At 37.6% G+C, this 57,671-nt stretch carries 50 protein-coding genes and 1 tRNA gene; 37 read left to right on the forward strand and 14 right to left on the reverse strand.

The genetic code is table 11. From position 1 onward, the window contains the following. The first annotated feature begins 70 nt into the window (after window positions 1-70). From JK629_RS13935 to JK629_RS13980, 10 genes are all read left to right on the forward strand, one after another. Complete coding sequence (locus tag JK629_RS13935; protein WP_202336211.1) at window positions 71-2,479, forward strand: 3-hydroxyacyl-CoA dehydrogenase/enoyl-CoA hydratase family protein; 2,409 nt, start codon at window positions 71-73, stop codon at window positions 2,477-2,479. Between the two features lie 31 nt (window positions 2,480-2,510). Beyond that, window positions 2,511-2,864: a four helix bundle protein gene (locus JK629_RS13940; RefSeq protein WP_202336212.1), complete on the forward strand. Its 354-nt coding sequence runs from the start codon at window positions 2,511-2,513 to the stop codon at window positions 2,862-2,864. Between the two features lie 42 nt (window positions 2,865-2,906). After that, window positions 2,907-4,094, forward strand: a complete 1,188-nt coding sequence (locus JK629_RS13945) for an acetyl-CoA C-acyltransferase (RefSeq protein ID WP_202336213.1) — start codon at window positions 2,907-2,909, stop codon at window positions 4,092-4,094. A gap of 25 nt (window positions 4,095-4,119) precedes the next feature. Continuing rightward, the gene (locus JK629_RS13950) at window positions 4,120-4,491 is read left to right on the forward strand and encodes a four helix bundle protein (protein ID WP_202336214.1); all 372 of its coding nucleotides are present in this window, start codon (window positions 4,120-4,122) and stop codon (window positions 4,489-4,491) included. A gap of 43 nt (window positions 4,492-4,534) precedes the next feature. Next, window positions 4,535-6,346: an acyl-CoA dehydrogenase family protein gene (locus tag JK629_RS13955; RefSeq protein WP_202336215.1), complete on the forward strand. Its 1,812-nt coding sequence runs from the start codon at window positions 4,535-4,537 to the stop codon at window positions 6,344-6,346. 104 nt (window positions 6,347-6,450) lie between these two features. Further along, a complete protein-coding gene (locus JK629_RS13960) occupies window positions 6,451-7,320 on the forward strand; it encodes a TolB-like translocation protein (RefSeq protein WP_202336216.1) in 870 nt (289 codons plus the stop codon). A 77-nt stretch (window positions 7,321-7,397) separates the two neighbouring features. After that, window positions 7,398-8,729, forward strand: a complete 1,332-nt coding sequence (locus JK629_RS13965; RefSeq protein WP_202336217.1) for a M28 family peptidase — start codon at window positions 7,398-7,400, stop codon at window positions 8,727-8,729. A 66-nt stretch (window positions 8,730-8,795) separates the two neighbouring features. After that, complete coding sequence (locus JK629_RS13970) at window positions 8,796-10,412, forward strand: M1 family metallopeptidase (protein ID WP_202338071.1); 1,617 nt, start codon at window positions 8,796-8,798, stop codon at window positions 10,410-10,412. Then, a complete protein-coding gene (locus JK629_RS13975) occupies window positions 10,409-10,981 on the forward strand; it encodes a YdeI/OmpD-associated family protein (protein WP_202336218.1) in 573 nt (190 codons plus the stop codon). The genes JK629_RS13970 and JK629_RS13975 overlap by 4 nt, the downstream gene beginning before the upstream one ends. Before the next feature lie 18 nt (window positions 10,982-10,999). Then, a complete protein-coding gene (locus tag JK629_RS13980) occupies window positions 11,000-14,290 on the forward strand; it encodes an amidohydrolase family protein (RefSeq protein WP_202336219.1) in 3,291 nt (1,096 codons plus the stop codon). A gap of 52 nt (window positions 14,291-14,342) precedes the next feature. Here JK629_RS13980 and JK629_RS13985 read toward each other — a convergent pair whose 3' ends face one another. Then, window positions 14,343-14,975, reverse strand: coding sequence for a fasciclin domain-containing protein (locus tag JK629_RS13985; protein WP_225626051.1), 633 nt, complete (start codon window positions 14,973-14,975; stop codon window positions 14,343-14,345). 209 nt (window positions 14,976-15,184) lie between these two features. Between JK629_RS13985 and JK629_RS13990 the strand changes: the two genes are divergently transcribed. After that, the gene (locus JK629_RS13990; protein WP_202336220.1) at window positions 15,185-15,562 is read left to right on the forward strand and encodes a LysM peptidoglycan-binding domain-containing protein; all 378 of its coding nucleotides are present in this window, start codon (window positions 15,185-15,187) and stop codon (window positions 15,560-15,562) included. Between the two features lie 67 nt (window positions 15,563-15,629). Here JK629_RS13990 and JK629_RS13995 read toward each other — a convergent pair whose 3' ends face one another. Together JK629_RS13995 and JK629_RS14000 are read right to left on the reverse strand one after the other, a co-directional pair. Continuing rightward, window positions 15,630-17,093, reverse strand: a complete 1,464-nt coding sequence (locus JK629_RS13995; protein ID WP_202336221.1) for a magnesium chelatase — start codon at window positions 17,091-17,093, stop codon at window positions 15,630-15,632. Between the two features lie 108 nt (window positions 17,094-17,201). Further along, the gene (locus JK629_RS14000; RefSeq protein WP_202336222.1) at window positions 17,202-18,323 is read right to left on the reverse strand and encodes a vWA domain-containing protein; all 1,122 of its coding nucleotides are present in this window, start codon (window positions 18,321-18,323) and stop codon (window positions 17,202-17,204) included. 220 nt (window positions 18,324-18,543) lie between these two features. On the opposite strand from JK629_RS14000, the gene JK629_RS14005 reads away from it, so the two are divergent. The 3 genes from JK629_RS14005 (at window position 18,544) to JK629_RS14015 (ending at window position 21,875) form a co-directional block, all read left to right on the forward strand. Next, window positions 18,544-19,203: a hypothetical protein gene (locus JK629_RS14005; protein WP_202338080.1), complete on the forward strand. Its 660-nt coding sequence runs from the start codon at window positions 18,544-18,546 to the stop codon at window positions 19,201-19,203. A gap of 10 nt (window positions 19,204-19,213) precedes the next feature. Beyond that, complete coding sequence (locus JK629_RS14010; RefSeq protein ID WP_202336223.1) at window positions 19,214-19,723, forward strand: PRC-barrel domain-containing protein; 510 nt, start codon at window positions 19,214-19,216, stop codon at window positions 19,721-19,723. 211 nt (window positions 19,724-19,934) lie between these two features. Beyond that, on the forward strand, window positions 19,935-21,875 hold the full coding sequence (locus JK629_RS14015) for a S9 family peptidase (protein ID WP_202336224.1): 1,941 nt from the start codon (window positions 19,935-19,937) through the stop codon (window positions 21,873-21,875). 6 nt (window positions 21,876-21,881) lie between these two features. Here JK629_RS14015 and JK629_RS14020 read toward each other — a convergent pair whose 3' ends face one another. Next, a complete protein-coding gene (locus JK629_RS14020; RefSeq protein WP_202336225.1) occupies window positions 21,882-22,847 on the reverse strand; it encodes an App1 family protein in 966 nt (321 codons plus the stop codon). A gap of 65 nt (window positions 22,848-22,912) precedes the next feature. Here JK629_RS14020 and JK629_RS14025 point away from each other — a divergent pair, with 65 nt between their 5' ends. From JK629_RS14025 to JK629_RS14045, 5 genes are all read left to right on the forward strand, one after another. After that, window positions 22,913-23,821 carry a diacylglycerol/lipid kinase family protein gene (locus JK629_RS14025; RefSeq protein WP_202336226.1) on the forward strand — a complete coding sequence of 303 codons (909 nt, stop codon included), beginning with the start codon at window positions 22,913-22,915 and terminating at the stop codon, window positions 23,819-23,821. 3 nt (window positions 23,822-23,824) lie between these two features. Next, window positions 23,825-25,042 (forward strand): bifunctional alpha/beta hydrolase/OsmC family protein, encoded by a 1,218-nt coding sequence (locus tag JK629_RS14030; RefSeq protein WP_202336227.1) that lies wholly within the window; start codon window positions 23,825-23,827, stop codon window positions 25,040-25,042. A 56-nt stretch (window positions 25,043-25,098) separates the two neighbouring features. Then, window positions 25,099-25,635 carry a hypothetical protein gene (locus tag JK629_RS14035; protein WP_202336228.1) on the forward strand — a complete coding sequence of 179 codons (537 nt, stop codon included), beginning with the start codon at window positions 25,099-25,101 and terminating at the stop codon, window positions 25,633-25,635. Continuing rightward, window positions 25,632-26,378 carry an LVIVD repeat-containing protein gene (locus tag JK629_RS14040; RefSeq protein ID WP_202336229.1) on the forward strand — a complete coding sequence of 249 codons (747 nt, stop codon included), beginning with the start codon at window positions 25,632-25,634 and terminating at the stop codon, window positions 26,376-26,378. The genes JK629_RS14035 and JK629_RS14040 overlap by 4 nt, the downstream gene beginning before the upstream one ends. 78 nt (window positions 26,379-26,456) lie before the next feature. Continuing rightward, window positions 26,457-27,059 carry a superoxide dismutase family protein gene (locus JK629_RS14045; RefSeq protein ID WP_202336230.1) on the forward strand — a complete coding sequence of 201 codons (603 nt, stop codon included), beginning with the start codon at window positions 26,457-26,459 and terminating at the stop codon, window positions 27,057-27,059. 78 nt (window positions 27,060-27,137) lie between these two features. Here the strand turns inward: JK629_RS14045 and lpdA are convergent, their stop codons facing one another. After that, window positions 27,138-28,541: a dihydrolipoyl dehydrogenase gene (gene lpdA, locus JK629_RS14050; RefSeq protein ID WP_202336231.1), complete on the reverse strand. Its 1,404-nt coding sequence runs from the start codon at window positions 28,539-28,541 to the stop codon at window positions 27,138-27,140. Window positions 28,542-28,801: 260 nt separating this feature from the next. Here lpdA and JK629_RS14055 point away from each other — a divergent pair, with 260 nt between their 5' ends. Beyond that, entirely contained in the window at window positions 28,802-30,001 is a 1,200-nt protein-coding gene (locus JK629_RS14055) for an aminotransferase class I/II-fold pyridoxal phosphate-dependent enzyme (protein WP_202336232.1), read from the forward strand. A gap of 70 nt (window positions 30,002-30,071) precedes the next feature. Here the strand turns inward: JK629_RS14055 and JK629_RS14060 are convergent, their stop codons facing one another. Beyond that, window positions 30,072-30,617 carry a hypothetical protein gene (locus JK629_RS14060; RefSeq protein WP_202336233.1) on the reverse strand — a complete coding sequence of 182 codons (546 nt, stop codon included), beginning with the start codon at window positions 30,615-30,617 and terminating at the stop codon, window positions 30,072-30,074. 68 nt (window positions 30,618-30,685) lie between these two features. Continuing rightward, window positions 30,686-30,844: a hypothetical protein gene (locus JK629_RS14065; protein ID WP_202336234.1), complete on the reverse strand. Its 159-nt coding sequence runs from the start codon at window positions 30,842-30,844 to the stop codon at window positions 30,686-30,688. Window positions 30,845-31,127: 283 nt separating this feature from the next. Between JK629_RS14065 and JK629_RS14070 the strand changes: the two genes are divergently transcribed. From JK629_RS14070 to ribB, 13 genes are all read left to right on the forward strand, one after another. Then, window positions 31,128-32,822: an SBBP repeat-containing protein gene (locus JK629_RS14070; protein ID WP_202336235.1), complete on the forward strand. Its 1,695-nt coding sequence runs from the start codon at window positions 31,128-31,130 to the stop codon at window positions 32,820-32,822. Between the two features lie 295 nt (window positions 32,823-33,117). After that, on the forward strand, window positions 33,118-34,614 hold the full coding sequence (gene nhaC / locus JK629_RS14075; RefSeq protein WP_202336236.1) for a Na+/H+ antiporter NhaC: 1,497 nt from the start codon (window positions 33,118-33,120) through the stop codon (window positions 34,612-34,614). 150 nt (window positions 34,615-34,764) lie between these two features. Next, window positions 34,765-35,400 carry a peroxiredoxin gene (locus tag JK629_RS14080; RefSeq protein WP_202336237.1) on the forward strand — a complete coding sequence of 212 codons (636 nt, stop codon included), beginning with the start codon at window positions 34,765-34,767 and terminating at the stop codon, window positions 35,398-35,400. A 3-nt stretch (window positions 35,401-35,403) separates the two neighbouring features. Continuing rightward, window positions 35,404-35,718, forward strand: a complete 315-nt coding sequence (locus tag JK629_RS14085; RefSeq protein WP_202336238.1) for a thioredoxin family protein — start codon at window positions 35,404-35,406, stop codon at window positions 35,716-35,718. Further along, window positions 35,699-35,947, forward strand: coding sequence for a DUF6952 family protein (locus JK629_RS14090; protein ID WP_202336239.1), 249 nt, complete (start codon window positions 35,699-35,701; stop codon window positions 35,945-35,947). The genes JK629_RS14085 and JK629_RS14090 overlap by 20 nt, the downstream gene beginning before the upstream one ends. A 135-nt stretch (window positions 35,948-36,082) precedes the next feature. Next, a complete protein-coding gene (gene tpx / locus JK629_RS14095) occupies window positions 36,083-36,583 on the forward strand; it encodes a thiol peroxidase (protein WP_202336240.1) in 501 nt (166 codons plus the stop codon). Then, entirely contained in the window at window positions 36,583-36,942 is a 360-nt protein-coding gene (locus JK629_RS14100; RefSeq protein ID WP_202336241.1) for a diacylglycerol kinase, read from the forward strand. The genes tpx and JK629_RS14100 overlap by 1 nt, the downstream gene beginning before the upstream one ends. Window positions 36,943-37,025: 83 nt before the next feature. Further along, window positions 37,026-38,408, forward strand: a complete 1,383-nt coding sequence (locus tag JK629_RS14105; protein ID WP_202336242.1) for a vWA domain-containing protein — start codon at window positions 37,026-37,028, stop codon at window positions 38,406-38,408. A gap of 2 nt (window positions 38,409-38,410) precedes the next feature. Then, entirely contained in the window at window positions 38,411-38,776 is a 366-nt protein-coding gene (locus JK629_RS14110) for a DUF6077 domain-containing protein (protein WP_202336243.1), read from the forward strand. 212 nt (window positions 38,777-38,988) lie between these two features. Continuing rightward, window positions 38,989-41,349: an FtsK/SpoIIIE family DNA translocase gene (locus tag JK629_RS14115; protein ID WP_202336244.1), complete on the forward strand. Its 2,361-nt coding sequence runs from the start codon at window positions 38,989-38,991 to the stop codon at window positions 41,347-41,349. Window position 41,350: 1 nt separating this feature from the next. Further along, entirely contained in the window at window positions 41,351-41,989 is a 639-nt protein-coding gene (locus JK629_RS14120) for a LolA family protein (RefSeq protein WP_202336245.1), read from the forward strand. 8 nt (window positions 41,990-41,997) lie between these two features. Next, window positions 41,998-43,443, forward strand: a complete 1,446-nt coding sequence (locus JK629_RS14125) for an LptF/LptG family permease (protein WP_202336246.1) — start codon at window positions 41,998-42,000, stop codon at window positions 43,441-43,443. Window positions 43,444-43,519: 76 nt separating this feature from the next. Beyond that, window positions 43,520-44,668, forward strand: coding sequence for a 3,4-dihydroxy-2-butanone-4-phosphate synthase (gene ribB / locus JK629_RS14130; RefSeq protein ID WP_202336247.1), 1,149 nt, complete (start codon window positions 43,520-43,522; stop codon window positions 44,666-44,668). Here the strand turns inward: ribB and JK629_RS14135 are convergent. After that, window positions 44,665-45,858 carry a DegT/DnrJ/EryC1/StrS family aminotransferase gene (locus JK629_RS14135; protein WP_202336248.1) on the reverse strand — a complete coding sequence of 398 codons (1,194 nt, stop codon included), beginning with the start codon at window positions 45,856-45,858 and terminating at the stop codon, window positions 44,665-44,667. The genes ribB and JK629_RS14135 overlap by 4 nt on opposite strands. A gap of 89 nt (window positions 45,859-45,947) precedes the next feature. Further along, a complete protein-coding gene (locus JK629_RS14140) occupies window positions 45,948-46,586 on the reverse strand; it encodes an NAD(P)H-dependent oxidoreductase (RefSeq protein WP_202336249.1) in 639 nt (212 codons plus the stop codon). 700 nt (window positions 46,587-47,286) lie between these two features. On the opposite strand from JK629_RS14140, the gene JK629_RS14145 reads away from it, so the two are divergent. From JK629_RS14145 to JK629_RS14155, 3 genes are all read left to right on the forward strand, one after another. Then, a tRNA-Ser gene (locus JK629_RS14145) sits at window positions 47,287-47,371 on the forward strand. A 240-nt stretch (window positions 47,372-47,611) separates the two neighbouring features. After that, complete coding sequence (locus JK629_RS14150; protein WP_202336250.1) at window positions 47,612-48,856, forward strand: site-specific integrase; 1,245 nt, start codon at window positions 47,612-47,614, stop codon at window positions 48,854-48,856. A gap of 461 nt (window positions 48,857-49,317) precedes the next feature. Next, on the forward strand, window positions 49,318-50,079 hold the full coding sequence (locus JK629_RS14155; RefSeq protein ID WP_202336251.1) for a hypothetical protein: 762 nt from the start codon (window positions 49,318-49,320) through the stop codon (window positions 50,077-50,079). Between the two features lie 749 nt (window positions 50,080-50,828). Here the strand turns inward: JK629_RS14155 and JK629_RS14160 are convergent. Then, on the reverse strand, window positions 50,829-51,857 hold the full coding sequence (locus tag JK629_RS14160) for a hypothetical protein (protein ID WP_202336252.1): 1,029 nt from the start codon (window positions 51,855-51,857) through the stop codon (window positions 50,829-50,831). Window positions 51,858-52,180: 323 nt separating this feature from the next. Between JK629_RS14160 and JK629_RS14165 the strand changes: the two genes are divergently transcribed. Then, complete coding sequence (locus JK629_RS14165; RefSeq protein WP_202336253.1) at window positions 52,181-52,846, forward strand: hypothetical protein; 666 nt, start codon at window positions 52,181-52,183, stop codon at window positions 52,844-52,846. A gap of 324 nt (window positions 52,847-53,170) precedes the next feature. On the opposite strand, the gene JK629_RS14170 is transcribed toward JK629_RS14165, so the two are convergent. The 4 genes from JK629_RS14170 to JK629_RS14185 all read right to left on the reverse strand — a co-directional run bounded on the left by JK629_RS14170 (window position 53,171) and on the right by JK629_RS14185 (window position 57,595). Beyond that, complete coding sequence (locus JK629_RS14170; RefSeq protein WP_202336254.1) at window positions 53,171-53,803, reverse strand: hypothetical protein; 633 nt, start codon at window positions 53,801-53,803, stop codon at window positions 53,171-53,173. A 209-nt stretch (window positions 53,804-54,012) separates the two neighbouring features. Further along, window positions 54,013-54,810, reverse strand: coding sequence for a hypothetical protein (locus JK629_RS14175; protein WP_202336255.1), 798 nt, complete (start codon window positions 54,808-54,810; stop codon window positions 54,013-54,015). Between the two features lie 326 nt (window positions 54,811-55,136). Further along, window positions 55,137-56,096, reverse strand: coding sequence for a restriction endonuclease (locus JK629_RS14180; RefSeq protein ID WP_202336256.1), 960 nt, complete (start codon window positions 56,094-56,096; stop codon window positions 55,137-55,139). A gap of 674 nt (window positions 56,097-56,770) precedes the next feature. After that, window positions 56,771-57,595 carry a hypothetical protein gene (locus JK629_RS14185; RefSeq protein ID WP_202336257.1) on the reverse strand — a complete coding sequence of 275 codons (825 nt, stop codon included), beginning with the start codon at window positions 57,593-57,595 and terminating at the stop codon, window positions 56,771-56,773. Window positions 57,596-57,671: the final 76 nt, after the last annotated feature.

Below are 57,671 nucleotides of genomic sequence, written 5' to 3' on the forward strand. Positions count from 1 at the left end.
GGAATTAAGAATTAGGAAAATAGTTATAACCCAATTAACGAATAACTATTAACCACTAACTTTAAAAAATATGTCAAAAAGAAGAATTAACAAAGTAGCGGTAATCGGTTCCGGAATTATGGGAAGCGGCATAGCCTGCCATTTCGCCAACATAGGCGTGGAAGTGCTGTTGCTGGATATTGTTCCGCGCGAGCTTACCGATGAGGAAAAGAAAAAGGGCTTAACCCTAAATGATAAGGCTGTACGAAACAGGATCGTAAACAACGATTTGCAGAAATCGATAAAAAGCAACCCTGCCCCACTCTACCACAAGGATTTCGCAAAACGGATTTCCACCGGAAATCTCGAGGACGATATTTCCAAGGTAAACACTGCCGATTGGATCATTGAAGTGGTTGTAGAGCGCCTGGACATTAAAAAGCAGGTTTTTGAAAATCTTGCAAAACACCGAAAGGAAGGCACACTTATTACCACAAACACTTCCGGAATCCCGATACACTTAATGAGCGAAGGCCATAGCGAGGATTTTCAGAAACATTTCTGCGGTACGCACTTTTTCAATCCGCCCCGCTATTTAAAACTTTTTGAAATCATTCCCGGACCAAAAACCTCGCCTGAAGTTTTAGACTTTTTAAATGAATATGGCGAAAAATTCCTCGGGAAAACTTCCGTGGTCGCAAAAGACACTCCTGCATTTATAGGAAACAGAATCGGAATCTTCGGCATTCAAAGTCTTTTCCACCAAGTAAAGGAAATGGGCCTTACCGTGGAAGAAGTAGATAAACTGACCGGGCCGGTAATCGGCCGACCCAAATCGGCAACCTTCCGCACTGTTGATGTGGTTGGTCTCGATACCTTGGTGCACGTTGCAAACGGAATCTATGAAAATGTGCCCGACGATGAGGAGCACGAAACCTTCAGACTGCCAAAATTCATCAACACAATGATGGAAAACAAATGGCTGGGAAGCAAAAGCGGACAGGGTTTTTACAAAAAAGTGAAAAACGACGACGGAAGTAGCGAAATCCTATCACTCGACCTTGAATCCATGGAATACCGAAAAAGCAAAAAAGCCTCTTTCGGTACCTTGGAAAAAACCAAATCGGTTGATAATGTGGCCGACCGTTTCCCAATTCTTATAAAAGGTGAAGACAAGGCAGGCGAATTCTACCGAAAAAATTTCGGGGCTATGTTTGCTTACGTTTCCAAAAGAATTCCCGAAATAACCGACGAGCTCTATAAGATTGACGATGCCATGAAAGCCGGTTTCGGCTGGGAAAACGGCCCGTTTGAAATATGGGATGCCGTGGGCGTGAAAAAGGGAATTGAACTAATAAAAGATTTAGGGAAAGAGCCCGCCCCTTGGGTAAATGAAATGCTTGAGAGTGGCGTGGATAGCTTTTATGAAGTACGTGAAGGGAACACATACTATTACAGTATCCCAGACAAAATACATAAAAAAATACCCGGACAGGATGCCTTTATTATTCTGGACAACATCCGAAAATCCAAGGAAGTTTGGAGCAACAAAGACGTTGTGGTTGAAGATTTGGGCGATGGTATTTTAAATGTAGAATTCCGAAGCAAGATGAACAGTATTGGGGGCGATGTACTTGCCGGTGTAAACAAAGCTATAGACCTTGCCGAAGCTAGTTTTGACGGTTTGGTAATTGCCAACAACGGCAAAAACTTTTCCGTGGGCGCCAACATTGGTATGATCTTTATGATGGCAGTAGAACAAGAGTATGAAGAATTAAATGCAGCCGTAAAGTATTTTCAGGATACAAGTATGCGCATCCGCTATTCCTCTATTCCCGTGGTGGTTGCACCACATGGAATGACCTTGGGTGGAGGTTGTGAGTTTACGCTCCACGCAGACCGCGTGGTTGCAGCAGCCGAAAGTTACATAGGTTTGGTTGAATTTGGCGTTGGAGTAATCCCCGGCGGTGGCGGTTCCAAGGAAATGGCAATGCGCGCCAGCGACACTTTCAAAAAAGATGATGTGGAATTGAACAGACTTCAGGAATATTTCTTGACCATTGGAATGGCAAAAGTTTCCACTTCAGCCTATGAAGCTTACGATACGGGTATTCTTCAAAAAGGAAAAGATATCGTTATCGTAAACCAAAACAGGCAAATTGCCGCAGCGAAGGAAGTTGCGCGTTTTATGGCAGACCAAGGCTACACAAAACCAATCCCAAGAACCGATGTGAAAGTACTCGGAAAGCAAGCCTTGGGAATGTTTTTAGTTGGAACGGACCAAATGGTGGCAGGTAATTACATCAGCGAGCACGACAAAAAAATAGCCAATAAGCTTGCCTATGTAATGGCAGGTGGTGATTTGAGCGAAGCAAGCTACGTAAGCGAACAATATTTACTTGACCTTGAAAGGGAAGCCTTCTTAAGTTTAACCGGAGAGCGAAAGACTTTGGAAAGACTTCAGCATATGATTCAGAAAGGGAAACCTCTTAGAAATTAGAATTGAGTAGTTAGTATTGAGTATTGAGAAAATGCACAAGTTAGAAGAATTAAAGATTTGGAATAAAGCGATGGAAGTTGCTGAAGAAGTCTATCTACTAACTGCAAATTTTCCAAATGAAGAAAAGTTTGGATTGATCAGTCAACTTCGTAGAAGTGCTGTTTCAATTCCTTCTAATATTGCAGAAGGGGCAGGAAGAAATACCAATGGTGAATTTAAAAACTTCCTCGGCATTGCTAACGGTTCTTCATATGAGCTTTTTACACAATTATTATTATCAATTAAATTAAAACTTGGTTCAGAATCATTAGTAAATCCAATTTTATCCAAAGTTATTGAACTACAAAAAATGAGCTATTCATTAATAAAATCGTTAGAAAAATGAGTGTCTCAATACTCAATACTAACATCTAAATACTAAATAAAAATGAAAACAGTATATATAGTAAAAGCATACAGAACCGCAGTGGGCAAAGCACCGCGCGGGGTATTCCGCTTCAAGCGTCCAGACGAACTGGCTGCGGAAACCATTAAATATATCATGAATGAATTACCGCAACTCGACAAAAAGCGAATTGACGATGTAATTGTGGGTAATGCCATGCCCGAAGCCGAACAGGGACTAAATATGGGCCGGTTGATTTCGTTGATGGGTCTTGATATTGTTGACATTCCAGGAATGACGGTAAACCGTTATTGCGCTTCGGGATTGGAAACCATTTCCATTGCCGCGGCAAAAATCCAAACAGGAATGGCAGATTGCATTATTGCAGGGGGTGCGGAGAGCATGAGTTACATTCCAATGGGTGGCTACAAGCCTGTTCCAGATTATAAATTGGCAAAGGAGGGCCACGAAGATTATTACTGGAATATGGGATTGACTGCTGAAGCAGTTGCCAAAAAATACAATGTTTCCCGAGAGGATCAAGACGAGTTTGCCTATACAAGTCAAATGCGCGCCTTAAAAGCTCAGGACGAAAATCGTTTTCAAGATCAAATTGTGCCTATTGAAGTGGAACACACTTTCGTAAACGATTCGGGAAAAAAAGTAACCGAAAAATATACGGTAAATAAGGATGAAGGCCCTAGAAAGGGAACCAATATTGAGGCTCTTTCAAAATTGCGCCCGGTTTTTGCCGAAGGCGGAAGTGTTACCGCAGGTAATTCCTCACAGATGAGTGACGGCGCAGCTTTCGCAGTTGTTATGAGTGAAGAAATGGTAAAGGAACTAAACCTAGAACCCATTGCCAGATTGGTAAGTTTTGCCGCTGTTGGCGTGGAGCCAAGCATTATGGGAATTGGACCAGTCTATGCAATTCCAAAAGCCTTAAAACAAGCTGGATTGAAGCAAGACCAAATAGAACTTATAGAATTGAACGAAGCCTTTGCCTCACAGTCTTTGGCCGTAATCCGTGAACTTGGTTTGGATAGGGAAAGAGTAAACGTAAACGGCGGCGCTATCGCTTTGGGACACCCACTGGGTTGTACAGGCGCAAAACTTTCAGTGCAATTGTTTGATGAAATGCGCAAGCGCAACCTACAAGGAAAATACGGAATGGTAACCATGTGCGTGGGGACGGGACAAGGAGCGGCTGGTATTTATGAAGTATTTTAAATGTTGAATTCAAAATTTTGAAGGAATGGAGCCGAAGAAGGAAAATATCATAATTGACAAAACCTTTAAGTTTTCCCTCGATATAATTTCTTTGTACCAAAAACTTCAAAATGAAAAGGAATATATTCTTTCAAAACAGCTTTTACGTTCGGCAACCAGTATAGGAGCTAACGTTGAAGAAGCATCGGCAGCCCAGTCGAAAAAGGATTTTATAAATAAAATGTCCATCGCGTCTAAGGAGGCACGTGAAACAAAATATTGGCTTAACCTTTTGGACAAGTCTAATTTGACCCAACTTAATATTTCCCCTTTTTTGATGGAAATAGAACACATAATAAACATTTTGACCAAAATAATAATCACGGCTCAGACCAATTTAAAAAACAATAACATCTAAATTTTCATTCAAAATTTAGAATTCAAAATACAAAATAAAAAAAATGGAAACACAAACTAAAAATAACTCTGAATTACTAAGAGGCGGTCAATTTCTAGTAAAAGAAACAAAAGCCGAAGACGTCTTTACCCCGGAAGATTTTTCCGAAGAACAAAAGATGATGCGCGATTCCGTAAAGGAATTTGTAGATCGCGAAATTTGGCCCAAAAAGGAGGAATTTGAACATAAAAATTATGCGCTCACCGAAGAGATTATGCGCAAGGCAGGAGAAATGGGCCTATTGGGCGTGGCCGTGCCCGAAGAATATGGCGGACTTGGCATGGGCTTTGTAACCACGATGCTTGTCTGTGACTATATCTCTGGTGCTACCGGTTCTGTGGCTACTGCCTTTGGAGCGCACACGGGTATCGGTACGCTGCCTATTACGCTTTATGGAACCGAAGAGCAAAAGAAAAAATACGTACCAAAACTTGCTACGGGCGAATGGTTTGGCGCATATGCCTTGACTGAACCGGGTGCGGGAAGCGATGCCAACAGCGGTAAGACAAAAGCCGTACTTTCTGAAGACGGAAAATACTACAAGATAAGTGGGCAGAAAATGTGGATTTCAAATTCAGGTTTCTGTCATACTATGATTGTATTTGCACGTATTGAAGATGATAAATATATCACTGGCTTTATTGTTGAAAACGACCCAGAAAACGGAATCTCAATGGGCGAGGAAGAAAAGAAGTTAGGAATCCACTCCTCCTCTACCCGTCAGGTTTTCTTCAATGACACGAAAGTTCCTGTTGAAAATATGTTGGGCGAGCGCGGTGAAGGTTTCAAAATTGCAATGAACGCCTTGAATGTAGGCCGAATTAAACTTGCCGCCGCTAGTCTTGACGCACAACGCCGTGTTATTTCAAGTGCCGTTAAATACGCAAATGAGCGCATTCAGTTTAATGTGCCTATTTCCTCCTTTGGCGCAATAAAATTGAAATTGGCCGAAATGGCAACCAGTGCGTATGTGGGAGAAAGTGCCAGCTACCGTGCCGGAAAAAATATTGAGGACAGAATTGCGCTTCGTGTAAAAGCTGGCAATTCTCACCAAGAAGCAGAATTAAAAGGTGTAGAGGAATACGCCATTGAGTGTTCCATCTTGAAAGTTGCCGTTTCTGAAGACATTCAAAATTGCAGTGATGAGGGAATCCAGATTTACGGCGGAATGGGCTATAGTGCAGATACCCCTATGGAATCTGCTTGGCGCGATGCGCGAATTGCCCGTATCTATGAAGGGACCAACGAAATCAACCGTATGTTGGCGGTGGGAATGTTGGTAAAAAAAGCAATGAAAGGGCACGTAGATCTTTTAAATCCCGCCCAAGCAGTAGCTTCGGAATTGATGGGAATACCTTCTTTTGAAACGCCAGATTTCTCAGAATTGCTTTCCGAAGAAAAAGCAATGATTGCAAAACTGAAAAAAGTATTCTTAATGGTTGCCGGAAGCGCTGTCCAAAAATATGGAACCGAACTAGAGGAACACCAGCAAACCTTGATGGCAGCCGCAGATATTTTGATTGAAATCTACATGGCCGAAAGCGCCATTCTCCGTACCGAAAAGAATACAAAGCGCTTTGGAGCGGATACGCAAAAGGAACAGATTGCGATGTCGCAGCTATATCTTTACCACGCAGTGGATATTATCACCGTAAAAGCAAAAGAAGCGATTCTATCTTTTGCTGAGGGAGACGAACAACGTGCAATGTTGATGGGACTTAAGCGTTTCACCAAATATCAAAACATGCCAAATATTGGCGAATTGCGTAGAACGATTGCCCACAAAGTTATTTCGGAAAACAACTATCCGTTTTAATTGATTGATAAATTATTCTTAAAACCGCTCCGGAAATGGGGCGGTTTTATTTTTAGCAGTAATTTGGTTCGAAGTTTGCTATTTTTTAAAAAAAACAATTTATAATGAAAAAGCTCCTTTTCCTATCCATCATATTCATTACCTATAATACGTTCGCACAAACCAATACCGAAGTATATGTTTTTGATATTTCTCCCGCATATGAAGGGTTAGAATTATTAAACATTCAACCAGTTTCCAGCAATAAAGGATACAATAACCAACCTTCATTTCAAACGGACGATTTTATTCTTTATTCGAGCAATAATGATGGGCAAAATGATATAGCAAAGTTTCACGTCACATATCGCGTTTGGGAATGGTTTAATACTCCAACAAAAAATGGCAGTGAATTTTCCCCACAAACATTCCCTTCATCTAATGATGTGGCCGCAGTAAGGCTTGATAAAGACGGTTTACAGAGATTATACAAATACAATTATAAAACCGGAACTTCGTCAGAGTTGATTAAAGATTTACAAGTAGCTTATTTCGCTTTTTATAATGACAAAGAAATTCTTGCCACGGTTTTAAATGGCAATACAATGGATTTGGTTTTCATAAATCTTCAAACAAAAACTGCCGACACACTTTTCCGAAATGCCGGAAGGTCGTTACAAAAAGTCCCGAAAACAAATTCTATGAGTTATTCCCTGGTAAATGAGGAAGGAAATTTAGACCTATATCTTTTGGATATGGATTCCTTTGAAAGTTTTTTTGTTACACAATTGCCCATCGGCATTCAGGATTATGTTTGGATCAATGACACACAAATTCTTATTGGCAGTGGCAATAAACTCTACATGTACGATACTTTAGGCGATTCAGAATGGACCAAGGTTGCTTCCCTTGAAGAATATGGCCTGAAGAATATTAGCCGTATGGCCATAAGCCCCAATGGTAATAAACTTGCTATCGTTTCAGAATCAAAATAATTACAAATTTTACATTCTTTAAAAGTTTTGGGACGTTCTTCGTTCTTTTTGGTATTTTTAAAAAAAATCCCTTGCCGATGAAAAGTTTTATTTCCATCATTATTTTTTGTTTTACCGCTTCTTCCTATTCGCAAACCGATCAAAGAATTTACGATATCATAAAAGCTGTTTCTTCGGAAAGAATTGAGGCTGATATCATAACGCTTGCTAATTTCGGCACCCGAAATACTTTTAGCGATACCGTAAGCAACACCCGTGGCATCGGTGCAGCACGTAGATGGATTAAATCTGAATTTGAAAAGATTTCAGCAGGGTGCAACAACTGTTTAAATGTTTTCTATCAAAAAGATTTTGTAAAAGCCGAAGGAAACGACCGAATCCCAATGGATACTTGGATTGTAAATGTGGCGGCAATTCAAAAAGGAACAAAATACCCCAACCGTTACATCATTATGAGTGGCGATATAGACTCCCGAAACAGTGATGGTAGCGATTTTGAAAAAGATGCTCCCGGGGCTAACGACAACGCCAGTGGTATGGCTGGAGCCCTTGAAGCAGCGCGTGTGCTTTCAAAATATAAATTTGAAAGCAGCATCATTTATTTAGGATTGAGCGGCGAGGAACAAGGGCTGTTTGGCGGAAAAGGCTTTGCGGAATATGCCAAAGCACAAGGTTGGGAAATCATTGGAGTTTTAAATAACGATATGATCGGGAACATTGAAGGGGTAAATGGCGTAATCAGTAATCGCGATTTCAGAATTTTCAGTGAACCCGTTCCGCCTACAGAAACAGAAAAGGAAAGACAAATGCGACGTTTTTACGGCGGCGAAGTTGACGGGATTTCACGTCAACTTGCCCGTTACGTTTTTAAAACTACTCAGACTTATATGCCAGAAATGGACCCAATGATGATTTATAGATTGGATCGTTTTGGTCGCGGTGGGCATCACCGTCCCTTCAATGATTTGGGCTGGGCTGGAATTAGAATTATGGAAGCACATGAAAATTACAATCAGCAACACCAAGACATTCGAACCGAAAATGGAATAGAATATGGCGACAAACTCAAGTTTGTGAATTTTGACTACGCAGCAAAACTCACCGCTGTTAATGCCATAAATCTGGCCAGTCTTGCCTGGGCACCTCCTGCTCCATCAGACGTTGCTATTGGCGGTGTTGTTGAACCATCAGCAAAATTGAAATGGGACAAAGTAGATGGCGCAACGGGTTATAAAATTTATTGGCGGGATACAACCAGCCCAACTTGGGATTATAGTCGGTTTGTAGGCGATGTTTCAGAATTTACTTTGGAAGGCATTGTGATTGACAATTACTTTTTCGGTGTAGCTTCAGTAGGAAAGGATGGGTTTGAAAGTATTGTTATGTTTCCAAATTCGGTATTTAGATAATAAATTAATAAAATGATTACACTAAAAAATCAAAACATTATTTCCCCTTTGAAGGGAGTTAGGGGGATGTTTTTCGTTGCAATTTTATTTTTATTTCAATCCGCCTTGGCGCAAAAATTTACGCGCGCAGATACGCTTATAGGAAGCATAACGCCGGAACGAGCGTGGTGGGATGTAACGCACTATGATTTAAAAGTAACAGTGAATCCTTCGCAAAAAACCATCAAAGGAAGCAACACCATTTCCTATAAAGTCTTGGAGCCTAACAATATTATGCAAATAGACCTGCAGACTCCTATGAAAATTGATAAAATACTTCAAGATGGAAAGAAGATAACGTACACTTCTGAAGGAAATGCCCATTTTTTAAAACTTCAGAAAAAACAAATAAAAGGAAGCGAAAATAATATAACCATCTATTTTTCCGGAAAACCAACTGAAGCCGTTCGTCCTCCTTGGGATGGAGGTTTTACATGGACAAAAGACAGTAATGGCAAGCCTTTTATAGCAACGTCCAACCAAGGTATTGGTTCCAGTGTTTGGTGGCCTTTAAAGGACCATCCATCCGAAGAGCCCGATAACGGGGTTACTATTGCCGTAACTACTCCTAAGGATTTAATGGATGTAAGCAACGGAAGGCTAATTAAAGTTAGTGAAACCGACTCTACCAAAACTTGGACCTGGCAAGTGGTAAACCCAATAAATGCGTATGGTGTGGACATAAACATTGGCGATTATGTGCATTGGGGTGAAAAGTACAAAGGCGAAAAAGGAATGCTCGATATGGATTATTATGTGCTTCGCGAAAATGAGGCGAAAGCAAAAGAGCAATTTAAACAAGCGCCAAAAATGATGGAAGCTTTTGAGCACTGGTTTGGCCCCTACCCTTTTTATGAAGATGGTTATAAACTTGTCGAGGCGCCCTATTTGGGAATGGAGCACCAAAGCAGCGTAACCTATGGCAATAAATTTAAAAATGGATATTTAGGCCGTGACCTTTCCGGCACGGGTTGGGGATTGAAGTTCGATTTTATAATAATCCATGAAAGTGGCCATGAGTGGTTTGCAAATAATATTACCAACAAAGACGTGGCAGATATGTGGATCCATGAAGGGTTCACAAATTATTCCGAAAATTTGTATTTGGATTATTTTTTCGGTAAAAAGGCTTCTTCGGAATATGTGGTTGGAATCAGAAACAACATATCGAACGATCGCCCCATTATTGGTATTTACAATGTTGATTACGAAGGAAGCGGCGATATGTACTATAAAGGCGCCAACATACTGCACACCATTCGGCAACTCGTTGATGATGATGAAAAATGGCGTAAAATATTACGGGGTTTAAATAAGGAATTTTATCATCAAACCGTTACCACCAAACAGGTTGAGGACTATATTTCCAAAGAAAGCGGGATTGATCTCTCAGTTTTTTGGAACCAATATTTACGAACCACGATGATTCCCAAATTGGAATACACTATTGATGGGAAAACTTTAAAATTTCGATATGTAAATATTGTTGATGATTTCAAAATGCCCATTATTGCTGTGGTGAAAGGTAAAGAAGAATGGATTTACCCTACTTCGGAATGGAAGACCAAAAAATTTCCAGCTGCAATTGAAACAGTAGAAATAAAAAAAGATTTCTATGTGAATTCCGAAGAAATAAAACAATGAAAACCAAGCCTACACTTTATTTTAAAAATGATAAAGAATGGCGTGAATGGCTGCACGAAAATCATGAAATACATCCCCAGGGTGTTTACCTGATTTTTTACAAGCTTGAAATGGAAATTCCAACGATGCGCTGGGAAGAAGCGGTTAAAATAGCCCTTTGTTACGGTTGGATTGACAGCACGGTGAAAAGCCTTGGCGATGGGAAGCGTCAGCAATATTTTTGTCCGCGGAACCCAAAAAGTGTTTGGAGCGCGCTCAATAAGTCGTATTTAAAGGAATTAAAAAGAGAAAACCTACTTCACAAAAACGGAAAAAAGGCAATAACAGAAGCCAAGAAAAATGGAAGCTGGACAGCTTTGGACGATGTGGAAAACCTAGTGATCCCTGAAGATCTTAAAAAAGAATTTGATAATAACGCAAAGGCATTTTCAAACTTTAAAAACTTCAGCCGTAATTATAGAAAAAGCTATCTTTATTGGCTAAATCACGCAAAAAGGGAAGAAACTCGACAAAAGCGTATTTCAGAAATTATATCGCTGTGCGAAAACAATATTAAATCCAGAAATTAATCTCCAATTTTTTAAAATATGAAAACATTTTCATTAATCCTATCTCTTGCTATATGCACTACTTTTTACGCACAAAAGAAGGATAAAAAAGATAAGGAAAAGGAAGAGCCCAAATGGGAAGTTGCCAACCCTGGAAAAGATTTCAACTATAAAACCCACTCCTTTACTACTAACGAAGGCACTTGGATGAACCTGGACATAAGTCCCGATGGTAAAACCATAGTTTTTGATATGCTAGGCGATATTTATACCCTTCCTATTTCGGGAGGAACCGCTAAGGCAATAAGAACGGGGATTCCTTTTGAAATACAACCTAGGTTCAATCCCGATGGCACTAAAATTTCGTTCACCAGTGATGCCGGGGGTGGCGATAACATTTGGGTGATGAATATAGATGGTAGTGAAGCAAAGCAAGTTACAGAAGAGGATTTCCGATTGTTGAACAATGCCGTATGGAGTGCAGACGGTAATTATTTGATTGCACGTAAACATTTTACTTCTGAAAGAAGTTTGGGTGCCGGGGAAATGTGGCAGTACCACAAATCTGGTGGAACCGGTTTACAAATTACAAAACGCAAAAACGATCAGCAGGACGTAAACGAACCTTTTGTTTCACCCGATGGGAAATATCTTTATTACAGTGAAGATATGTATCCAGGTGGTTATTTTCAATACAACAAAGATCCCAACGACCAGATTTATGTAATTAAAAGATATGATTTTGAAACAGGGAAAACAGAAACAATAACGGGAGGTCCCGGCGGAGCTGCAAGACCAACAATTTCGCGAGATGGAAAAAAATTGGCCTTTGTAAAAAGAGTACGCACCAAAAGTGTGCTTTTCATTCAAAACTTGGAAACTGGAGAAGAATGGCCTATTTATGATAAATTGAACAAAGACCAACAGGAAGCTTGGGCTATCTTCGGCGTTTATCCAAACTTTAGCTGGATGCCAAACAATGATGAAATTGTTTTTTGGAGCGGTGGAAAAATAAATAAGATAAATGTAAATTCTTTAGAGGTTACAAACATTCCCTTTACAGTAAATGTGAAAATTGATTTGGCCGAAACTGTACATTTCAATAATAAAATTGAAACAGAAACTTTTACTCCGAAAATGATTCGCCATGCGGTTACTTCACCAAATGGGGAGATTATTGTATTTAGTGCATTGGGCCATTTATACAAGAAAATTTTGCCAAATGGAGAACCAACACGATTAACAAACAGTACTGATTTTGAATTTGAGCCTGCCTTCTCCCCCAACGGTTCCGAAATATTATATGTTACTTGGAATGATTTGGAAAAAGGCGCTATTTATAAAATTTCCGCAAATGGTGTAACACCTGTAAAGCTTACTTCAAAAAAAGGAATTTACCGCACCCCTTCCTATTCGCCAAATGGAACACAAATTACCTTCAGAAAAGAAAATGGAAATACCGATCAGGGATTTACTTTCACCAAAAATGATGGGATTTATGTAATGAATGCCGACGGCAGCAATGAAAAATTTGTTATAGACAAGGGCGAATACCCACTATTCAGTAAAGATGGAAAACGGATTTTTCTTCAGACTGGTGGAACCTATTTTGGAGATATTGAGAAAAAACTTATTAGCGTAAACCTTGAAGGTAACGATGAAAAAACCCATGTTACTTCAAAATATGCAAATAGATTAATCCCCAGCCCAGACAATGATTGGATTGCTTTTACAAATCTTCATAAATTATATGTTGCCCCATTGGTGCTGAATGGCCACGCCATTGACTTAGACGATAAAACCAAGGCGCTCCCCGTTTCGCAACTCGCAAAAGATGCAAGTATTAATATCCATTGGTCTCCAAACAGTCAAAAAGTAATGTGGACATTGGGCGATGAATATTTCAGTAATGAATTGAAGAACAGGTTTACGTTTTTAAAAGGCTCTCCGGAAGAAGTGACAGAATTGACTTCAACCGGAACAAAAATCGGTCTGCAAGCCCCCGTGGATAAACCCAGCGGAAAGATTGCTTTTACCAACGCGCGCATCATCACTATGGAAAATGATGAAGTAATTGAAAATGGAACTATTGTTATTAATGAAAATAAAATAGAAGCTATAGGCGCAGCCGATAAAGTTTCTGTTCCCACTGGTGCAAAAGTCTATTCCGCCGAAGGAAAAACCATCATGCCCGGAATGGTAGATGCACACGCCCATGTAGGTGCTTTTCGCTATGGATTGCCATCGCAACAATATTGGCCTTTTATGGCTAATTTGGCTTTCGGTGTAACTACTTCGCACGATCCTTCGGCTAATACTGAAACGGTCTTTACGCTTTCCGAACTTCAAAAAAGTGGGCAATTGGTGGGGCCGCGATTGTTTTCAACAGGATTCATTCTCTATGGCGCCGATGGCGATTTTAAGGCAGTTATCAATAGTTTGGAAGATGCCCGCAGCAGTATTCGCCGCACCAAAGCCTTTGGGGCAAAAAGCGTAAAAAGCTATAACCAACCCCGCCGAGACCAACGCCAACAGGTATTACAGGCTGCTCGCGAGATGGGTATAAATGTGGTTCCCGAAGGCGGCTCCACTTTTTATCACAACATAACCCAGATTATTGATGGCCACACGGGGATTGAGCATAACATACCGGTGGCGCCCGTTTATAAAGATATATTGGAAGTTTGGGGCAAAAGTGGAACGGGCTATACCCCTACGCTGATTGTGAACTACGGTGGAATGAACGGAGAATATTATTACTATGAACGCGACAATATTTGGGAAAACGAAAAACTTCTCACATTCACTCCCCGAAGTATTGTGGACAGCCGATCACGCCACAGAATTAAATCACCCCAAGATGAATATGATAATGGCCATATTTTGGTTTCTGAAACTGTAAAAAGCTTGAGCGATGCTGGCGTAAAAGTAAACATGGGAGCTCACGGACAGTTACAAGGTTTGGGCGCACATTGGGAAACCTGGATGCTGCAACAGGGCGGAATGAGCAATCTGGAAGCCTTAAAAGCTGCAACTATCAATGCTGCTGAATATATTGGCGCCGGTGAAGATATTGGTTCATTGAAAATTGGAAAACTTGCAGATTTAATCGTGATGGACAAAAATCCTTTGGAAAATATTGAAAATACCGAATCTATAAAAATGGTAATGGTTAACGGCAGGTTATACGATACAGATACGATGAACGAAATTGGCAACAACCCACAAGAGCGACTTCCATTTTTTTGGGAAATGGATAAATATAACCAAGCATTCCCTTGGCATCAGGAAACCCACGGTTTTATGGATGGTGGATGCAGTTGTCATTAATAAAAAAAAAAGCCCCAAAAGTGGGGCTTTTAAATTTACCTAAAATATTGAATTACATTTTTGGCATCAATACTTTATCCACAACGTGAACAACACCGTTTGATGCATCCATATCAGCACTTGTTACGGTAGCTGTATTTCCTTTAGCATCTTTAATCATGACTTTACCTCCTTTTTCAGACAAAGTTAAAACTTCACCATTAAGGGTGGTAACATCAAGCTTGTTATTGGCTTCTTTAATTTTAGCCAAAACATCTGTTGCATTCATCTTACCTTGAAGAACGTGATACTTTAACAATGCTTGAAGTTGTTCTTTGTTTTCTGGCTTCATCAAGTTATCCATTGTTGCCTTTGGAACTTTGTTGAAAGCTTCATTGGTTGGTGCAAATACAGTGTATTCACCTTCAGATTTTAAGGTCTGTGCCAAATCGGCTGCTTGAAGAGCGCTTACTAAAGTTGACAAGTCTGAATTGCCCATTGCTTTAGCAGCAATTGAATTGGCTTCCATCTCGGCCATTTTAGCGGCGTTCATTTCTTCAACTTTCATCAAAGAATCTTTTTCGCGTTCCATACGCATTTGTTCAGCCTTGGCTTGTTCCTCAGCTTCTTTCTTTTTAGTGTCTTCACAGCTAGCGAAAAGCATTCCCACTACAGCTAGAGACAGTACAATTGATTTTAGTTTCATAATAGTTATTGTTGATTTAAATGTTTGTACCAAAGGTATTCTAAGTGCCGTAATTTTTTTTACTAATTGTAATTAATCTTTAGTTAAATATTTGATAATTTTTTTAGGGGTTTACTAATAAACCATTCATACTATTAAATTTTTCACAATGTCAAAAATTACCGACCATAAAATGGTATTTTTAGATATTAACTTAAAAATTAAAAAAAATGATTAAATCGAAGTATCAAAGCGTTTTGGAACTAGGTGAAAAATTAAACATCCAAAATGGTGATGTAAAAGAGGAAAATGGCCAATTAAAAGTTTGGGGGACAGCAAAAAACCAATATGAAAAGAACCTTCTTTGGGATGAAATAAAACGTATTGGAGGCGAAAATCCTACCGATATCATGGCCGATATTAAAGTTGCCGATACTTCTGCCTTTGCCCACCATACTGTAAAAAGTGGAGAATCATTGAGTAAAATTGCAAAGCATTATTATGGCGATGCTAATAAATATAATGCTATTTACGAAGCCAACAAGGGAAAATTGAAATCTGCGGACCTAATCCACCCGGGTGATGAATTGGTTATTCCGAATATTTAATATTTAGGTTAAAAGAAAATAAAACCGCCACTTTTTCAGTAAATGGCGGTTTTTTTATTGTTTATATTTAAAGTCCGCTAATATAGCTTCCGTATAAATCTTTAAAATGCAAGCCATTCCCCAAACTGAATTTGCTCAGTTTTTTATTTTCGGCCAATGCCCAAAGAATTACTTCCTTTAGAAAATAACTATCCTCTTTTGAAGTCTCGGGCTGATACTTTTCAATCAATTGTTGCAACGGAATAATCCGGTCCAATTCATTTTTATATTCTTCATCAGTGTAGGAATCCAGCAGTTCAAAATCATTTTCTTCAAAAAACCATGCAACTACTTCTGCATACGGATCTGGGTCACCATCTTTTGTGAGTTTTTCTATCTTTGGAAATTTCTCTTTAAAAATAGTATTTACAGCATCAGCAATCAATTGTTGTGCAACCTGCGAAACACCTTCCTCCTCTCCTTCGTACACCAATTCAATCTTGCCGGTGATGGAAGGAATGATGCCCACAAAATCTCCCAAACGCACGCTGGTTTTTTCTTCTCCATTATGCAAAGTTCTCCTTTCAGCCGTACTTAAAAGGTTTTCAAAAGCAGTAATACTCAGTCTGGCGCTTACGCCACTTTTAGCATCAATAAAATCATTTTCACGCGCCTCAAAACTTATTTGCTCTAAAATATCCTTTGCCAAATCGGGTACGTAAACATTCGATTTTGAATTGATGGCATCTGCCGTTTCCTGTTCCGTTATTGTGCGTGCAGTTGCAATATCTTCGGGATAATGCGTCAAAATCTGTGAACCAATTCTATCTTTAAGCGGTGTGACAATACTTCCGCGGTTTGTATAATCCTCAGGGTTTGCAGTGAAAACGAACTGAATATCCAACGGCAAACGTACTGCAAAACCTCGAATTTGCACATCGCCCTCCTGCAAAATATTAAACAGCGCAACCTGGATACGCGGCTGTAAATCTGGCAATTCATTAATAACAAAAATGCAACGGGTACTTCGCGGAATCATTCCAAAATGAATCACGCGATCATCTGCATAGTTCAATTTTAAATTTGCAGCTTTTATGGGGTCCACATCGCCAATAATATCTGCTACCGTAACATCGGGCGTTGCCAATTTTTCTGAAAAGCGATCGTTCCGGTGCAACCAGCTGATGGACGTGTTATCCCCTTTTTCATGCACCAGGTTTTTGGCGTAACGCGAAATAGGGTTGAAAGGATCATCATTAATCTCGCTCCCTTCTACAATAGGAATATATTCATCCAAGAGCCCCACCATTTGTCGCGCCAATCGGGTTTTTGCTTGCCCGCGAAGCCCCAACAAATTTATGTTGTGTTTTGAAAGAATGGCGCGTTCCAGTTCTGGAATTACGGTAAGTTCATAGCCGTGAATTCCCACAAAAGGCGTTTCCTTCTTCATTATTTTTTGAAGTAGATTGCGGCGCAATTCTTCTTTGATTGATTTCGGTTCGTAACCCGATTTTTTAAGTTCACCGAAGGTTTTTATTTTTTTTATTTCCATAACTTTTATTTCTATATTTTTTAACCCCAGAGGGCACAAAGTTTTTTGCAAAGGTCGCAGAGGATATTTCCAATGAAACTCAATTGCTCGCGATAAATCGCAAACCTATTATTTAATCCGCTTTCTGCGGTTCGTTTCATAATCGCTAAAAATCATTTCACCCAAACCTTTAAGACCTGTGTAAAATGCCTTTCCTTGATTGGCTGCTGTAAAATGCTCCACAAACTGCATCAAATAGGGATCTTCGGCAATCATAAAAGTGGTGATTGGGATGTGAAGCTTCCGAGCTTGTGATGCCATTGCGTAACATTTGTTTACAATATAACTATCCAATCCGTTGCTATTTTTATAATATCTTCCATCGGGAAGCCTTACGCAACTAGGTTTTCCATCGGTTATCATAAAAATTTGTTTGTTGGTATTGCGTTTTCTTCGCAATAAATCCATTGCCAATTGAAGTCCCGCAACTGTATTTGTGTGATAGGGACCAACATTCAAATACGGCAAATCCTTAATTTTAATTGGCCAAGCATCATTTCCGAAGACTAAAATATCCAGCGTATCTTTTGGGTAACGGGTAGTAATAAATTCCGAAAGTGCCATTGCCACTTTTTTAGCTGGAGTTATGCGGTCTTCGCCGTAAAGAATCATGCTATGGCTGATGTCTATCATCAAAACCGTGCTCATTTGGGTTTTATACATGGTTTCCTCAACTACCAAATCGTTTTCAGATAGTGTGAAATCGCCCAAACCGTGATTTATCTGCGCATTTTTAAAACTTTCCGTCATGGAGATTTGTTCCAGCGAATCGCCAAAGCGATAATTGCGGAACTCGCCCGCCTGCTCATCTCCCCTGCCCGTTTGCTTGGTTCGGTGGTTCCCGGCACCACTTTTTCTGAGTTTTCCAAAGATTTGCTCCAAGGCTCTTTTGCGGAGGGCTCTTTCGGTTTTTTCGGTAATTGCCAAACCGTTTGAACCGTCAATCTTTATTTCTTCGCGAAGATATCCTTTCTTTTTAAGGTCTTCCACAAAATCATCCAGTGTATAATCTTCTGTTGTGAGGTTATATTCTTCGTCCAACTGTTTTAACCAGTCCATCGCTTCTTCAAAATCGCCCGAGGTATGGGTAATAAGTTCTTGAAAGACCTCAAAAAGTTTCTCAAAGGGAGATTGGTCTCTGGGTGTATGTTTAGTGAAGATAAATCCGCTCTTGGCTTCCATTTTATTCATAATTTAAAAGTAAAACAATCCTTGTTTAAAAAAAATGTAGAAACGTTAAACTACTACCAAAAAAAGGAATTTAGCTGTACAAAAGATTATTTGACCCTATTGTAACGCGTTAATTATGCTTTATTTAAATTTTAGTTAACAGATTTTTAATGCAAGTGTAGATGTTGAAGCCTTATATTTAAAAGAACAAAAAATAATCAACCTCTAAAAAATTAATATTATGGCAGAGATTAAAATTGAAAAGAAAAAACCCATTTGGCCCTGGATACTTGCAGCATTAGTAATACTTGCTGCTATCTATTTTATTTGGTCAAGTAACGATGACGATTACGAGACCGATGATGAAGTACTTGGCAATGATACTATTTCTCAAATAGATCAAAATACCTATGATACAACAGCAAATGATTCCACTACCCTATATACAGGCACATATGGTACAATGGTGAAAGAAAAAGCGCTATCAAATTATTTTACTTATATAGATAATGAAAAAATGGGCTTGGACCATGAGTATACCAATGGCGCCTTAATCCATTTAATTACTGCAACTGAGGCAGAAGCAAATAATTTGAATGTAGATATAAATGCCAATTTGGAAGAAGCACGTACTCATGCTTTTGAAATTACGAAAGATCCGATGTCGCTCAAGCATGCAGATAAAATTAGAGCTGCAGGCCTCGAAATTGTGACTGCTCTGAAAACAATTCAGGAAAAGGAATTCCCGAATCTTTCAGCCGAACTGGGTGAATTAAAAGTTGCTGCTGAGGATATTAATCCCGCAACTCCAACGCTTGAACAGAAAGAAGATGCCAAAGCCTTTTTCGAAAAAGCGGGACGCGTACTTCAAAAAATGAATGAATCTGAAAATAATCAATAAACTAAAAACTATGAAAAATCAAGAAAAACACTTATATAAACTCCACGAACTCTCGGACTACAAAGTAGTGAGCGATGACCCCGACATTCGCTCTTGGGAAGTTCGCGATATTGACAATCGGGTAATAGGCAAAGTTGATAATCTGTTGGTAAACAAAAACGCCAAAAGAGTGGTTTACCTTGACGTGGAAGTAGATGAAACCATTATTGATGAAAACCACGACCCCTATGCTAAGCCCAGTAATACCGAAACCCACGAATTCTTAAATGAAGAAGGTGAAAACCACATAATTGTCCCAATTGGAATGGTACGTCTGGATGAAGAAAACAAATTAGTACGTGCAAACGGTATAAACCACCGAACCTTTGCAGAAACAAAACGTTACCGAAAAGGCGATACGATAAATAGGGAGTATGAAATAATAGTCTTAGATTCCTATAATCGCAATAACGTATCTGCAGATGACAGAACGGAAAATGACGACGATTTCTATAATAGAGACGAATTTAACAGAGAGTGATATAACAAGTAATTCATCTTTATCAATCCGCAAACCCGAACGCCCAAGCTCACACCTTGGGCCTTCGGGTTTTTTGAAATGTTCACATTCGTAACTCCTTCAGTAAGTAAAAAACATAATGTTTTTAATGTGAAACTGAATATAAATTCTATAATAAAATTCAGTAGATTTGTGCTGAAAATCAACAAAATAACTTCCAAAACTCCACTTTATGAAAAATTTTAGTTTAATTTTTTCAGCACTCTTGCTCTTTGTTGCGTGTAAAGACACACAAAAGGATAACACCAACGAGGTTGCTGATATTAAAACCTATACTATAGAGCAATTTATGGGGAACGAAAATGCATTTGCAAATGGCTTTTCTCCGGACAATTCAAAAGTATTAATAACCAGCAACCGTTCCGGCATTTACAATATGTATAATGTTTCTGTAGAAGGCGGCGAATTTATGCCCATAACGCAGTCTGACAGCGCTTCAGTTTATGGTATTTCCTATTTTCCTAATGACGACAGGATTCTTTTCAGAATGGATGGCAATGGAGATGAAATTTTCAAAATTTTTCTGAAAGACAGCAACGGTATTAAAAGGTTAACACCGGAGAAAAATGTTAGAGCACTCTTTCAAGGCTGGGCTAAGGATGGCAATAGTTTTTATTACCAAAGCAACGAACGCAGCCCACAAATAATGGATGTTTATGAAATGGACATTGCGACCTTTAAACCAAAACTTCTTCTTAAAAATGATGACGCTATGGATTTTGGCGGAATTTCAGCAGATAAAAATTATATGTTGCTTTCAAAATCCATCAATACAAACGATAGTGACTTGTTTCTTTTAAATCTTAAAACGAATAAAAAAACTAAGATAAATGAAACATTGAGCAAGAATACACCTGAAGATTTTTCGCCCGATGGAAAATCATTTTACTACACAACCGATGTAGATGCTGAATTCAGCTATTTGATGAAATACAATATTGAAGACGGCAGCAAAGAAAAGGTTTTGGAGAAAGATTGGGATATCAATGCCTTCTATTTCACCCACAACGGAAAATATCAAGTTATGTTTACCAACGAAGATGCCAAAACAGAAATGTACGTAACCGAAGTGGCAACCGGAAAAGAATTGAATTTTCCTGAAATTGATGGACAGGCCATAAATGCCGCAAGTTTTTCGAGGGACGAAAAAATGGCTTTGTTGACCGTGGGAAGCTCCCAACTTCCCACAAATACGTATTCGTACAATATTGCATCTGGAGAATATCACAAGCTTACCGATGTTTTAAACAAAGAAATAAATCCGGATGATTTGGTGAAAGCAACTGTGGTTCGTTTTAAATCTTTTGACGGATTGGAAATTCCGGCAATCTACTATCAGCCAAAACAAGCAAGTTCCGCTAATAAAACTCCAGCGTTGGTTTGGGTCCACGGTGGTCCAGGGGGTCAATCAAGGCAAGGGTTTAGTTCGTTTATTCAATATCTTGTAAACCACGGATATGCAATCTTGGCGGTTAACAACCGTGGCAGTAGCGGTTACGGGAAAACTTTTTTTCAAATGGACGACCAAAACCACGGCGATAAGGATTTGAAAGATTGCATTGCCGGGAAAAATTGGTTGGCAAATCAAGAAATAATCGATAAAGACAAAATTGGTATTATTGGAGGCTCTTACGGAGGCTATATGACGATGGCGGCACTTACCTACGCTCCCGACGAATTTAAGGTTGGCGTAAATATTTTCGGGGTTACCAACTGGATCAGAACTTTAAACAGTATTCCACCCTGGTGGGAATCTTTTAAAGATGCGCTTTATTTAGAAATGGGCGATCCAAATACTGCAGATTCCGTTCGCTTAAAGCAAATTTCACCATTGTTCCATACCGAAAATGTAACAAAACCTTTAATGGTACTGCAAGGTGCGCAGGATCCACGGGTTCTTAAAATTGAATCGGATGAAATTGTGGAAGGAGTTAAAAAGAACGGCGTTCCAGTGGAGTATGTGGTTTTTGAAGATGAAGGCCACGGATTTGTAAAAAAGGAAAACGAGATTGAAGCCTACGGAAAGGTTTTGAAGTTTTTGAACCAATATTTAAAAGGAAAAGATCAAACTACTTTGGATACAGGCGCCACAGAAACTACCGAAGTGAAATAATAAAATTTAGACTATTCCAATCTTTTCGGAATGTGCAATAGCTTTTTCGCTGTTGGCAAAATAACAAGTAGCAACACCCATAGATTCTATATTGTTCAGAATTTTTTGGGTTTTTGCTTTTTTTCCTTTTGAAGTTTGCCGAATGTAAATAGCCTTTATATTTTGCGGAAATATCTTAACCACCCGTTCATAAAGGTATGGATCCTTCTGTGAGTCATCGCCCAGTAACACATATTCAAGTTTAGGGTAAAACATGACAATATCCTTTATCTTTTCAAATTTATGGTCGTGGCTGCCTCTTCCCGTAAAAAGAAAATCGGAGATTCCGGTTTTTATTTTTTTCAGTTTTATTACTGCCTTCGGCAATTTGTGAAGTCGCGCAAAGGAATCAATAAATTCGTATAGGTTCCACTCGCTGCTGGAAACGTAAAAAAACGAATTGGAAGCCCTTTCATTGTTTTGTCCTGCTTTACTCAAAGCTTGGTAATGCGGCACTACATCCTCAAAGACCTTACGTTTGTTGATGTTTTTAAGAAGAAGCACATAAAGTTTTTTAAAAAAAATTCCGCTGTGCGAAACCAAGAAAGTATCGTCAATGTCTGATATTACGCCGACCTTGCTTTCAAAGGGCTTCAACAATTCAGAATTTTCAACGATTCCGTAATCATACAGCTCGCAACATACCTGAAACGGGTGCCAACCACTCTCAAGTTTCTCGGAATATGGAATTGTAAACCGAAAATATCCATCAGCCAATGTTTTGGTAGTGACTTCTAAATTTTTAAACTTCAATTTTACCTCTACATTTTCCAAAGGTTTTATTCGGAACATATGAATCACGGACACCGCATGGCGAATTCCCTTTCGGTCCAATCTGTATTTGTCGGGTGCCCACGATTTAAAAACGTGGCCAAAAACAACCAATTCCTCATCATTTACATAGCCACGGTACAATTTTAAATCAAGCTTCACTTATTGAGATTTCGTTAACGGTTTAATATTTCCAAAATAGGTATTTTTAAATTCAATCTTTATTAATGAAATCAGAAAATTATATTTTATTGGTGGTTAACCCAATTGCGGGCGATAACGACAAATCTTCTATAATCACAGCAGTTGAATATGAGGTGTCCCAACGCGATTATAAGCTTAAAATCTATGAGACTACCGGAGATGATGATAAAAACACCATAGATTCCTTAATAGAGGAATACAATCCATCCCGAATTATAGTTGTGGGGGGTGATGGCACAATTTCATTGGTCGCGGAATGTGTTTATGAAAAGGAGATAATTCTAGGTATCATACCGGCCGGATCCGCAAATGGAATGGCGGTAAATTTCGGCATTCCTGAAACAATTAAAGAACAGATAGCCATAGCGCTTTCTGATTGGACATTAAAAGTAGATGTGCTTTTTATCAATGGGCGAATGTGCCTTCATATTGCAGATTTGGGCATCAATGCAGAATTGGTCAAAAACTATGAAAGTTCAGGAGTTCGGGGCAAATGGGGCTATTTTTTACAGTCCATCCCCACGCTTATAAATTCAGAATCGCCTTTCCATTTCACCATTGAAACTGCCGAGGGAATGGTTAATGAGTCAGGAGTTTTACTGGCTATTGCAAATGCCAATAAATTTGGCACCGGCGCTACCATAAACCCCAACGGAAAAATAAACGATGGCATATTTGAAATCTTGATTTTTAAACATCTTGATTTTATAGAAATTTTTAAAACAATAAACGACAAGCCTGATATGTCTTCAGATTTTGTTCAAGTAATATCAACAGAAAATGCTATAATTCGTTCCACTAAAAAAATTCCATTCCAAATAGATGGAGAATTTATTGGTGAAATTGATGAAGTTAAAGTTTCAGTGGCGCAAGAAAAATTATTAGTTGCGCTGCCTGAAAAGTTCTGTAAACACTATACATTCCAACATTAAATTATGAATATTCAAAAAGTATCATTTACCAATAAAGATGAAGAACAACTGGCAGGGCGTTTGGAACTTCCGTTAGACCAAAAGCCCCATAATTTTGTCATTTTTGCACACTGCTTTACGTGTACCAAAAATTTGAGCGCCGTTAAAAATATTGGTAGGGCACTTACAGATTCGGGTTTTGGCGTTTTAAGGTTTGACTTTACGGGGTTGGGAGAAAGCGAAGGCGATTTTGAAAACACAAACTTCTCCGGCAATGTGGAAGATTTAGTTGAAGCTGCAAATTTCCTAAAAAAAAATTACGAAGCTCCCACCCTTATTATTGGTCATTCCCTAGGGGGCGCAGCGGCAATCTTTGCTGCAAATAAAATTGATTCCATAAAAACTGTAGCGGTTATCAATTCTCCCAGCCATCCTTCACATGTAATGCATTTGCTGAGAGAAAGCAAACATGAAATAACAAAAAATGGAAAAGCAAAGGTAAATCTTGGGGGATTGGATTTCACCATAAAAAAACAGTTTCTGGACGATCTGAAAGATAAATCGCTTTTGAAAATTGTCAGCAAATTCAAAAAGGCATTACTTATTTTACATTCACCGCAGGATACCGTTGTTGGAATAAATAACGCCGAAGAAGTATATACATCCGCACACCACCCTAAAAGTTTTATATCGCTCGACGGTGTTGACCATCTATTGAGCAAAAAAGAAGATTCAAAATATGTGGGGCAAGTAATTGCAGGCTGGGCTTCCCGCTATTTAGAAATTCCAAGCATTAAGGAGGTTAAAAGTAAAAGTAAAGTTGCGGCAAGTTTAGATAAGGATGAAATGTTTACCACCCATTTAAAACTAGGTGACCATAATTTAATTGCAGATGAACCCACAAGTTTTGGGGGAAACAATTATGGCCCTTCCCCTTACGAATTTCTTTCCGCAGGGCTTGCCGCCTGCACTGTAATGACCATACAAATGTATGCCCGAAGGAAAAAATGGAATGTTGAAAACGTAACCTGTCATATCAACTATTCGAAGGATCATGCGGTAGATTGTGAGCATTGTGAAGATGACTCGGCCAAAATAGACACCTTCACCCGCGAAATAAAATTAGAAGGAAATCTTTCCGAAGAGCAAAAAACAAGACTGCTGCAAATTGCCGATAAATGTCCGGTTCATAAAACGTTACACACAAAAACCCAAGTTATTACATCTTTATATATTTCTTAAACCCACAATCGTATCAATCTATTTTGTAAACTTGTAGGGTATTTAAACTACAGTTTATGAAAATAAAAACACATTTAATTCTATTAATAATAGGAGGCGTAACAGTTTTACAAAGTTGCTGCTGGTATGGCGATTGCAACGAAGGAGATGATATACCCCCAATTTTTGTTGAATCTGATTACGAGCCTGTATTTATGGAACGGGCTGCTTTTGAAAGCAGTGTAGTACTCTCTCCAGCTAAACCAGTGGTAAATGCGGGAAAAATTTATGTTATCGATACATTTCTTTTTATCAATGAAAAGAATGAAGGATTTCACATTTTCAATAATGAAAACCCTTCAAGCCCATCCCCAATTTATTTTATAGAATCGCCCGGTGCAACAGATTTGGCCATAAGAGAAAATGTATTCTACATAAATCAGGCAACAGATCTTATAGCGGTGCAAGTTGATTTGGCAGCAGGAGGTCTTAATGTTTCTAAACGAATAAGAAACACCTTTCCTGAAATGCTTTCTCCAGATGGATTTTATCCCAATGATATTCCACAGAATAATGTAGTTATAAACTGGATACCAAAAACCGATACCCCATGAAAAAGATAGTAATTTTTATTATAACTGTAGCTTTCACCTTAGCCTGTAGCCAAGAGGGAGAAAATGTATCTCAAAATGAAACTATGGGCAACAACGATGGACAAGGTGGCTCTTTGGCGCGTTTTGCAATGCTAGGGGATTATCTGTACACCGTGGATGAATACGGATTGAATGTTTACAACATTGCAACTCCATCTGATCCTGTATTCGTTAATAACATTCCTATTAGTTTCAGAATTGAAACCCTTTTCAATTATAAGGAATTTCTCTACATAGGTTCACAAAATGGAATGTTTATATATAGCATTAGAAATCCAGAATTTCCAGAATATATGGCAGATGTACAGCATTTTACCTCTTGCGATCCTGTTGTGGCAAATGACACCACAGCTTTTGTTACGCTGTGGTCAGATTTAGGGTGTGGAACTACTGTAAACCAATTGGAGATTTATGATATAACCGATGTTGTAAACCCCACATTGTTAAGCGTTAGAAGCCTAACATTTCCAAAAGGTATGGGACTTTATGGAGATTATTTATTTGTTTGTGATGATGAAATAAAAGTCTTTGATATTTCAGACCCAGCAAATTCAGTTTTGGTCCATAATATAAACCGATTAGCTTTTGATGTAATTATACAACACAATTTATTAATTGCCATTGGCGAGAATGGAATCTATCAATATCAACTCAACCAAAATGATATTACCAATACTTCCCAACTGAGTGCTTTAAACTTTTAAAGTATTCTTAAATTATTGCTGTCGCTCAAAAACTATTGTACCTTTATTTTAAACTAGTAATAAACCAAAAAATAAATCATGAAAAAAATTAGATTATTTTGCAGTCTTTTAGCGGTTATGGCATTTATAAGCTGTAAAAACGAAAAAAAAGATATGGATTCCACCAATGGAATGAATGATTCTATATTAATGGAAAATGAAAACCAAGAAAACTTGGTACAGGAAGAAGCTAAAACAGTCTCTGTGTCCTTGGAATCTAAAAGTGGAAGTACAGCTGTAGGTGAAGCATATTTTAGTGAAACAAAAGGCATGGTTACCTTTGAGGCTAAATTTTCTGGACTACAACCTGGAACTCATGCCATTCATATTCACGAAAAAGCAGATTGCAGTGCCGCAGACGCCACTTCTGCAGGCGGTCACTGGAATCCCACACACACCAAGCACGGAAAATGGGGCGATGCAGCTGGATACCATAAAGGAGATATCGGAAATTTTGAGGTTACCGACGATGGAAGAGGCCGAATTTCGATGGAAACCAACGAATGGTGCATAGGCTGTGGCGATGAGAATAAAGATATTCTTGGCAAAGCTTTAATTGTACACGAAGGTAAAGATGATTTCACAACCCAACCTACTGGCGATGCCGGAGGTAGAGTAAGTTGTGGAGGAATTATTAAATAAAATTTTTGATCTTAATTTCATACAAAAAATGTCGGCAAAATGCCGACATTTTTTTTTATTTCAAGAATATGAGCGTTATTAAATATGCAATGCTCGGTCATCGGTTGCAGCAAGTGCGGCTTCTTTCACTGCTTCGGCATATGTGGGGTGCGCATGGCTCATTCTGGCAATATCTTCGGCACTGGCGCGGAATTCCATAGCCGTAACAGCTTCTGCAATTAAATCAGCAACACGAGCTCCTACCATGTGTACACCTAGAACCTCATCCGTTTTTTTATCGGAAAGAATCTTTACAAAACCGTCGGTATCGCCACTGGCACGGCTTCTTCCCAAAGCGCGCATCGGGAACTGACCGCTTTTATATTCAACATTCGCTTCTTTTAATTGCTCTTCGGTTTTCCCAACGGAAGCAACTTCCGGCCAAGTGTAAACCACCCCCGGGATTAAATTATAATCAATATGTGGCTTTTGTCCGGCAATAATTTCGGCAACTAAAACACCTTCTTCCGAAGCCTTGTGCGCAAGCATTGCCCCGCGAACCACATCACCAATGGCATAAATATTTTTAATATTTGTTTGTAAATGGTCGTTAACGTCAATCATTCCGCGTTCTGTGATTTTCACACCTGCGTTTTCAGCTTTCAACCCATCGGTATATGGTTTTCTTCCAACGGAAACCAAGCAATAATCGCCTTTAAAATTTACTTCTTTATCATTTTTATCGGTAGCAGTAACAGTTACTTCTTTTCCTTTTTTGGAAACTGCGGAAACTTTATGTGAAACAAAGAACTTCACGCCCTGCTTTTTCATTACCTTCATCAATTCCTTGCTTTGTGTGGAATCCATTGTGGGAATAATTCGGTCCATATATTCCACTACGGAGACTTCGGAGCCCAATCGGTGATAAACTTGTCCCAATTCCAAACCAATTACGCCACCTCCAATAACCACAAGGTGTTTCGGGATTTCTTTTAAACTCAAGGCTTCGGTAGAAGTGATAATCCGGTCTTTGTCCAATTTTATAAAAGGAAGCGTTGCAGGCTTGCTGCCGGTAGCAATAATGGTATTTTTGGCTTCAATGGTCTCCTTTTTCTTACCATTTGTTATTTCAATATTGGTAGCATCCCTAAAAGCACCCATCCCGGTAAAAACGTCAATTTTGTTTTTATCCATTAAAAACGCTATCCCTTTGGTGGTTTGGTCTACAACGGAAGCTTTGCGTTCAATCATTTTTTTGAAGTTCAGCTTTATTTCTCCTGGAATTTCAATTCCGTGTTCCTCAAAATGTTTCAAGGCATCTTCGTAATGATGTGAGGAGTCAAGTAATGCTTTGCTGGGAATACAACCCACATTCAGGCAGGTTCCCCCCAAAACATCATATTTTTCAATGATTGCGGTTTTCATTCCCAATTGTGCGCAGCGGATTGCTGCCACATAGCCCCCGGGGCCAGACCCAATTACTGCTACATCATATTTGCTCATAAAAGTTGAATTTTATATTGAAGTGCCAAAGGTACGATACTGTTTAAGAGTTTAAAAGTTTAAGTTATGTGAATTTGTAAAATTGTGAGTTGAATTTATACCCCCCCTATTCCCATATTCACAGATTTACAAGTTCACTTACACGCTTACTCCCAACTTGCATACTCACTTATCCACTTATTCACTTATTAACCATATAATAATTTCACCACTCCTATTAATTTTTGCATTTTTGCCAAATAACCAACAATTCCAAAAAAATGGCTTTTAAACCAGCAGACAAAATTCAAGATTTACAATACTTCGGTGAATTTGGAGGCGTTAATCCTTCCATCTCCGATTCTTCCACCTACACCTTTCTTTCGGCTAAAACAATGTTTGATACTTTTGAAGGGAATGCAGATGGGTGCTATTTATACTCGCGTCACTCCACCCCTTCCAATCTATATTTAGGACAGGCTCTTGCAGCCATGGAAGGCACCGAAACAGCAAATGTTGCAGCAAGCGGAATGGGTGCGATTACACCTGCTATTCTCCAACTTTGCAAAGCTGGTGACCATATTATTTCCAGCCGTACTATTTACGGTGGAACCTATGCTTTTCTCAAAAATTTTGCCCCTCGTTTAAATATTGAAACATCTTTTGTAGATATTACAAAACTAGACGAAGTTGAAGCAGCTATCACTGAAGACACAAAAATAATCTACTGCGAAACTGTGAGCAATCCGCTATTGGAAATTGCCGATATTGAAGCTCTTTCAAAAATTTCAAAAAAACACGGTCTCCAATTATTGGTTGACAACACTTTTTCACCTTTAAGCGTTTCACCCGCAAAATTGGGCGCTGATGTTGTTTTACACAGTTTAACCAAATTCATAAACGGAAGTAGCGATACCATGGGTGGCGTAACTTGCGGAACACAGGAGTTTATAGATAACCTTCGTAATGTGAACGATGGCGCCAATATGCTTCTCGGTCCCGCAATGGACAGTTTGCGTGCGGCTTCTATCTTGAAAAATTTGAGAACGCTTCACATACGTATAAAGCAACATAGTGAGAATGCCCTGTATTTAGCCGAAAAATTTGAGGCAGATGGTTTGAAAACCGTTTATCCGGGATTGAAGTCGCATCCGGGACACAAGCTCTTCAAAAAAATGATGAATGAGGAATATGGTTTTGGTGGCATGCTGACCGTTGATGTGGGCGGAATTGATAAAGCCAATAAATTAATGGAATTAATGCAGGAGCGTAATCTTGGATATTTGGCGGTAAGTTTAGGATTTTACAAAACCTTATTTAGTGCGCCGGGTTCTTCCACGTCTTCAGAAATTCCAGAGGACGAACAAAAGGCTATGGGGCTTAGTGATGGACTTATCCGTTTTTCAATTGGTCTTGACAATGATATTCAACGAACCTACCAAATGATGCGGGAATGTATGGTGGAGGTTGGTGTTCTTTAAAAAACAAATTCCTTATAAGCAAAAAACTCCTGATAGTATCAGGAGTTTTTCTTTTAAAGTCAATAATGAATTAATCAATACGCTCAATTATCATATTTGTCGTTCCCCCAAAAATCTTTATTTTGGGAATAGGTGTAATTTTTGTTCCGGAAGGCCCTGTTTTAGAAGCATTGATAAAATAGGTTTGATAAGCATCTAAATGAAGTAATCTTACGGTAGTAAATGAATGTATTTCAGTATCTAAAATTTCAGTTACCGTTGCGGTATTATTTATTCTATTATTATTTTTAGATAAATAAAACTCAATATTTTTAATCGCACTGTTCACACCCGTTACACGTTGATATGTAACAGTATAGGTGACTTTATAAGTCCCCGACACCTTTTGTCGTATTCCATTGCTAAGTAGTTCTACATTTGAACTTGACAAATCTGTGGTTTGCATATTTGGTAAACTTAAATTATCAGTATATTGGCTTAATTGTAGTGTTGTATTATTTGCTAAAAAAATCTCTCCATATTCTTTTGTACTACCAGTTGAACCACCGCCAGAGTTGTTACTGGTATTAACCAAATTCCAAGTACTGCCACCCCAAACAAAAAACCCCGAAGTCAACGTACTGTTGTTTGTAGTATTATAAATAAGTAAGCCTTCAGCAGGATTAGCAATAGTTGTATTATCATTTATCCCCGTAGGGCTACACGTGGAAAAAGAACACCCTTATTTGATGCAGAAATATCAAGGATACTTGAAGGATCAGGCGATGTGGTATTGATGCCAACCTGTGAAAAACTATAAAAGGAAAATAAGAAAAATGGGATGAAGTTGTAGGTAAATTTCATAATAAGATTTTGATTTGGTGGTGCAAACGTAATTTGCTTTTGCAGAATTGCAATGTCCCAAATATCAGTTTTCGATATAACCAATTATATACTCGTTGAAGTGCAGATTGTTAAGAGAATGAGGGGGTTGGTAGAAGAATTCACCTACAAAACACAAGGCTGTTTTCTTTTTTATGACGAAATAGTCATCGTTAATTTAAATTTTCTTTCAATCGTGGTGATGACATTTCAATGCGAAAATCGATGGATTTGCACAGGTCTTATAATTTAAAAAAAAACAAAGATGAAAAGAACCACATTTTTTTTTGCGCTTATTTTCATTGTATTTCAAATCCAAAAACTTAATGCACAAAATTTTGAATGGGCAAAACAATTGGGAGGCACTACAAATGACGAAGGCATAGCCATAACCGTGGATGCTTCAGGAAATGTTTTAACAACGGGTAGATTTACAAATACAGCAGATTTTGACCCGGGTAATGGTACATTCAATTTAACTTCCGTGGGTAGTAGGGATATTTTTATCTCAAAATTAAATGCTACAGGAGATTTTGTGTGGGCAAAACAAATAGGAGGAACTATTAATGAAATTGCAAATTCAATAGCCACAGATGTTTCTGGAAATATTTACATCGTGGGAAATTTTGAAGGTACTGCCGATTTTGATCCTAGCGCCACCTCCTTTAATCTTACCTCAGCCGGAAGTGACGACATCTTCATTCCAAAGTTGGAAGCGAACGGCAATTTTGTTTGGGCCAAACAGATAGGCAGTACGAATACTGATTTAGGATATAGCATCATAGCTGATCCTTCTGGAAATGTATATTTTACTGGCACCTTTGAGGGTACTGTAGATTTTGATCCGGGTGCAGGCATTTTTAATCTTTCTTCAGTAGCATTTAATGATGCCTTTATTTGCAAACTTGATTCCGCGGGCAATTTTATTTGGGCAAAACAATTTACGGGAACAAGTAGCGTAAATTCAAATGCGATTAATATAGACTCCTCGGGAAATATTTATGTAGCGGGAGATTTTTTTGAAACTGTTGATTTTGATCCAAATTCGGGTACTTTTAACCTTACTGCGGCAGGAAATTTCAATGATATTTTTGTCTCTAAATTGGATTCCTCCGGAAATCTGATTTGGGCAAAACAAATGGGCGGAAATGGTATAGATATAGCCCGCTCCATCTCAATTGACGCGTCTGGAAATGTGCTTACTACAGGTGATTTTCGTGCATTGGCAGATTTTGATCCTGGAGCTGGCAATTTTCCACTTACCCCAATTGGCTTACAGGATACCTTCATTTCCAAACTTGATGCCTCTGGCAACTTTGTTTGGGCAAAACAATTGGGAGGTACTGAATTGGTTATAGGCAATTCCATAACTACTGATGCCCAGGGAAAAGTATTTTCAACAGGATATTTTCAGGGAATGGCAGATTTCGACCCTGGTACCGGGATGTATAATTTTACTTCACTTGGTATTGGGGATGCATTTATTTCCTGTTTGGATGCCAGTGGCGAATTTGTTTGGGCCGTTCAACTTGGCGGTATGGATATTTCAGAAGGAAAATCCATATATGCAGATGCTACCGGAAAGATTTATTCCACAGGATATTTTGGAGAAACAATTGATTTTGATCCCAGCAGCAATACATTCGATCTCACCTCCGCCGGTGCCGATGATGCCTTTGTTTATAAAATAAGTCAAGAACCTTTGGGATTGGATGAATATATAAATAATGACTTTTTGATGATTCCAAATCCCACTTCGGGACAAATAGCTATTTATTTAAAAAACAATTCTGAAACAATTAACCTAGAAATACGTAATATATTGGGACAAGTGCAATTTCGTAAAACCTATAACCATACATCTAAAATAGATTTATCAATTGAAGGCCAACCTGGCATTTACTTTTTGGAAATCCAAAATGAAAATAACAAAATCGTTAAGAAGCTTGTAAAAAAGTAATTTTAGCTAACTAATAAGCTTCATAATTTCTTTAACAAATAGTAACATACCCCATTTATGTTGGAGTCCGAATGTTCCGAACTTGTTCCAGGATATCGATGCCATCATAGCTATTATTAAATAATTATTACTACTACAAAACAGTGGTTTTAATAGTTAGTAAAACATTACCTTCTCGATTATAACCAAGGCATATTCCTGCTGCCTTGAAATTTTCCCAATCAATCCACTCCACATAAAATTTGCACAGCTTTTTACAAAATCGTAACATTACATTCCATTTTAAAATTTCCCTATGCAAAGTCAAGACATTAAGCCTACCGACCCAAAAGACGATCAGATAGTTGAAAACGTTGAACTGAATATTTGGGAAGCGTTAATTCCTGTTTTTGCACTTATCGGAATGCTTTTTTACAATGTGTTTTATGCCTATGGAGATGATGCCTTAAGCGGAAGCAACCAATTTATTCTTTTGATGGGTGGTGCCGTTGCGGCTATCGTGGGTTTCTTCAACAAAGTGAAATTTGACCAAATGCTTGAAGAAGTTGCTATAAACGTAAAATCTACCGCGGGTGCAATTTTAATTTTATTGATGGTTGGGGCTTTGGCAGGAACTTGGCTTATTAGCGGCATTATTCCCACAATGATTTATTACGGTCTTCAAATTCTAAATCCAACAATATTCCTGGCCTCTTGTGTAATTATTTGCGCCATTATCTCCGTGGCTACCGGAAGTAGTTGGACTACTTCAGCCACTGTGGGTATTGCACTTGTTGGCATCGCAAATGCATTGGACATTTCAATAGGAATGACCGCAGGTGCCATTCTTTCGGGAGCCTATTTTGGCGATAAAATTTCTCCCTTGAGCGATACAACAAACCTAGCTCCAGCCATGGCGGGTACAGATTTGTTTACTCATATTAGGTATATGCTTTACACAACGGTTCCCACCCTGGCGGTTACCTTAATCGTATTTGTAATTATTGGATTGAATATAGACACTTCCGGCACAGCAGATACCCATTTAATTCTTGCTGCTGTGAAAGACTCCATAAACGTGAGTCCGTGGTTGTTTATAGTTCCATTGGTTGTTATATTTTTAATTGTAAAAAAGACTGCTCCTTTAATCGCTTTGCTTATAGGAACACTTTTAGGTGCGGTTGCAGCCTTAATATTTCAACCGGATATTGTAGCTTCCATTGGTGGAGGTACTTCGCTGACTTTTGAAAATGGTTATAAGGGTATTATGAACGCAATTACCGTGGATAGTTCCATTCCTACAGATAATGAAGCATTAAAAGATCTTTTTTCCGCAGGCGGAATGGCCGGCATGCTAAATACTATTTGGTTGATTCTTTGCGCTATGGTATTTGGTGGCATTATGGATGCCATTGGTGCGCTTGCTGCAATAAGTAAGGCCTTATTAAAATTGTTCCACACCACTTTTGGGCTCTTTGCCAGCACTGTGGCCAGCTGTTTGGCATTAAATCTTACTGCCAGTGATCAATACCTTGCAATCGTGGTTCCCGGTAAAATGTATGCAAAAGCCTTTAAGGATAAAGGTTTAGCTCCAGAAAACCTCTCAAGAACTCTGGAAGATTCCGGAACGGTAACTTCTGTTTTGGTACCTTGGAATACTTGTGGCGCATACCACAGTGGGGTGCTGGGCGTAGATACACTTCACTATGCGGGCTATGCTATTTTTAACTGGCTAAGTCCATTTATGACTTTGCTTTTTGCGGCCTTCAGGATCAAAATCAGAGAGTTAGCTACCTCCCCAAAAACAGCTTAATTTTACATAGTTTTTACTTATAGTTAAAAAAATAACTTATCGTAAAAATCTATCGGTTTATAGATTAATACATTCGCTTCAATTCCTTTATCCGTAAGGAGTTTCTATCTTTGCACTAGAAAATTTTAACCCAAAAAAATAAATAAAATTATGTCATTAGTAGGAAAAAAATTCCCAAACATTTCAGTAGATGCAATGAACGAAATGGGGGATACTTTTAAACTCAATGTGCTTGAAGAAGCGAAAAAAAACAACAAAAAAGTATTGCTTTTTTGGTATCCGAAAGATTTTACATTCGTTTGCCCAACCGAAATCCATTCCTTTCAGGAAGCGCTTTCAAAATTTGAAGACCGCAATACTATGGTTATCGGTGCTTCTTGCGATACGCCCGAAGTTCACTTTGCTTGGCTCAACACCCCAAAGAATAACGGTGGTATTGAAGGTGTTACCTATCCATTATTGGCAGATACGAATCGAAACCTATCCAATGCACTTGGAATTCTTGACATCACCAACGAGCGTTACGATGAGGAAACCGGATTGCTAATGGTAGATGGCGATAACGTAACCTACCGTGCAACATACCTAATTGACGAAGAAGGAAAAATATTCCACGAAAGTGTAAACGATATGCCTTTGGGAAGAAACGTAAACGAATTCATTAGATTGATTGATGCCTATACCCACGTACAGCAAAAAGGCGAAGTTTGCCCAGCAAACTGGGAAGAAGGCAAGGATGCAATGAAAGCCACACGCGAGGCTGTAGCTACTTATTTAAGAAACTAGAGTATGGTACTGGAATTAAAAGACGATAGCCTACAACAACTGGTAGCTGAGGAAAAGGACGTAATTGTTCAGTTTTCGGCAGGTTGGTGCGGCAATTGCAGATTGATGAAGCCAAAATTTAAGAAATTGGCTTCAGAAACTGAGGATTACAAATTTGTTTTGGTTGATGCCGAAAAATTTCCAGAAAGTAGAAAAATGGCAAATGTTGATAATCTGCCCACTTTTGCATCTTTCAAAAATGGCGAATTGGTAAATCAAGTCCAGACCAATAAATTTGAACTTTTAAAAGATCTTGTAAATGAAGTTGCCAGTAATTAGACATATTCAGCGAAACAATTCCACAATACAGATTGAGAACTGTATAGAAGTCTTGGAATCGTACAGCGAATACAACCGGATAACTGAAGAAGAGATGGATATCATTGGCGAACTTATCACCAACCTTTGCGGGGCGGTGGAAGTGCAGAAAATGATTGATGACGGTATGCCCGAACACGATGCAGCAAATGCATTTGCACAAAAAGTTTTGGGTTCCATAGACCGATAGGAGATTAATATCATTATAAAACCCCTTTACATATTTGTAAAGGGGTTTTCTTGTTAGATAAATTCTTTAAGAAGTTGTTTGCATTTTAAGCAAAACTGAATACGTATCTTTAGGCTTCACTTTAAAAACTATAAAATGGCAACCATAAAATTAGGCGGAAATAATGTTGAAACGGCAGGCAACCTTCCAAAAGTAGGCGATACGGCCCCAGATTTCAATTTGACAGCTCAAGATTTAAGTTCGAAAAAATTATCAGATTACAAAGGTTCACGCGTAGTAATGAATATTTTTCCGAGTATTGATACAAATGTTTGTGCAACCTCTGTGCGCAAATTCAATGAAAAAGCTACGGGATTGAAAAATACCAAAGTGCTCTGTATTTCAAAAGACCTTCCTTTTGCGCAAAAGCGTTTTGTGAGCGACGAGGAAATTAACAACGTTACCAATTTATCAGATTATCGCGATGGTAACTTCGGAAAAAACTATGGAGTGGAAATGACTAACGGAGCACTTCAGGGCTTGCATTCACGAGCCGTTGTGGTTTTGGATGAAAACGGAAAAGTAATCCACAGCCAGCAAGTACCGGACATTGGCGAGGAGCCCGATTATCTTTCGGCACTAAAACCACTTTTATAATGTGGAATTCATTTTTGGGAAAGCGCCTAAAAGGATGCGGCTACGCATTCAAGGGCGCTTTGCTATTGTTACGCCACGAGGCGAGCATCCAAGTGCAGGCAGTAATTGGTATCATCATGACCGTTGCAGGATTTTATTTTGAAATTTCCGCTACGGAATGGATACTTCAAGTTTTTGCAATCGGTTTGGTAATGAGCATTGAGGGCCTTAATACCGCAGCCGAGGAAATTGCCGATTTTGTGCACCCAGACTTTCACAACAAAATTGGTTTTATAAAAGATGTAGCAGCAGGGGCCGTATTCTTTGCCGCAATTACCGCCGTTATCATTGGTTGCATCATTTATATTCCGAAATTTTAAATCAACAATGAAATTTACAAAAGGTTGATATACAAATAATTATATATTTTTTATATCTTTAAGGTCAACCAACCAATTTCATTATGAAGCAATTAGCCACAATTTTGTGTCTACTGCTGTTTTCAATTCAGCTTTCTGCACAACCCGAAGTCCCTTCCCCAATTATTTTTATTTACGATGCAAGTGGCTCCATGTGGGGCCAAATGCAAGGCAAGACCAAGATGGAAATAGCCACTGAGGTTCTTACAACTACGGTGAATAAGCTTCCCGCAAACCAAAACGTGGGCCTTGATCGGAAAAAGGGAGATTGCAAAGACGTGGAAACCCTAGTTTCCATGGAAAATAATTCAAAAAGTGAAATAAATTCTGCCTTAAAAAACATAAAACCCTTGGGAATGACTCCCTTGGCATACGCTGCTTCACAAGTAATTGACGGACTTCGAAAATCAAAGAAAAAAGCGACCATCATTTTAATTACGGATGGTATTGAGTCCTGCAACGGCAATATCTGCGAGATAGTAACAGCTGCCAAAAAAGAAGGGATTGATTTTAGATTGCACATTGTGGGCTTCGGCTTAAAAGCAAATGAAACGGAACAGCTCAAATGCGCTGCCAATGCGGGTGACGGTAAATATTATGACGCGGCAGATGCAAGTGGACTGGACGATGTCTTAACCGAAGCCACGGCAGAAACCGTTGATAAGCCAAAAGGAAATGTTTCGGTGTTTGCCGTTAAAAATGGCGTAGCAATAGATGCTTGGGTAAAAGCGTACGATGTTGTTGCAAAACGCGCTCCCATAAGCGTTCGAACATATAAGGATACTGCCTATTTCTACTTACCTCCCAGCAAATACAATTTTGAGGTTACTCCACTTGAAGGTAGCGATGTAAAAATGGTTACCGTAGAAGGGATACAAAGTTTTGAAGATAAAATAATACATAAAACCATCAGCTTTGACGGTGGAAAAATTGGTGTCACCACCACAAATAACGGGAAAAACTGGGACTGTATGGTCAAGGTTTTGGATGCAAACGGAAAAACCGTAGCCTCTCTCCGAACTTATAACGAACCTAAGGAAGTAGAAGTAAATCCAGGAGTTTACAAAGTTTCCATACAGGCATTGGGTGATATGAAAGGGCTGGAAACTTATACTGAAATTGAAAACGTAAAAGTTGAAGCAAGTGGAATTAGACCAGTATCGCACAATTTCACCACAGGCACCGCTTTTATTGATGCTAAAGCGGATGGAAACTCCATAGATAGTGTAGTTACAATTGATGAAAGCCCTTCGGGCAAAAATGTTGCAGGAGGCAGGACCTATAGCCGTGGCAAACAATTTTTATTGAATCCCGGAACCTATAAAGTAAAAGTAGCACCCCTTGGAAATTATAAAGATCGCAAAACACAAACTATAACCATTGAAGTAAAAAAAGGGGAATCTATTACCAAAACCTTAAACTTTTAAGGATGCAAAAACTTCTGAAACCTTCCTGTATTGGCTTTTATATCCTAATGCTTTTGGTGTGTTTCTTTATTGGGCTTTATTTTGCGGGCGCGATTGATGCTGGTAAAAACCAAGGACTAGCCGGTGGCGCTATCGTCGTGGGCTATGGAGTACTTTTTGCAGGAGTGGGGTTTATTGCCTCATTTTTTATAGCCTATTATGTTACTACAAAATTACTTGTTAAAATAAACGTCTTTCTATTAATCCTTTTGCTGGCCGCTGTAGGCTATAAATATTTTGAGTTTCAGCATCGGGATAAACTTAAAAAGGAAGAAAGCGAAAAATTTGACCCTCCCTCCACTACTCCAACTTCGCAAACAGATGTATAATTTTAGGAACTAGATTTTTATTGCGGCACCTACTCTTTGTCACAATTTTTTAAGAGAAGTATTTTAATTCTCTATTTATACTTTTAAGTGTTTGCCACGTTAAGAGTATTGAACCTTTTCGCTTGAAATTTAAATTTTGAATTTGTTTTTTGTAATTTCAAATTTTCCTCATTGATATTTGTATTTTTGCTGAAAAGACAACCGTTCCATTAATGGCCAAAAAGAAAAACTCAACAACTAAAACACCTCGCAAAAAAATAAGCTTTTCGCTGTCCAAACAACAGAAAATACTTTTAGGTAGCTTTTTGTTTTTGTTGGGATTGGCACTGATGTTTTCTTTTGTTTCCTATTTTTTTACTTGGCAGGCAGACCAAAGCGAAATTGGTGTTTTGGCAGAACGCGAATTGCAAACCAAAAATTGGCTCAACAAGTTTGGAGCCAACGTGGCCCACTTCTTTATTTATGACGGTTTCGGGATTTCAGCCTTTATTTTTGCCTTTTTGGTAACCTTAACGGGAATTTATTATTTTTTCGACTATGCCAAAAAACAGTTGGCTAAGTTTTGGTTCTGGGGTTTGCTTTTAATGCTTTGGATTTCAGTTTTCTTTGGTTTTTTTGGAGAAAAAACAACACTTTTCAGCGGTATCATCGGTTTTGAAACCAACGACCTCATGCAGGATTATTTAGGTTTGGTTGGCGCTATGCTGGTAATGATATTTATATTGATTGTCTATTTGGTAGTTCGATTAAAGCTTACGCCCGAAATGGCAATCGATGCTTTTAAAAGCTCCAAAAAACAAATTGCTTCAGAGTTTGTTTCCGATGAAAATAAAACTGACCACAAAACCTCAACAGTAAACAGTGAAATTGAAGATGAAGACGAAGATGATATTCCAGAACCTTTTATTGAAGAAAAGGTAAGCCCTCCACCTCCCCGGCCGGTTGAAAAAATTATCCTGAAATCTGACGTGGAAGGCGACGTGGAAATGGAAGTGGAACAGGCAGCCGACGAAGAGGAAATAGAAAACCTAAGCGATAAACTTGTAAAAGATTTTGGGGAATTTGACCCAAAACTGGAACTGAGCAATTACAAATTTCCAAGTATCGAGCTCCTGCGCGACCATACCGTGGGCGCTGCCATAACCATCGATCAAGAGGAGCTTGAGGAAAACAAAAACCGAATTGTTGAAACGCTCAGCAATTATAAAATAGGCATCGCAAACATAAAAGCAACCGTTGGGCCCACCGTCACACTTTACGAAATTGTACCCGATGCAGGTATCCGTATTTCAAAAATCAAAAATCTTGAAGACGATATTGCCTTATCACTTTCAGCATTGGGCATTCGTATTATTGCCCCAATTCCCGGCCGTGGAACTATTGGAATCGAGGTGCCGAACAAAAATGCCAAAATCGTTTCCATGCGTTCGGTGATTGCTTCTGCAAAATTTCAAAATGCCGAAATGGAACTTCCCATCGCTTTTGGAAAAACAATTAGCAATGAAACCTTCGTGGTAGATTTGGCTAAAATGCCGCACATGTTAATGGCAGGGGCAACCGGACAAGGAAAATCAGTCGGTTTGAACGCAGTACTCACCTCTTTGCTTTATAAAAAACACCCTGCGGAAGTGAAATTCGTTTTGGTAGATCCAAAGAAGGTGGAACTGACGCTTTTCAACAAAATTGAACGTCATTATTTAGCAAAATTGCCCGACACCGAAGAAGCAATTATTACTGATACAGCAAAGGTTATCAATACGTTGAACTCCCTTTGTATTGAAATGGACACGCGTTACGATTTGCTTAAGGATGCCATGGTCCGTAACATTAAGGAATACAATACCAAATTTAAAAACCGAAAATTGAACCCCAACGAAGGGCATCGATTTTTGCCGTACATCGTTTTGGTGATAGATGAATTTGCCGATTTAATTATGACCGCAGGCAAAGAAGTGGAAACACCCATAGCACGTTTAGCGCAATTGGCAAGGGCGATCGGAATCCATTTGATTATTGCTACCCAGAGACCTTCGGTAAATGTAATTACGGGTATTATAAAAGCCAACTTCCCTGCGCGTATTGCATTTAGGGTAACCAGTAAAATTGATTCCCGGACCATTTTGGACAATTCGGGTGCCGATCAGCTAATAGGCCGTGGTGACATGCTTTACACGCAGGGCAACGAATTGACGCGTATTCAGTGCGCATTTGTTGATACGCCCGAAGTAGCAGATATTACGGAATTTATCGGTTCACAAAAAGCATATCCCGATGCGCATTTACTGCCAGAATACGTAGGTGAAGAAGGTGGCACAACTCTTGATATTGACATAGAGGAACGCGACAAACTCTTCCGTGAAGCCGCAGAAGTATTGGTGATTGCACAGCAAGGTTCCGCATCTTTGTTACAGCGAAAATTGAAACTGGGATACAATCGGGCTGGAAGAATCATCGACCAAATGGAAGCGGCAGGCATTGTGGGCCCCTTTGAGGGCAGCAAGGCACGGCAAGTTTTAGTTCCAACAATTGATGCGTTAAACCAACTTTTAGATAACGAACAAAATGACAATTAAAATGCAACAACTAAGTATTCTTTTAATCGCTCTTTTTATCACAACCTTTTCGTACGCACAGGATGCAAAAACACTGCTGAAAGAGGTTTCGGCAAAAGCCAAAAGCTACGATAACATTTCAATCGATTTTAAATATAATTTGAATAATTCCAAGGAAAACGTAAACCAAGAAACCCGAGGCGATGTTACGCTACAGGGTGATAAATATGTTTTGAACATGCTTGGAACCACCCGAATTTTTGATGGTAAGAATATTTATACCATCGTTCCCGAAGATGAGGAAGTGACCATTTCAGCATACAACGCAAAGGATGACAAGGAAATTACACCTTCAAAAATGCTCACTTTTTATGAAAAAGGTTACACCTATAAAATGGACATAGAGCAAAATGTAAAGGGGAGAAAAATTCAATATATAAAACTCACGCCTATTGATTCAAAAGCTGAAATAAAGGATATTCTTTTGGGGATAGATGTACAGACCAAGCATATTTATAAATTGATACAGACCGATGATAAGGGCACAAAATATACCCTTACCGTAAATTCATTCAAAACAAACCAACCCGTTTCCAAAACCTTGTTTACTTTTGACGAGGCTAAATATAAGAAAGATGGTTACTATATAAATAAGCTATAGCAGCATAAGTGAAAATACTGGACAGGTACATATTGGTTACATATTTGAAGACGTTCTTGAGCGTCTTCATTATTTTAATGTTCATATTTGTCCTACAGACTATTTGGCTCTATATTTCTGAACTTGCCGGGAAAGACTTGGACGTGTGGATCGTGCTCAAGTTTCTTTGGTACGTTTCCCCACGATTGATTCCTTTGGTGCTGCCACTCACCATTTTGGTAACTTCCCTGATGGTTTTTGGAAGCTTTGCAGAGAAGTATGAATTTGCTGCAATGAAATCCACAGGAATTTCACTGCAACGCGCTATGGGAAGTGTGATTGGTTTTATTGTCGTACTGTCAATTACAGCTTTCTTTTTCGCAAATAACGTGATTCCTTATTCCGAATATAAATGGCAGAACCTTCGGCGAAATATCTCGCAGTTCCAGCCTTCCATGGTAATTTCCGAAGGACAGTTCAGCCAAATTGGCGATATGTTCAACATAAAAGTTGAAAAGAAAACCGGCGATCGCGACCAGTTTTTGGAAGATGTGGTAATTCATAAAAAAAATGAAGCCAAACCAAACGGAAATTTTACTGTAATAATTGCCAATAATGGTGAATTGGCAAGCGAGGAAGGCAGCAATACCCTATCACTAATTTTAAAGAAAGGTAATTATTACGAAGAAATTCAGACTAAATCTGCAGTTAAGCAGAAAGGCGAGCCCTTTGCAAAAAGTTATTTTGAAGAATATTCCATAAACATCGATCTTACCGAATTAAACAATAAAGATATAGATAAAGAGAATAACCTCAACAACCAAAATATGTACAATATCAGTGAGTTACGCGTTGAGATTGACTCACTTTCTGATAGCTATTCTACCGATATTCAATCTTACACAAAAAACATGTACTACCGGAGTGGGGTAGAAAAATTCAAGGAAAATAAGGTTAATGATTCCGCAAAGTCCCCTACCATTAGCACGATTCTTGAGATTTACAATCCCGCTCAAGAATTGCAGATTGTAAAACTAGCACTTAACAATGCCAAAGGAACCCTACAAACCGTAGATGCAAAAAAGGTAGAATTTAAAAATAAAACCAAAAGATTGAACAAAACCGAGATAGCCTTGCATGAAAAATACGCTTTGGGTATTGCCTGTATCATTTTATTTTTTGTGGGGGCACCGCTTGGGGCGATTATTCGAAAAGGCGGCATGGGTTTGCCTATGGTGGTTGCTATTCTGCTATTTTTAACCTATCACTTTATCGGCATTTTTGCCAAAAACAGTGCGGAGGATGGAACTATGCATCCCTTTATAGCAACTTGGTTAAGCACAGCCATTATGCTGCCACTGAGCGTCTGGCTTACGTATCGCGCCACTACAGACCAAGGTATTTTTGATTTTGACTCCTTTATGCAACGCATAGGACGCTTATTTGGAATAAAAAGAAAAAAGAAGTCTGAATAGGAATACTATAATCCAAAATTTCTTTTAACTAATTACAGCCACACATTTTATATCTTTGCACCACATATTTAAAGCTATGATTTCCACAGAAAAAGAAAATTCCGTTAAACTCAACACGATTGAAGAAGCCATTGAAGATATTCGTAATGGAAAGATAATAATTGTAGTTGACGATGAAAACCGGGAAAATGAAGGAGATTTTATTGCCGCCGCCGAAATGGTGACCCCAGAAATGATCAATTTTATGGCAACCCACGGAAGGGGGCTTATCTGCGCGCCTTTAACCGAGGATAGATGCAATACCCTCGATCTAAATATGATGGTGGAAAATAATACCGTATTGCACCACACACAGTTTACCGTTTCAGTAGATTTAATCGGTCACGGTTGTACTACGGGCATTTCAGTACACGACCGCTCAAAAACCATAAAAGCACTGGTTGATGAAAATACAAAAGCCCGTGACTTGGGTAGACCGGGACATATTTTTCCACTTCGCGCTAAGCAGGGCGGAGTTTTAAGAAGAACAGGGCACACTGAAGCTGCTATTGATTTAGCGCGTTTAGCAGGATTGAAACCTGCGGGTATTTTAGTTGAAATCTTAAATGAAGATGGTACCATGGCGCGGCTACCACAGTTGATGAAGGTTGCCAAAAAGTTTGATTTGAAATTGATTTCAATCGAAGATTTGGTGAAATACCGAATGGAAAACGATTCCTTGATTGAAAAAAAGGAAGATTTCAAAATAAATACAAAATTTGGGGATTTCAGGCTTCGCGCTTACAAACAAACCACAAACGACCAAATTCATATTGCCCTTACCAAAGGCTCCTGGAAGGAAAATGAACCTGTTTTGGTTCGCGTAAACGCAACCTTGGTAAATGGCGACATTTTGGGAACCCTTACCAATAACGCCGAACAGAAATTGGACGATATGTTCAACGTAATCAATAACGAAGGAAAAGGAGCTATTGTTTTTATTAATCAACAGAGCCAATCGCTCAACCTTTTAAACCGTTTAAAAGAACTTAAAGAAGCACAGAAACCCAACGAAATCGCAAAAGCACCCCGTATTGAAATGGACAGCAAAGATTTTGGAATTGGAGCCCAAATTCTTCACGATTTGGGAATTCATAAAATTCGCCTAATTTCAAACAGCGAGCAGACCAAACGTGTTGGAATGATCGGATATGGTTTAGAAATTATGGAATATGTGAATTACTAAAGCGCCATCAGTATTGCGCTTTTCATAGCCTCTGCCCGTTCCCTTACTTGCTTTTCGGTCCAGCCAATTTTTATAAGTGATGAAATTGTACGGCCCATAATAGCATCACTTTTTGAAAAATCGGTATTGTTTAAATCTTGCATTTGGCTTCTAACTTCAGCAGAAAGATTACCGAGCGATTTTAAATCCCGTAGATGTTCCCAGCCGTTTATATAGTGCCAATTATTGGTGAACCAATAAAAACAGGCATCTACGCCAGCTTCAGCAAGGGCTTTGTGTGCTTTTTTGGTTAATTCTTCTGTGGGAAGAAAAAAGTTCAAAAATGAATAATTTTCCTCGCCACCTTTGGGAACCCTTCTGAAAGTAACACCTTCAATAGTTTCTAATACTTCCCGAAGAATAGTATAGTTTTCCTTTTGAGTCTTTAAAATTCCATCAAGTTTATCAAGTTGCGCCAATCCTACAGCGGCATTCAATTCAGAAATTCTGAAATTATAGCCCAAAAAAGGATGCGTTTCCGCCCCCCGATCTTTACCTATATGGTCGTGGCCGTGGTCTTGATAGTGGTCTGCGTGTAGTGCATATTTTTTATTATTAGTAATAACTGCTCCGCCTTCGCCACAGGTAATCGTTTTTACATAATCAAATGAAAAGCAACCCAAATCGCCATAGCTTCCCAAGGGTTTTCCTTCATAGGTTCCGCCAAGAGCTTGACAGGCATCTTCCAACAGGATTAAATCGTGTTTTTCGCAAATCGATTTTAGAGTTCTCAAATTTGCCATAGAGCCACACATATGAACAGGCATGACACATTTGGTCTTTGGTGTGATCGCAACTTCTACAGCTTCAGGATTTAATGTTAAAGTATCGTCAATATCCACTAAAACAGGAACAGCTCCTAAAGCTAAAATTGATTCAAAACTTGCCACAAAAGTGAATGTAGGCATAATAACCTCATCACCCGCGCCAATGCCTGCAGAAGCCAAAGCAACGGTCAATGCAGCTGTACCACTAGAAACTAATTGACAATAATCAGCATTCATTCTTTTGGCGAAAGTAGTTTCAAACTCCTTTGCTTTCCAGTGGTTATTGCGCATCCCTTCAAAACCATAACGCATCAATACGCCTGTTTCCAATACATCGTTTACTTGCTTGCGCTCTTCGGCGCCAAAAATTTCAAATCCGGGCATTTTTTAAATTATTAAGGTTGAATGGAGAATGTAAAATAGCTGTGAGCCAAAGATAATGGTTGTGCAATAAAATTAAAATTCTCAAGGGGTTAATTCACTTCAATAATAAGTTCATCAACGCCCCGGCGAACTTTTTTAAGATTGATGAAAAAATCTGACTCGTCGCGATAGCCTACGGGCAGTACGATTACAGACTCTAGACTCTTCTTATCCAAACCAAGTAATTCATCATATTTTTTAGGTTCAAAACCTTCAATAGGACATGCGTCAATGTTCTCTACAGCACAAACGGTAAGCAAGGCACCCAATGTAAGATAAAGTTGATTTGCCATCCACTGACGTATTTCTGGAGCTTGTTTTTCTGAAAAGTTTTCGATCAGGGCTTTTTCAAAAGGTTCCAAAATGGTACGTGGGGTGTTTCGCTGCCCTTCCACCCTTTTAAAATGTTCAAGAATAAAGGATTCATTAATATTTTTTTCGATACACAATATCAAAACATGCGAAGCATCACGGACCTGCGGTTGATTGTAGGTAAGAGGCATCAATTGGGACTGTAGTTCAGTATTTTTAACCACTACCAGTTTTAAAGGCTGCAAGCCATATGAAGTGGCTGTAAGGTTAAACGTTTCTTTTAAAATATTCAGTTTTTCCTCGGAAAGGGTTTTGGAGGAATCGAATCTTTTTGTTGCGTATCTCCAACGAAGTTTTTCAATTGTATTGGAAGTCATTTAATAATGTGAATTAGTATTCTCTACAAAAATAGCGATAAAATTTTTGAACTTTTACCGCTATTTATTTGTTACTAATTAAACAATTAAAAATTAACCTTCACTTTTAAAAACCCCACCAAATCTGCAGCATAGAACAGAAAAGAATTATTTTTTAAAGAGACATTCATTATTTTATGAATTTCTATAGACTTCACCACTTTATTCTTCAAAAGTAATTTTAATTCATATTTTCCATCTTTTAGGTGGTCATGAACGATCCAAATTTTATTTTCATCAACCAATAAGTTCATTATCCGGTCTCCCACCAGTTTGGAATTTTCATTGTTTTTAGCAATGTATATTTTCCCGAGTTTGCTATAGGTAAGTCAATCTTGTTTTGCAAACCACATAAAACCTGTATTATCATGAGCTATACTCATTACGCTATTTTGCGACAGTCTTTGCTCAACTGTAAGTTTACGAAATGCCATTTGCTTATTGCTCTGCAAAAAGGCCGCAAAGGAAATCAGGAAAAAGATGGGCAGCCTTAGTTATCTCATAATAAAGTGGTTGGCTATTTAAAAGTAATAAATAATTTAAGAGTTAAAATTGTTATGCGATAGAGCACATAAAAACATCAAAAAAGAAATGGAATATTTAAAAAAGCTTTTTATATTTGCATCCTCTTAGGCAAAACGCTTAGAAAACGCATACCACTGGAGAAATGGCAGAGTGGTCGAATGCGGCAGTCTTGAAAACTGTTGAGGGTCACACCTCCGGGGGTTCGAATCCCTCTTTCTCCGCTAGGGAATAGCTTAAATTCCACCAAAAGCCGATAAACACTATGTTTATCGGCTTTTTTCATTTCTTCCAATATCAAATAAAACTATCCTAAATCAAGTAAAAAGTGAGCTAATCGGTGAGTATTTTTTAATTCAATTTTTACTCACCGCATGAGTAATAACTTCAATGTTATTAAGGCTTTACAAAGAAAATGAAAAATATTTTATGTACCTTTAGAGAAATTTAAAATGTACTCACCTATGCAATCTACATTTTCTATCTTATTTTATCCAAAGGGAAACGATATAGATAAAAACGGGAACTCCCCTATCTATGCACGTATTACCGTTAATAACAAAAGAAGTGAGTTCAGCATCAGAAGAAAAGTTTCCTTATCGAAATGGAATTCAGAAGCGGGCACCATTAGAGGTTCATCTTCTGAAGTTGGTGACTTTAATAAGTATACGGCTGCTATCCGGATAAAACTTCATAAGATATATGAGAAACTGCTTGAAGAGGATATCATAATTACTTCAGCGATGATCAAAAACATTTATCTTGGAAAAAATATAAAACATAAAATGCTGCTGGAAATTTTTCAGGAGCATAACGATAAGGTCGAAAACTTGATCGGAAGGGATTTTGCCGCCGGTACGGCAGAACGGTATCGAACCGCCAAGAAACATATCGGTGAATATATTTTAAAGGAATATGGCAACGATGATATTCCCGTCAAGGACGTTGACCATACTTTTATTACCGGTTTTGAATATTACCTTAAGACAACGAGAAATTGTTCACACAACACCGCCATAAAGTATATCACAAACTTTAAAAAAATAATCAGGATTGCCTACGCCAATGATTGGATCAACAAGGACCCATTTGTCCATTGGAAAGCCAAGCTTAAAATTGTAGATCGGGAATTTCTCAATGAAAGTGAGCTTCAGGTATTAGTAGAAAAAGATTTTGGGATTCCTCGATTGGATCAGGTAAAGGATGTTTTTGTATTCTCCTGTTTTACAGGATTGGCCTATGCCGATGCCAAAAAACTTTCTTCGGATAATATTATCCTGGACATTTCCGGAGAACGATGGATTAAGATAAAAAGAAGCAAAACGGATACCAGAAGCAGCATTCCCTTATTGGCAATTCCGCAAGCCATTATTGAAAAATACGCAGAAAGCCCTGAAACGGCATCCGGAAATTTATTACCGGTATTGAGCAATCAAAAGACAAATGCCTATCTCAAGGAAATAGCCGATCTCTGTGGAATTAAGAAAAATCTTACCTTTCATCTGGCCCGACACACATTTGCCACAACAGTTACTTTGACCAATGGAGTCCCAATTGAATCCGTAAGCAAAATGCTTGGTCACAAATCTTTAAAGACTACGCAACACTATGCTAAGATCATAGATAAAAAAGTCAGTGAGGATATGAAGGCGCTTAAAGGTAAATTGGCAAATTATTCAAATATGGAAAATGCTTCAACCAATGTATAACTTAATAATGATTTTTAAGTTTTTTAATAGTTTATAAAACTGGGACCTATTGGGCAATCCGGGACCTATTGGCAAACCGGGAACCTTTACTATTTGATCAGCTATTATTTAATAAATACCAAATCCACACTTACTTTTCCTTTTATTCAATTTATACCAATGCCAAATAAGTATTTTTAACCATCAACTTTGGAAAATATTCCGCATTAAAACAATTTGTATCCTTATCATGAAAAGGACTAAATTTGGTTTCATTGCCCTTGGGAGTTCTTGATGTTTTAAATCTACCAATTTTCCGAACTTTCGCATAACTGTAGCCCTAGCAGCCAGATTTGCGATGTAAATTTTATGAATACACCAGTTGTAATGTTTACGGGCGGAATGCCGGTGGCAGCCCCAGGATGGGATTTTTTTTGATGACATTCTGCATCCTTTCCCGATGTTCCAAAAAAGTAAAAACCATGACAAAAAACGCATTTCTACTTCTAGTAAGTACCACCATTCTACTTTCGTGCAATAAGGACGATAATAACAATACCAATCAGGACTTTCAAGATTTTCAGTCGCAGCAATGTGTTACTGCCATAGGGTTAACGGGTCTGTATTGGGATTATGCAAACGGGCTGCCAGTGCCATTGACAGAAATACCCACCATTAAAAATCCTGGAACGTATTTTATACATAGTGACTACCCGCAATTGGGCTTTCAGATGCCGCAGGGGTACAGTGCTTTTGAGGTATCCAGTAACAATCCATCTAGTGTGGGTGTTAATGTTATAAGAAACGACAATCAGGTTGTATGGCGTTATGTGCCGTTAACTTCCTTGCCTGGCCAAGTGGCCATTAATGATGCCATTGCTTTTGAGGTAAACAATATGTTTGCCTTTTATAACTTCAATGATAATTTTAATGTAATATGTACAGCTACAAGAACTACAAATTTTGATGGGTTACAGATAACTTTTGGAGCGCGTTTGATACAGTTTGGGGTTTTTACAGGTTTGGTTTGGGTGAATACACTTTTTGAACCCGTGAGCGGTTTTACCCAAATGGCATCCTCTGTTTCTGTGGCGCCTACGGCTGAGTTTAACAAGGAGGTTTTCGATACTTTTTTGCCAATTAGTTTTCAATTATTGGTAATAGATGATGGGGTGCGCGATTCAGATTTGGATGGCTATCCGGATGAAATAGACGCAGAGCCTTTTAATCCTAATGTACATTAGTAAGTAATTAAGGAAAGTGCGGTTCGGCTTCACTAAGTAAAGGCGCCAGCGCGTTAAGGACATTATGAAATTACATTAAATTGGGGGAGATTATGAAGTGGCAGAGAAGTATCTAGGAAGTATCTATGGAGTACAGACGGCATGGAGTCGGCATGCGGTTGGCTTGGGATGGGCTTGTGATCGGCTTACGGTCGGCATGGAGGTGGACTACGCAAGGGGAAAATTACTCTCGGAGATATAGTCCAGAAGCGAATTAGAAGGAAGTTATAAATATACAACATTGAAGGGGCGGATTGCAGGCATTTTTAAATATTTTATCATCAACAAGCTTGAGTATTAAGGAGTTTAAAATGACACCGGATAGCGATAAACAATTCCATCTTTTAGCGAATTTGGAGCTATAAGCTTTATGTTATAAGTAATATGCTTTAGGCGATAAGCTAGAGTATATCATCTTAATCTTAATAGGTATAGGTTTTTTTTATTCGCGCAATGCTTTTAAACTTAATAAAGCGAAACTCGTAAATCTCCTAAATCGATTGCTTTTTTCATCAAGGTAGAAAGAACACCTCCCTCCCACTTAGAAAAATCGTAAAAGGTTTCGCTTTGAGTGAAGAGCATACCAAATATAATAATTTTGCCATTTTCAAAAAGGAGTGAAGGGCATTACAAATGCACCCTTAAATAGACAAGCTTTCCAAAAGCGCGCCAGTGGGGCTGTGCAATGGTTACCGGTGTTGTGCCCAGTACTATTCCGTAATAATGTATGCACCTACTTTTTTTGTCGGCATCCAATCAACTACAATATTAGGAATTCTATTGTTTAAAAATTGATCAAAATCAACTTTTAATAAATTGTAATCTCTAATTTTAATATCAGCAATATTTATTTTACTTACAGTTTCTCCTGTATATATTTTAATTCCTTTTGTTTTTGAAGCGAACAGTACATTAATCGCTTTCAATACAAAATATTGAATATATGAACTATGCAAATAGGTGGTATGCACAAAATCATTTGCCCACTGGTTTATATCGATTATCATTTGAACATCAAAAGGAAAAATAATTCGAGAATTAGATGATTTTACCTCTTCTTTTATAAATTCCCAAGATATTTGTGTGAATCTTTTAACAGGCAGTCCGCTTTGGTCATTTATTGAATAATATCCTATAAGCTCTCTACCAAATACTTCTAATAACTGTCTAATTTGAAACATTACGACAGGCTTTAAATCTCTTAAATAGAGGTCTTCCATTTTTGAAAACTCCTCAATTCTAAATAAAGTTCGAGCTGCTGAAAATAAATCAGTTGGAGATAAATATTTTCTTCTACCACTATTTAATGAAATGGAAGTAACTGTTTTTTTTAAGTCAACTTCAACACTAGCAATCAGCCACTCTAAATCAATTTTCAGATTAGATATTGTATGTTCAAACGCTGATAAGTTTTTTAGTTTAACAACACTTTTTAAATATTCAACATATTCTAATGATAGGAAGAGGGACTTTTTAATATATTCATTCCAATGAGTTTGATTTTTAAACTTCGTTTTTAAAACAGTTGAAGCAAGATTTTTTTGATTGTATGTTTTGCCCTTTAGAAAAGTATTACAATAGTTAATATGCCAATCAAAAAAGGCGTTTAGTTTTTCAAGAAGTTTCTTTTTATTATAATAAGTATTTTTTGTTTTATAGGTCCAGCTTTGAGCTGTGAGTTCATCTAATTCTTTAAATTCAAGAACATTATTTTGTATCTGTTGTTTGTAAACTATCAATGTATTTCAGATATTAGTTACAACATGTGTATAAATGAAATGGTTATTTCCCATTTACCAAACATTTGCTCCATTAGTTTCTTATAAATTCAAAAATAAGTTCATATTCGTAAAACCGTAAAGGTAGGTTTTTAAAACAGGGAGAATACCAAATATAATTATTTTCTCTTTCTTTAAAAGCAAATGACATTTCAAAATCATCTAAAATATTGCCGATTTACAAAAGCACACCAGGTAAGTTAAATAGTTTTACTTGCTAAGCAATCAAAAAACGCTCTCTTAAATTTTGATTAAATTAGACTAACTAATAATATTCAAATGGAATGGAAGAAAATATTTATATCAAGGCAATGGAAATTGGCTATAATCACAATAACGGAATTCATTATTCAAAAATGAAGGCAATACTTGAAGAAAACTTAAATTTCCAAATGAATAAGGCTAGAGAATACACTTTTTTAAGTTGGTTCTTAAACCATTTTCAGTCTCAGGATTCTGCTGATATATTGCAGGACACCCTTTATAAAATAAAATTCTATATTTTAAAGGGTGGAGCAAAACACAATGAAAAAGCATATGCCGAGATAATGACACAAAGATTTTATATAAAAGGAGAGACTGTAAAGCAATATGTTGATTATCTTGAATTAAAAGAATCCCGTGAACAAGCCAAAAGTGCACAAAAAGCATCTACAATCGCCATAGGTATTGCCATACTGACTTTAGCAATATCCATTTATTTTTCAGCTACAGCCCCAAAACCTCCTTTTAATGTAAATATTCTAGAAAAATCAAATCCGGTTAAAGAAACCATTTCACTGGATCCAGAATATAGAGTTTATCCTGATAACGAAAAAGATGATGCGATGATCCAAGAGGTTTATGAGCTCAAGAATGAGATTAATAAGGCAGAAGAACTCATTGAGTATTATGAATCTGATGATTATAAAAAACGCATCAAAGCTTCCCTATTAGATTCTAAACTATAATCAAAGAAATTTTGCACTATGCATTAAGTTATTTTAGAAGCTAAAACTTACGCAAACCCAACCATTACGGAAAATCATAAGAGTGGGTTTTTAAATCGGGCTGAATACCGAATATAAAGTTTTTTGCATAGACTGTAGGCTTTAAGCTATATTCCAATAATCCAAAAATCTAACAATCCAACAGTCTAAAATCGCTATCTATTTCATTTTTAGCAGGCACCAAAAAAAACCGCTCAAAGCGGCTTATAGGGGTGAGATATTTAAAAATAATGGGGTTGTGAAATGGTTACTGATGTTAGTAACAGCTTTTGTTAGCAGTATTTCTCAATTTCTTCTTGATAAAACTGGATACCAATGTATATCAAATTTAGTTAGAAGTATATTGTGTACAAACTTTACAAATTCCGAACGAAAGTTGTCATTTATATTTAAACTACTTTCATTCAAAAAATCATTTTCTTTTAAAATTTTGAAAATTTCTCTTGCCTGTTCATAAATAGAAACTCTTTGTTTTTGTCGTTCAAAAAACATTTCGTTTGGGTTAATAATTTGTGTTTTTTTAATTTCGATTGGTTGTGAAAAAAGTATCGCCATTCTTTCCCCAGATTTATACACTAAATTATGATGTCCGCTACCGGGAGGTGGGAATCCGTTTAAGTCAAATATTGCAGAATTGAAAACTATTCTATCGCATTGGTAATATTCTAAAAGCGAATCGTCAGTATGAAAATCAGGAGTAGCATAATAAACATTATTCAACGGGTTACTCAATTGCTTTAAAAGCTCGAATTGTCTTGAATTCGTATTTATTTTAATTCTATAAAACTCGTCATTGAATACATTCCAATGATGAATATTCTTTGCGTTTTTTCTTGTAATATAATTTGGAATTTTGAATTGAAAGAAAATATTACCATTTATTCCCATATCATAACCACCATTTTCTCTTCCTTCCATAACTGTATTTGGAAAAATTGGAAGCGGAATTATTGGGAAAAACCGTTTCAAATATTCGAAAGTGAAACAAAAAGAATATTGTGTTTCGGAAAAGTCGCAACTCATATATTATTTTTTTTTAGTTATTGCAAACAGGTATTATAAAAATAGTTGCGGGTTTAATTTAGAACTAAACCGCAATTCCTTTTATACATTTTTGTTTGGTAACGTTATTCTCTCTTTAATTTTTCTTTTATCCAACCAATATTTTCTTCGGTTGGTGGTATAAATGAAACTTTATTATCTCCTTCCGATTTCCAATATGTATGTTCATCGATATATCTGAAAAAAGTCAATTCCGTTGTAATTCTTAAAATCATTGTTACCATTCCAATAATTCCGATTATGACTTCGACAGGGACTTCTTCTTTGTCTTTATATTCTATCATTGGATACCAATCAGCGTGAAGCGAATTGATATGAATTTGTTTTTTACTTAAAATTCCCCAAACTTTTCCAAAAAGAGGAATTTGTTTATTCGCTACAGAAATTGAATAAGTTGATTTAATTTTATCATTATTGAAATCATTAAGCATATTTGGTTCAATAATCAAATGAGTAACCGTAGCACACATTTCAATAACACTTCTCAATAAAATTCCACTTTGTAACCTGAAACCACATCTTAATGTTTGAACAGAACTCGCAACCGTATTTGATGAGTTTCGCAATAAATCTCCACAAGTAATTATTAATTCCTCTTTATTAACGTGAGCTTGTTTTAGTCCAACATAAATTAAAGGCATTATTTCACTCAAATCAGAACTTATATTGGCAAATTCAGTTGAGTAAATTTCATCAAAAGACTTATTTATTTTAGGACTTATTTTTTGGAGTTGATTTATTAGCTGATTTCTTTTAAAAATCATTCTTTCGCCTTTTTCCTCGTCAGTATAAACTCCAGCAATTTCCTCTTTTGGAACACCACTTTCTTTTGCTATTCTTTCTAAATATTCATCTTTATTCATAGTGTTGTTCTAATTGCACATATTTCGCTATATAGTAACAACTATTAATGTCACACTAGGATATTCAAAACTTTTAAAGCTTATTTACTGCGCATACTTTTCAAATTTAACACAAAACCCAAATATTTCAAAAAAACCTTCTAAATCACTTCCGCCCTGGCATTCTGCAACTTCTAATCTTTCAGGACGGCAACTCGATCCTTTTTGGAGCATCGAAGTTACATCATAGCGGGGAAGGTTTTAAAAGAGTGAGTTTTATTTGGAGTATTTACTGTCAAGGATAGGCGCAGCTAAATTGGTAGAACGGCGAAAATTATATAAGCAGTTTACTTAATTTTCATTTCATGAATTTTTTCTTTATTTCTATCGGATATGGGTATTGTAATTAGTTTGACAGATTTATCATCCGTTGAAGTTACCATTCCTATTAAGAGACCATTTGACATCTCAGATACCAGTGCACCGATTCTTTCTTCTGGATTATTAATATTTATCAAAATCTTGAAATTAGTCTCCATCTTTTTTAATTTTTGGATTAGTTTAAATTCCACATTAGCTCCATTTATTTTCACAAACTCTTCTCCTAATTTTATGAAAATATTATTCGATATGTGTATTCTTTGGTTAATGGAAATTTCTTTTTCAAATCCTACTTCATCAAATTTTGCTTGAATTGAATCATCTTTCATGATTGAATTAAGCAAATTATGGCAGAGGGTTTTTATATTTATTGGATCATCAATATTAGAACTATTTTCTATAAATAAGGGAGATTCATTGGATATAGTTTGGCTCTCTTTACTTGTCAACTCTCTTTCAAAAATGAGAGTAAAGAATGGCTTATTAATAATTGTTGGCACTATCTCACTAGTAAAAAAATCATCTCCAAATTTTATATGTTCCAAATCGATTCCCTGATTTTTTTCCCAAACTCTCAAATGATATAAATCTATCCCATGATAAGCTGCTTTAGAGATTGCTGGCTTCGTAAAGCCACTAGCAGAAATAATTCCCCCTTTCTTTATGGATGGAGAATCTTTAAAGTGTATACATAATTGTTCAACTTCTGGTGAACCTAATTTTCTGGTATGGTCTTTAACTTGCAATCCTACGAATGATACTTCTTCTCCATCTTCATTAATGTACTTTACAGAAATATCAATATCTCTTTTACGTTGTGCCGCAATATCAAGAACCATTTTACCTAAAATAATTTCCACACTATCAGGATTAGATAATTTGGTTAATATGCCAGCAAGTAAATGAGTGTCTGTAGGAGTTAGCATAATATTGTATAACTGCTGTTTAAAGAAATGAAGATACAAAAAGTAACATTTGAAATGCGAGATTATATTGACACGCTTTCCAAAGTGCGCCAGTGGGACGACTTAATAAAATCTTTTATGTATTCATTTTATTTAATATTTGTTGATCGTAGGGGATTATCCCAAAATCACCATCTATAATTTCATCGCCATATCTTTCCCATATATCATTGAAACTTGTTCCAATTGATTGTTCATTTCAATCAGTTTCAGTGATTTGCATTACTGGTCCATTATAAATATTACATTGGGTGGAAGTTACAATTAAACCATCTTAATTGTAATGTTTCATGTCTTCAAATATTTCCTTAGTTGTATCATAAGCGGCTTGGTCGTTTTCGAATTTGGAGCCAATAGGATTTTGACAAGCACCTACAATGAGTCTTCGAGTCAGACCAAAATAGTATCTGGAAAATTTGCCTTGGCGGTATGCCATTAAAATATCAATCCAATCCAAAAATTATTTTTTTTCAACTCATTGCGCACAACGATTAGAAATACCGCAGAAACCGGATAAATTTAATATTTTCGGATAAGCAGCGACGGTAGCAATGAAGCATGGATTCGGACACGGTCGAATCCTCGTAATTGCGTTTATACATCTTTGTTGCCACACGTTTTTATCCTTTTTGCTTTCATTTATTATGATTTGATTTCAACTTTTCTTTAAGTTCTTCATAAGTCATTTTGGGTGAAGTTTTCCATTCGTCCAATATTAACCTGTCTTCTTCAGGCATTGATGCTATTTCCATTCCCAACATTGTGTAAGTCCCGTCTTTAAAAGGCATTGAGGTTTTAACAAAGTTTATAACATCCAAAATCAATTCTAAACATTTTTGCATATAAGCCGATTGATATTTTATCTCAACATCTATTAAGTAATATGAATGGATGTATGTGCTTAATTCGTGTTGAAAGTCTTTTGATTTTTTGTAATCATAAAATTCATTATCTATGTCTAAAATCTCGCAAACTGCTTGTAAAAAATTTTGATACTTATACTTTAAGCTTCCTATTTTGCTGTTTACTCGGTCAATTCCATTCTTTGGTTTGGAATCTTCAATGATTTGTTCCCTTTCCTCTCGTTTTACAGAATGTAGCAGAAAATTTAATTCCATTAATTCAAGTGCAATTCTGCATTCTAATGAGGCGTAAATCAACGATGAGGCATTTTCGTTAGATTTTGCTATATTAATTAATTCTTCCGCTTGTCTTATTAAGTAAATTGGGTTACTAATACGCACATCAGGTTTATAAATCATTTCCTTCATTGGTTCATTTTTTGTTAAATGAGTGGCTAACTTGTTTATCCTTCCAGCTTTATTGAATAGACATTCAATTTGTTTTGCTATTCCGAAATTATTGAAAATTTCTTTATATAGTTTCCAAAGATAAAACAAACTCAAACCCCCACCCATTACGGTAAATCTTAAATCGGGGAGAATGCAAAATAATAACAAATTTTAGTTTATACAATCGCTAAAAGTGGACTGCCCTATAAAGAGAAATTTAAGTCGAAATTGTAGAAGAAATATT

Origin of the sequence: Aequorivita iocasae (assembly GCF_016757735.1) — a bacterium.
GTDB lineage: Bacteria > Bacteroidota > Bacteroidia > Flavobacteriales > Flavobacteriaceae > Aequorivita > Aequorivita iocasae.

Excerpts from the sequence above, each read along its gene's own strand:
- JK629_RS13935 (WP_202336211.1), top strand. The coding sequence starts at position 71 with ATGTCAAAAAGAAGAATTAACAAAGTAGCGGTAATCGGTTCCGGAATT.
- JK629_RS13940 (WP_202336212.1), top strand. The coding sequence starts at position 2,511 with ATGCACAAGTTAGAAGAATTAAAGATTTGGAATAAAGCGATGGAAGTT.
- JK629_RS13945 (WP_202336213.1), top strand. The coding sequence starts at position 2,907 with ATGAAAACAGTATATATAGTAAAAGCATACAGAACCGCAGTGGGCAAA.
- JK629_RS13950 (WP_202336214.1), top strand. The coding sequence starts at position 4,120 with ATGGAGCCGAAGAAGGAAAATATCATAATTGACAAAACCTTTAAGTTT.
- JK629_RS13955 (WP_202336215.1), top strand. The coding sequence starts at position 4,535 with ATGGAAACACAAACTAAAAATAACTCTGAATTACTAAGAGGCGGTCAA.
- JK629_RS13960 (WP_202336216.1), top strand. The coding sequence starts at position 6,451 with ATGAAAAAGCTCCTTTTCCTATCCATCATATTCATTACCTATAATACG.
- JK629_RS13965 (WP_202336217.1), top strand. The coding sequence starts at position 7,398 with ATGAAAAGTTTTATTTCCATCATTATTTTTTGTTTTACCGCTTCTTCC.
- JK629_RS13970 (WP_202338071.1), top strand. The coding sequence starts at position 8,796 with ATGTTTTTCGTTGCAATTTTATTTTTATTTCAATCCGCCTTGGCGCAA.
- JK629_RS13975 (WP_202336218.1), top strand. The coding sequence starts at position 10,409 with ATGAAAACCAAGCCTACACTTTATTTTAAAAATGATAAAGAATGGCGT.
- JK629_RS13980 (WP_202336219.1), top strand. The coding sequence starts at position 11,000 with ATGAAAACATTTTCATTAATCCTATCTCTTGCTATATGCACTACTTTT.
- JK629_RS13985 (WP_225626051.1), bottom strand. The coding sequence starts at position 14,975 with ATGAAACTAAAATCAATTGTACTGTCTCTAGCTGTAGTGGGAATGCTT.
- JK629_RS13990 (WP_202336220.1), top strand. The coding sequence starts at position 15,185 with ATGATTAAATCGAAGTATCAAAGCGTTTTGGAACTAGGTGAAAAATTA.
- JK629_RS13995 (WP_202336221.1), bottom strand. The coding sequence starts at position 17,093 with ATGGAAATAAAAAAAATAAAAACCTTCGGTGAACTTAAAAAATCGGGT.
- JK629_RS14000 (WP_202336222.1), bottom strand. The coding sequence starts at position 18,323 with ATGAATAAAATGGAAGCCAAGAGCGGATTTATCTTCACTAAACATACA.
- JK629_RS14005 (WP_202338080.1), top strand. The coding sequence starts at position 18,544 with ATGGCAGAGATTAAAATTGAAAAGAAAAAACCCATTTGGCCCTGGATA.
- JK629_RS14010 (WP_202336223.1), top strand. The coding sequence starts at position 19,214 with ATGAAAAATCAAGAAAAACACTTATATAAACTCCACGAACTCTCGGAC.
- JK629_RS14015 (WP_202336224.1), top strand. The coding sequence starts at position 19,935 with ATGAAAAATTTTAGTTTAATTTTTTCAGCACTCTTGCTCTTTGTTGCG.
- JK629_RS14025 (WP_202336226.1), top strand. The coding sequence starts at position 22,913 with ATGAAATCAGAAAATTATATTTTATTGGTGGTTAACCCAATTGCGGGC.
- JK629_RS14030 (WP_202336227.1), top strand. The coding sequence starts at position 23,825 with ATGAATATTCAAAAAGTATCATTTACCAATAAAGATGAAGAACAACTG.
- JK629_RS14035 (WP_202336228.1), top strand. The coding sequence starts at position 25,099 with ATGAAAATAAAAACACATTTAATTCTATTAATAATAGGAGGCGTAACA.
- JK629_RS14040 (WP_202336229.1), top strand. The coding sequence starts at position 25,632 with ATGAAAAAGATAGTAATTTTTATTATAACTGTAGCTTTCACCTTAGCC.
- JK629_RS14045 (WP_202336230.1), top strand. The coding sequence starts at position 26,457 with ATGAAAAAAATTAGATTATTTTGCAGTCTTTTAGCGGTTATGGCATTT.
- lpdA (WP_202336231.1), bottom strand. The coding sequence starts at position 28,541 with ATGAGCAAATATGATGTAGCAGTAATTGGGTCTGGCCCCGGGGGCTAT.
- JK629_RS14055 (WP_202336232.1), top strand. The coding sequence starts at position 28,802 with ATGGCTTTTAAACCAGCAGACAAAATTCAAGATTTACAATACTTCGGT.
- JK629_RS14065 (WP_202336234.1), bottom strand. The coding sequence starts at position 30,844 with ATGAAATTTACCTACAACTTCATCCCATTTTTCTTATTTTCCTTTTAT.
- JK629_RS14070 (WP_202336235.1), top strand. The coding sequence starts at position 31,128 with ATGAAAAGAACCACATTTTTTTTTGCGCTTATTTTCATTGTATTTCAA.
- nhaC (WP_202336236.1), top strand. The coding sequence starts at position 33,118 with ATGCAAAGTCAAGACATTAAGCCTACCGACCCAAAAGACGATCAGATA.
- JK629_RS14080 (WP_202336237.1), top strand. The coding sequence starts at position 34,765 with ATGTCATTAGTAGGAAAAAAATTCCCAAACATTTCAGTAGATGCAATG.
- JK629_RS14085 (WP_202336238.1), top strand. The coding sequence starts at position 35,404 with ATGGTACTGGAATTAAAAGACGATAGCCTACAACAACTGGTAGCTGAG.
- JK629_RS14090 (WP_202336239.1), top strand. The coding sequence starts at position 35,699 with ATGAAGTTGCCAGTAATTAGACATATTCAGCGAAACAATTCCACAATA.
- tpx (WP_202336240.1), top strand. The coding sequence starts at position 36,083 with ATGGCAACCATAAAATTAGGCGGAAATAATGTTGAAACGGCAGGCAAC.
- JK629_RS14100 (WP_202336241.1), top strand. The coding sequence starts at position 36,583 with ATGTGGAATTCATTTTTGGGAAAGCGCCTAAAAGGATGCGGCTACGCA.
- JK629_RS14105 (WP_202336242.1), top strand. The coding sequence starts at position 37,026 with ATGAAGCAATTAGCCACAATTTTGTGTCTACTGCTGTTTTCAATTCAG.
- JK629_RS14110 (WP_202336243.1), top strand. The coding sequence starts at position 38,411 with ATGCAAAAACTTCTGAAACCTTCCTGTATTGGCTTTTATATCCTAATG.
- JK629_RS14115 (WP_202336244.1), top strand. The coding sequence starts at position 38,989 with ATGGCCAAAAAGAAAAACTCAACAACTAAAACACCTCGCAAAAAAATA.
- JK629_RS14120 (WP_202336245.1), top strand. The coding sequence starts at position 41,351 with ATGCAACAACTAAGTATTCTTTTAATCGCTCTTTTTATCACAACCTTT.
- ribB (WP_202336247.1), top strand. The coding sequence starts at position 43,520 with ATGATTTCCACAGAAAAAGAAAATTCCGTTAAACTCAACACGATTGAA.
- JK629_RS14135 (WP_202336248.1), bottom strand. The coding sequence starts at position 45,858 with ATGCCCGGATTTGAAATTTTTGGCGCCGAAGAGCGCAAGCAAGTAAAC.
- JK629_RS14140 (WP_202336249.1), bottom strand. The coding sequence starts at position 46,586 with ATGACTTCCAATACAATTGAAAAACTTCGTTGGAGATACGCAACAAAA.
- JK629_RS14150 (WP_202336250.1), top strand. The coding sequence starts at position 47,612 with ATGCAATCTACATTTTCTATCTTATTTTATCCAAAGGGAAACGATATA.
- JK629_RS14155 (WP_202336251.1), top strand. The coding sequence starts at position 49,318 with ATGACAAAAAACGCATTTCTACTTCTAGTAAGTACCACCATTCTACTT.
- JK629_RS14165 (WP_202336253.1), top strand. The coding sequence starts at position 52,181 with ATGGAAGAAAATATTTATATCAAGGCAATGGAAATTGGCTATAATCAC.
- JK629_RS14170 (WP_202336254.1), bottom strand. The coding sequence starts at position 53,803 with ATGGAAGGAAGAGAAAATGGTGGTTATGATATGGGAATAAATGGTAAT.
- JK629_RS14175 (WP_202336255.1), bottom strand. The coding sequence starts at position 54,810 with ATGAATAAAGATGAATATTTAGAAAGAATAGCAAAAGAAAGTGGTGTT.
- JK629_RS14180 (WP_202336256.1), bottom strand. The coding sequence starts at position 56,096 with ATGCTAACTCCTACAGACACTCATTTACTTGCTGGCATATTAACCAAA.